Annotated in this window: 48 protein-coding genes, 1 tRNA gene and 1 rRNA gene (1 of these 50 running past the window's edge); 33 read left to right on the forward strand and 17 right to left on the reverse strand. The window is 72.1% G+C overall.

The annotated features are described in order from the left end of the window. The 3 genes from rrf to ACZ3IG_RS13465 form a co-directional block, all read left to right on the forward strand. Positions 1-91 (forward strand): 5S ribosomal RNA (gene rrf, locus ACZ3IG_RS13455); the annotation flags it as partial. Positions 92-205: 114 nt separating this feature from the next. Further along, the gene (locus tag ACZ3IG_RS13460) at positions 206-868 is read left to right on the forward strand and encodes a DegT/DnrJ/EryC1/StrS family aminotransferase (RefSeq protein ID WP_467432451.1); all 663 of its coding nucleotides are present in this window, start codon (positions 206-208) and stop codon (positions 866-868) included. A 73-nt stretch (positions 869-941) separates the two neighbouring features. Next, positions 942-1,014: transfer RNA gene (locus ACZ3IG_RS13465), tRNA-Thr, on the forward strand. Positions 1,015-1,082: 68 nt separating this feature from the next. Here ACZ3IG_RS13465 and ACZ3IG_RS13470 read toward each other — a convergent pair. Beyond that, positions 1,083-3,836, reverse strand: a complete 2,754-nt coding sequence (locus ACZ3IG_RS13470; protein WP_467431685.1) for a SpoIIE family protein phosphatase — start codon at positions 3,834-3,836, stop codon at positions 1,083-1,085. A gap of 393 nt (positions 3,837-4,229) precedes the next feature. On the opposite strand from ACZ3IG_RS13470, the gene ACZ3IG_RS13475 reads away from it, so the two are divergent. From ACZ3IG_RS13475 to ACZ3IG_RS13520, 10 genes are all read left to right on the forward strand, one after another. Continuing rightward, a complete protein-coding gene (locus tag ACZ3IG_RS13475) occupies positions 4,230-9,704 on the forward strand; it encodes a HAMP domain-containing protein (RefSeq protein ID WP_467431687.1) in 5,475 nt (1,824 codons plus the stop codon). Between the two features lie 404 nt (positions 9,705-10,108). Further along, complete coding sequence (locus ACZ3IG_RS13480; RefSeq protein ID WP_467431689.1) at positions 10,109-10,783, forward strand: response regulator; 675 nt, start codon at positions 10,109-10,111, stop codon at positions 10,781-10,783. Between the two features lie 196 nt (positions 10,784-10,979). Further along, the gene (locus tag ACZ3IG_RS13485; RefSeq protein ID WP_467431691.1) at positions 10,980-13,718 is read left to right on the forward strand and encodes a DNA translocase FtsK; all 2,739 of its coding nucleotides are present in this window, start codon (positions 10,980-10,982) and stop codon (positions 13,716-13,718) included. Between the two features lie 268 nt (positions 13,719-13,986). Then, complete coding sequence (locus tag ACZ3IG_RS13490; RefSeq protein WP_467431693.1) at positions 13,987-14,844, forward strand: helix-turn-helix domain-containing protein; 858 nt, start codon at positions 13,987-13,989, stop codon at positions 14,842-14,844. A 116-nt stretch (positions 14,845-14,960) separates the two neighbouring features. Further along, a complete protein-coding gene (rimO, locus tag ACZ3IG_RS13495) occupies positions 14,961-16,523 on the forward strand; it encodes a 30S ribosomal protein S12 methylthiotransferase RimO (RefSeq protein ID WP_467431695.1) in 1,563 nt (520 codons plus the stop codon). Continuing rightward, a complete protein-coding gene (gene pgsA, locus ACZ3IG_RS13500) occupies positions 16,520-17,380 on the forward strand; it encodes a CDP-diacylglycerol--glycerol-3-phosphate 3-phosphatidyltransferase (protein WP_467431697.1) in 861 nt (286 codons plus the stop codon). Before rimO ends, pgsA begins: the two co-directional genes overlap by 4 nt. Further along, positions 17,377-17,922, forward strand: coding sequence for a CinA family protein (locus ACZ3IG_RS13505; protein WP_467431700.1), 546 nt, complete (start codon positions 17,377-17,379; stop codon positions 17,920-17,922). Before pgsA ends, ACZ3IG_RS13505 begins: the two co-directional genes overlap by 4 nt. A 109-nt stretch (positions 17,923-18,031) precedes the next feature. After that, positions 18,032-18,412 (forward strand): helix-turn-helix domain-containing protein, encoded by a 381-nt coding sequence (locus ACZ3IG_RS13510; RefSeq protein WP_467431701.1) that lies wholly within the window; start codon positions 18,032-18,034, stop codon positions 18,410-18,412. Between the two features lie 295 nt (positions 18,413-18,707). Next, positions 18,708-19,178 (forward strand): Dps family protein, encoded by a 471-nt coding sequence (locus ACZ3IG_RS13515; RefSeq protein ID WP_403542048.1) that lies wholly within the window; start codon positions 18,708-18,710, stop codon positions 19,176-19,178. A gap of 45 nt (positions 19,179-19,223) precedes the next feature. Then, positions 19,224-19,502, forward strand: a complete 279-nt coding sequence (locus tag ACZ3IG_RS13520; RefSeq protein ID WP_467431702.1) for a hypothetical protein — start codon at positions 19,224-19,226, stop codon at positions 19,500-19,502. 58 nt (positions 19,503-19,560) lie between these two features. Here ACZ3IG_RS13520 and ACZ3IG_RS13525 read toward each other — a convergent pair whose 3' ends face one another. Beyond that, entirely contained in the window at positions 19,561-20,403 is an 843-nt protein-coding gene (locus ACZ3IG_RS13525; RefSeq protein ID WP_467431703.1) for a DNA-formamidopyrimidine glycosylase family protein, read from the reverse strand. Positions 20,404-20,489: 86 nt separating this feature from the next. After that, the gene (locus tag ACZ3IG_RS13530) at positions 20,490-25,496 is read right to left on the reverse strand and encodes an ATP-dependent helicase (protein ID WP_467431704.1); all 5,007 of its coding nucleotides are present in this window, start codon (positions 25,494-25,496) and stop codon (positions 20,490-20,492) included. A 158-nt stretch (positions 25,497-25,654) separates the two neighbouring features. On the opposite strand from ACZ3IG_RS13530, the gene ACZ3IG_RS13535 reads away from it, so the two are divergent. The 3 genes from ACZ3IG_RS13535 to ACZ3IG_RS13545 are packed head-to-tail and all read left to right on the forward strand — an operon-like array spanning position 25,655 to position 27,536. Next, the gene (locus ACZ3IG_RS13535; protein WP_467431706.1) at positions 25,655-26,494 is read left to right on the forward strand and encodes an AraC family transcriptional regulator; all 840 of its coding nucleotides are present in this window, start codon (positions 25,655-25,657) and stop codon (positions 26,492-26,494) included. Positions 26,495-26,514: 20 nt separating this feature from the next. Further along, on the forward strand, positions 26,515-27,231 hold the full coding sequence (locus ACZ3IG_RS13540) for an AzlC family ABC transporter permease (protein WP_467431707.1): 717 nt from the start codon (positions 26,515-26,517) through the stop codon (positions 27,229-27,231). Further along, complete coding sequence (locus tag ACZ3IG_RS13545; RefSeq protein WP_467431708.1) at positions 27,228-27,536, forward strand: AzlD domain-containing protein; 309 nt, start codon at positions 27,228-27,230, stop codon at positions 27,534-27,536. The genes ACZ3IG_RS13540 and ACZ3IG_RS13545 overlap by 4 nt, the downstream gene beginning before the upstream one ends. Before the next feature lie 12 nt (positions 27,537-27,548). On the opposite strand, the gene ACZ3IG_RS13550 is transcribed toward ACZ3IG_RS13545, so the two are convergent. Beyond that, entirely contained in the window at positions 27,549-28,403 is an 855-nt protein-coding gene (locus ACZ3IG_RS13550) for a hypothetical protein (RefSeq protein ID WP_467431710.1), read from the reverse strand. A 79-nt stretch (positions 28,404-28,482) separates the two neighbouring features. Here ACZ3IG_RS13550 and ACZ3IG_RS13555 point away from each other — a divergent pair, with 79 nt between their 5' ends. From ACZ3IG_RS13555 to recX, 4 genes are all read left to right on the forward strand, one after another. Beyond that, positions 28,483-28,677, forward strand: a complete 195-nt coding sequence (locus tag ACZ3IG_RS13555) for a DUF3046 domain-containing protein (protein ID WP_403542068.1) — start codon at positions 28,483-28,485, stop codon at positions 28,675-28,677. Positions 28,678-28,737: 60 nt separating this feature from the next. Continuing rightward, positions 28,738-29,979 (forward strand): AI-2E family transporter, encoded by a 1,242-nt coding sequence (locus ACZ3IG_RS13560; protein ID WP_467431712.1) that lies wholly within the window; start codon positions 28,738-28,740, stop codon positions 29,977-29,979. Positions 29,980-30,525: 546 nt separating this feature from the next. Beyond that, the gene (gene recA, locus ACZ3IG_RS13565; protein ID WP_467431713.1) at positions 30,526-31,650 is read left to right on the forward strand and encodes a recombinase RecA; all 1,125 of its coding nucleotides are present in this window, start codon (positions 30,526-30,528) and stop codon (positions 31,648-31,650) included. 3 nt (positions 31,651-31,653) lie between these two features. Continuing rightward, the gene (gene recX, locus ACZ3IG_RS13570) at positions 31,654-32,706 is read left to right on the forward strand and encodes a recombination regulator RecX (RefSeq protein ID WP_467431714.1); all 1,053 of its coding nucleotides are present in this window, start codon (positions 31,654-31,656) and stop codon (positions 32,704-32,706) included. 101 nt (positions 32,707-32,807) lie between these two features. Here recX and ACZ3IG_RS13575 read toward each other — a convergent pair whose 3' ends face one another. The 8 genes from ACZ3IG_RS13575 to ACZ3IG_RS13610 form a co-directional block, all read right to left on the reverse strand. Beyond that, positions 32,808-33,269: a rhodanese-like domain-containing protein gene (locus ACZ3IG_RS13575; RefSeq protein WP_467431716.1), complete on the reverse strand. Its 462-nt coding sequence runs from the start codon at positions 33,267-33,269 to the stop codon at positions 32,808-32,810. A 161-nt stretch (positions 33,270-33,430) separates the two neighbouring features. Continuing rightward, positions 33,431-33,997: a cupin domain-containing protein gene (locus ACZ3IG_RS13580; RefSeq protein ID WP_467431717.1), complete on the reverse strand. Its 567-nt coding sequence runs from the start codon at positions 33,995-33,997 to the stop codon at positions 33,431-33,433. A gap of 72 nt (positions 33,998-34,069) precedes the next feature. Beyond that, a complete protein-coding gene (locus ACZ3IG_RS13585; protein ID WP_358980702.1) occupies positions 34,070-34,156 on the reverse strand; it encodes a putative leader peptide in 87 nt (28 codons plus the stop codon). Between the two features lie 80 nt (positions 34,157-34,236). Further along, on the reverse strand, positions 34,237-35,865 hold the full coding sequence (locus ACZ3IG_RS13590) for an FAD-dependent monooxygenase (RefSeq protein WP_467431719.1): 1,629 nt from the start codon (positions 35,863-35,865) through the stop codon (positions 34,237-34,239). A gap of 381 nt (positions 35,866-36,246) precedes the next feature. Then, a complete protein-coding gene (locus ACZ3IG_RS13595; protein ID WP_467431720.1) occupies positions 36,247-37,128 on the reverse strand; it encodes an amino acid ABC transporter permease in 882 nt (293 codons plus the stop codon). After that, on the reverse strand, positions 37,125-37,793 hold the full coding sequence (locus ACZ3IG_RS13600; protein WP_467431721.1) for an amino acid ABC transporter permease: 669 nt from the start codon (positions 37,791-37,793) through the stop codon (positions 37,125-37,127). Before ACZ3IG_RS13600 ends, ACZ3IG_RS13595 begins: the two co-directional genes overlap by 4 nt. An 87-nt stretch (positions 37,794-37,880) precedes the next feature. Continuing rightward, positions 37,881-38,717, reverse strand: a complete 837-nt coding sequence (locus ACZ3IG_RS13605; RefSeq protein ID WP_467432452.1) for a glutamate ABC transporter substrate-binding protein — start codon at positions 38,715-38,717, stop codon at positions 37,881-37,883. 90 nt (positions 38,718-38,807) lie between these two features. Next, on the reverse strand, positions 38,808-39,584 hold the full coding sequence (locus ACZ3IG_RS13610; protein ID WP_467431723.1) for an amino acid ABC transporter ATP-binding protein: 777 nt from the start codon (positions 39,582-39,584) through the stop codon (positions 38,808-38,810). A 295-nt stretch (positions 39,585-39,879) separates the two neighbouring features. Here ACZ3IG_RS13610 and ACZ3IG_RS13615 point away from each other — a divergent pair, with 295 nt between their 5' ends. Continuing rightward, a complete protein-coding gene (locus ACZ3IG_RS13615) occupies positions 39,880-40,563 on the forward strand; it encodes a response regulator transcription factor (protein WP_215172499.1) in 684 nt (227 codons plus the stop codon). Positions 40,564-40,572: 9 nt separating this feature from the next. Further along, positions 40,573-41,970: a sensor histidine kinase gene (locus ACZ3IG_RS13620; protein ID WP_467431726.1), complete on the forward strand. Its 1,398-nt coding sequence runs from the start codon at positions 40,573-40,575 to the stop codon at positions 41,968-41,970. 22 nt (positions 41,971-41,992) lie between these two features. Here ACZ3IG_RS13620 and ACZ3IG_RS13625 read toward each other — a convergent pair whose 3' ends face one another. After that, positions 41,993-42,988, reverse strand: coding sequence for a TAXI family TRAP transporter solute-binding subunit (locus ACZ3IG_RS13625; RefSeq protein ID WP_467431727.1), 996 nt, complete (start codon positions 42,986-42,988; stop codon positions 41,993-41,995). A gap of 89 nt (positions 42,989-43,077) precedes the next feature. On the opposite strand from ACZ3IG_RS13625, the gene ACZ3IG_RS13630 reads away from it, so the two are divergent. After that, positions 43,078-43,557, forward strand: a complete 480-nt coding sequence (locus tag ACZ3IG_RS13630) for a pyrophosphohydrolase domain-containing protein (RefSeq protein WP_467431729.1) — start codon at positions 43,078-43,080, stop codon at positions 43,555-43,557. Between the two features lie 275 nt (positions 43,558-43,832). Here the strand turns inward: ACZ3IG_RS13630 and ACZ3IG_RS13635 are convergent, their stop codons facing one another. Next, positions 43,833-45,077, reverse strand: coding sequence for a cation:proton antiporter (locus ACZ3IG_RS13635; protein WP_467431730.1), 1,245 nt, complete (start codon positions 45,075-45,077; stop codon positions 43,833-43,835). 4 nt (positions 45,078-45,081) lie between these two features. Next, positions 45,082-45,567 (reverse strand): cation:proton antiporter regulatory subunit, encoded by a 486-nt coding sequence (locus ACZ3IG_RS13640; protein ID WP_467431731.1) that lies wholly within the window; start codon positions 45,565-45,567, stop codon positions 45,082-45,084. A 213-nt stretch (positions 45,568-45,780) separates the two neighbouring features. Here ACZ3IG_RS13640 and ACZ3IG_RS13645 point away from each other — a divergent pair, with 213 nt between their 5' ends. From ACZ3IG_RS13645 to ACZ3IG_RS13660, 4 genes are all read left to right on the forward strand, one after another. Continuing rightward, positions 45,781-46,848, forward strand: coding sequence for a HAMP domain-containing sensor histidine kinase (locus ACZ3IG_RS13645; RefSeq protein ID WP_467431732.1), 1,068 nt, complete (start codon positions 45,781-45,783; stop codon positions 46,846-46,848). Beyond that, entirely contained in the window at positions 46,845-47,513 is a 669-nt protein-coding gene (locus ACZ3IG_RS13650) for a response regulator (RefSeq protein ID WP_467431734.1), read from the forward strand. The genes ACZ3IG_RS13645 and ACZ3IG_RS13650 overlap by 4 nt, the downstream gene beginning before the upstream one ends. Positions 47,514-47,580: 67 nt before the next feature. Next, a complete protein-coding gene (gene miaB, locus ACZ3IG_RS13655; protein ID WP_467431735.1) occupies positions 47,581-49,098 on the forward strand; it encodes a tRNA (N6-isopentenyl adenosine(37)-C2)-methylthiotransferase MiaB in 1,518 nt (505 codons plus the stop codon). Between the two features lie 116 nt (positions 49,099-49,214). Beyond that, a complete protein-coding gene (locus ACZ3IG_RS13660) occupies positions 49,215-49,931 on the forward strand; it encodes a class III extradiol ring-cleavage dioxygenase family protein (protein ID WP_467431736.1) in 717 nt (238 codons plus the stop codon). Positions 49,932-50,013: 82 nt separating this feature from the next. On the opposite strand, the gene ACZ3IG_RS13665 is transcribed toward ACZ3IG_RS13660, so the two are convergent. Next, positions 50,014-50,286: an antitoxin gene (locus ACZ3IG_RS13665; protein ID WP_467431738.1), complete on the reverse strand. Its 273-nt coding sequence runs from the start codon at positions 50,284-50,286 to the stop codon at positions 50,014-50,016. A gap of 41 nt (positions 50,287-50,327) precedes the next feature. Further along, positions 50,328-50,597: a hypothetical protein gene (locus tag ACZ3IG_RS13670; RefSeq protein ID WP_467431739.1), complete on the reverse strand. Its 270-nt coding sequence runs from the start codon at positions 50,595-50,597 to the stop codon at positions 50,328-50,330. Between the two features lie 182 nt (positions 50,598-50,779). Between ACZ3IG_RS13670 and miaA the strand changes: the two genes are divergently transcribed. From miaA to hflX, 6 genes are all read left to right on the forward strand, one after another. After that, positions 50,780-51,718 (forward strand): tRNA (adenosine(37)-N6)-dimethylallyltransferase MiaA, encoded by a 939-nt coding sequence (miaA, locus tag ACZ3IG_RS13675; RefSeq protein ID WP_467431740.1) that lies wholly within the window; start codon positions 50,780-50,782, stop codon positions 51,716-51,718. 108 nt (positions 51,719-51,826) lie between these two features. Further along, positions 51,827-52,333 (forward strand): hypothetical protein, encoded by a 507-nt coding sequence (locus tag ACZ3IG_RS13680; RefSeq protein ID WP_467432454.1) that lies wholly within the window; start codon positions 51,827-51,829, stop codon positions 52,331-52,333. A gap of 49 nt (positions 52,334-52,382) precedes the next feature. Then, complete coding sequence (gene dapF, locus ACZ3IG_RS13685) at positions 52,383-53,252, forward strand: diaminopimelate epimerase (RefSeq protein ID WP_467431742.1); 870 nt, start codon at positions 52,383-52,385, stop codon at positions 53,250-53,252. A gap of 216 nt (positions 53,253-53,468) precedes the next feature. Further along, positions 53,469-55,637 carry a RelA/SpoT family protein gene (locus ACZ3IG_RS13690; RefSeq protein WP_467431744.1) on the forward strand — a complete coding sequence of 723 codons (2,169 nt, stop codon included), beginning with the start codon at positions 53,469-53,471 and terminating at the stop codon, positions 55,635-55,637. A 132-nt stretch (positions 55,638-55,769) separates the two neighbouring features. Further along, the gene (locus ACZ3IG_RS13695) at positions 55,770-57,251 is read left to right on the forward strand and encodes a M1 family metallopeptidase (protein ID WP_467431746.1); all 1,482 of its coding nucleotides are present in this window, start codon (positions 55,770-55,772) and stop codon (positions 57,249-57,251) included. 168 nt (positions 57,252-57,419) lie between these two features. Further along, positions 57,420-57,671: the 5' portion of a GTPase HflX gene (gene hflX, locus ACZ3IG_RS13700; protein ID WP_467431747.1), read on the forward strand. 1,239 nt of this gene lie beyond the right edge of the window; only the first 252 of its 1,491 coding nucleotides appear in the window; its start codon is at positions 57,420-57,422; the stop codon falls past the right edge of the window.

Consider the following 57,671-nt stretch of genomic DNA (forward strand, 5'->3'; position numbering starts at 1 on the left):
GCCCGGTTACATTCCGAACCCGGAAGCTAAGCCTTACAGCGCCGATGGTACTGCAGGGGGGACCCTGTGGGAGAGTAGGACGCCGCCGAACAATTATTGAAAGGGCTGGACCCGGAACTTCCGTTCCGGGTCCAGCCCTTTTTTGTTGCCTGTCACCTGTCGTTCACGTTCTGCAACGACCATCCCCAGCATGAGTACTGCAGCAATGCTCAGGGCCGCCGGTGTCGGAATCGGTGACGAGGTCGTCGTGCCGGCCTTCGGGAACGTGGAAGTCGCCGAGGCCGTCGCCCTCGCCGGTGCGATGTCGGTCTTCGCGGACATAGATCCGGTGACCTACTGCCTCGATCCCGTCGCCGTCGAGGCGGTCGTGGGTCCGCGGACCGCGGCCGTGGTGGCCGTCCATCGGTTCGGCCGGCCGGCCGACCTGAAACGGCTGCACGACCTGGGACAACGGCACGGACTGCTGGTGTTGCAGGCCGGCGAGCCGGGGGTGCCGTCCGACGAGATAGCGCAGCGCAGGCAGCGGGCCGCATACCTCGATGCGAGGCTCCGAGGCGTGCGCACGCCCGATGGCGGGGACGGGCACACCTACGGCCAGTACGTGGTGCGGGTGCTCGGGAACGGGCGACCGGACCGGGACGCCTTCGCGCGGGCCGTGCGCAGTCGGGGCGTGGAGTGCCGGGTGCCGGTGAAGACGCCCGTGCACCGGCTGCCCGAGTTCCGGCGCTGTGTGCGGTTGCCGGAGACCGAGCGGGCCGCCGACGAGACCCTCGCGTTGCCCGTCGACGCCTCGCTGACCAAGCGGGACATGCAGCGGATCGTCTCCGCGTGCAATGCCCTCGGAGGGCTCCTTCAGACCGCCATGTGAGGTGGTTGGGAGCACGGCTGTGTTCGGGGTATGATCTATTCCGTTGCCGCGAGGGAAACCTCGAAAGCGACAGGCCCCTATAGCTCAGTCGGCAGAGCGTCTCCATGGTAAGGAGAAGGTCAACGGTTCGATTCCGTTTGGGGGCTCAGAAAAGAAAAGGCCCCGCCCAAATGAATGGGCGGGGCCTTTCGCATGTCCCCGGGGAGTTCCAGCCCTAGTCGTTGTGCGGCTCCGGTACACGCATCGCCAGAATCGCCATGTCGTCGGACGGGGCGTCCGACGCGAAACGCTCCACCGCGCGCATGATGCGGGCCGCCACCGCGCCGGCCGTCAGGCCCGTGCAGGTGGTGAGGACATCGGCGAGGCCGTCGTCGCCCAGCATGCGGGCGCCCTCGCGGCGCTCGGTGACGCCGTCCGTGACACAGAGCAGGACGTCGCCCGGATCGAGGGTGACCGTCTGCTCGTACAGCTCCAGGTCCTCTATGACGCCGAGGAGGGGCTGCGGTTCGGCGGCCGGTTCGACCGTGCCGTCCTGGCGGAGGCGGAGAGGGAGCGGGTGGCCGGCGCAGACCACCTTGAGTTCGGCGCCGCCGGCCGCCAAGGGGCGCATCTCGCCGTAGAGGAGGGTGAGGAAGCGGCTGCGCGCCCCCTCGTCGAGGATGGCGGAGTTCAGGCGCTCCAGGACCGCGGGGCCGCTGAGGCCCTCCCGGGCCAGCAGGCGCAGGGCGTGCCGGGCGAGGCCGGTGACCGCCGCCGCGTTCGGACCCGTACCGCAGACGTCGCCGATGGCGAAGCCGTAGGCGCCGTCGCTGATGGGGAACAGGTCGTAGAAGTCGCCGCCGACCTCGTTGCCCTCGCCGGCCGCGCGGTAGATGACCTCGACCTCGACGCCGTCGATCTGCGGCAGCTCCGGCGGCAGGAGGCTGCGCTGGAGGGACTGGCTGATGGCCGTGCGCTCCGAGTAGAGGCGGGCGTTGTCCAGGGCCAGGGCGGCGCGGCGGGAAAGGTCCTCGGCCAGTTCCAGGATCTCCTGGCGGAAGTGCTCGTCGGTGGGCTTGCCCAGGGTCAGCATGCCGATGACGCGGTTGCGGGCGACCAGGGGAAGCACGACCGTCTCGCCGCCGACCGCGGAGGCCGTGGCGAGGGTCGGGCCGATGCCCGGGGTGACCTGGCGGGTGGGGGTGCTGCTGAGGCCGAGGCTGCGCATGGAGCTGCGGAGCGCCGCCTGGTGGGCGATCTCGGCGGGGATGGTCCAGACCCGGGCGCCGGGAGTGGGGACCGGGTCGGGCGGCGGGACCTTGGAGAGGAGGGACTTGATGCCGTCGATCAGCTCCTCGTCCTCGTGCAGGACGTAGGAGAGATACGGCTCCGAGGCCTGGTCGGCGATGGTGTAGACGGCGCACCAGGTGGCGAGGGTCGGGACGGTCATCTGCGCCATCAGGGCGAGCGTCTGGTCGCGGTCCAGGGTGCCGGCGAGGAGGTCGGATGCCTCGACGAGGAAGCTGAGCGAACCGCGGCGCAGGCGCTCCAGTTCACCGAGGCGGGCCGACTCGACGGCCAGGGCGATCCGGTCGGCCGCGAACTGCAGGCGCAGGGCCTCCTCGTTGGTGTAGCGGCCGGGCGCCTCCGCGGCGACGCCGAGGGAGCCGGTGAGGCGGCCCTCGACCTTGAGCGGGACGGTGACGACCGAGCGCATGCCCGTGCCGTTGAGCAGGGGGACGGCGCCCGGTACGGCGGCCAGGTCGTCGTGGACGGCCGGCATGCGGGCCGAGCCGTAGCGGCCGGGTCCCGCCTCCACGGGTACGCGGGCGAAGCGCTGGCGGGCGGAGGGCAGGCCGGTGGAGGCGCGGACCTCCAGTTCCGTCTCGTCGTCCGTGGCCAGCAGCAGGAAGGCGGCGTCGCCGTCGAGCATGTCGCGGGCCCGCTCGGCCGTGCGCTGGAGGAGGCCGTCGAGGTCGTCCGGGGCGGGGGAGCCGATGAAGACCTCGAAGGGGTCGGTGCTCTGGCCCTCGGAGGTGGTGTTCTTGTCGGAGGCGGGGACCCGCAAGGGGGTCTGGAGGACCGCGCGTTCGTGGTCCCGTACGAGGAGGCAGACCGTGGACGGTTCGCCGCCGGTGTCGCGGACCCGCAGGTGGGAGGCGTAGACCGGGGTGACGCGGCCGTTGGCGCCGCGGATGCCGTAGCTGCCCTCCCAGCGGGACAGGCGCAGGGCCTCGACGATGCCGGTGCTGGTGCCCGGGGTGTGCGGCCAGGCGGCGAAGTCGGTCAGCGGTTTGCCGGTGACCTGCTCGGCCTGGTAGCCGAACAGCTCCTCGGCGTCCTCGTTCCAGGCGGTGATGGCGCCGGCCTGGTCGATCTGGACGACGGCGACCCGCACGCGGCCGTCGGCGAGCGGCAGCAGGGCGGCGGGGAGGGCGGGGCCGGCGGCGCGGGTGCCGACGGGGCGCTCGGGCGGGGTGAGCCGGAACCAGACGGTCTTGTGCGTGGGCGTGTAATCGACGCCCCAGCGGTCGGCCAGGGCGGCGCAGAGCTGGAGGCCGCGTCCGCCCTCGCGGTCGGGGCTGCCCATGTCGGCGGGCGACGACTGGAGCGGAACCTCGCGTTCCGGGTAGTGGTCGGCCACCTCGATCCGTACGCCCTCGTCGCTGCGCAGGCAGGCGACGTCGGCGGCGGTGCCCGCGTGCACCACGGCGTTGGTGACGAGTTCGCTGGTCAGCACCACGGCGTCGTCGACGATGTCGGCGTATCCCCAGCCCTGGAGCGTGTCCCGGACGAAGGAGCGGGCGCTCGCGACCGATCGCCCGACGGGCTCGAAGCTGGCGGCCGCACGCGCGGTGATCACAGAACTCCTCGACCCTCTCTGTCCCTGCAGGGCTACGCCGCCGGCCGGGTCGTGCCGCTGCTGCGGCAGGCCTCCCGTCGGCCGGGGTTCCGGGGGCTGTCCCCCCGGCATCAGTCCGGTGGTCATGGTCCGGCCGCCCCTCCGATGCCCGCTCGTCTCGTGCCACCGCCCAGGCCGGACGGAACCGGCACGGCTGGACAGCCGGATGCAAGGTTACTTACCTTCGCCGTCCGGGCGGATGCCGGTCCGCAGTGTTTCCGCCCAGAGGGTGTGCGGACGGTGTGCGAAGCTGCCGAACTGTTATGGCCGGGTTCGGCCGGGGTGAAACACTGGGCAGGCTTGCAGTGACGGTCCCGGCGGAGCGAGTGCCGGGGGCGCGCGGCGGGCAGCAGCCCTGGAAGCGGCCCCGGCGGAACGGCGGGAGCGTGGACAGCACAGGAAGTACCAGGCAGTAACCGGTACGCCGAGACGTGTAACCGGGGCACAGCGGTAACGGTCGACCCCTGCGGGAGGGACACAGTGGAGTCTGGCGCAGCGACGCGGGGCACGAAAACGCGCGCGAAAGGCGGACAGTCCCTGGGCAATCAGGGCAAGAGGCGCAATGGGACCACTGTCGTGGACACGGCCTCCCTGAACCGGCTGCTGGCCGCTCTGGTGACCATGCGGGACGGCAACTTCCGACGGCGCCTGACGGTGTCCGGCGACGGCGTGATGGCGGAGATCGCGGCCGTCTTCAACGAGGTCGCCGACCGCAATCTGCACCTGACCGGTGAGCTGGCGCGGGTGCGGCGGATGGTCGGGCGTGAGGGAAAACTCACGGAGCGGCTGGAGACGGGGGCGTGCGAAGGGGCGTGGGCCACCGCGATCGACAACTCCAACGCGCTGGTCGACGACCTCGTGCGCCCCGTCTCCGAGGTCGGCCGGGTGCTGACGGCGGTCGCCGAGGGCGATCTGTCGCCGCGGATGGAGCTGCGTACGCAGGCGGCGGAGGGGGCCGGGCATCCGCTGCGCGGCGAGTTCCTGAAGGTCGGGCGGACGGTCAACAACCTGGTCGACCAGCTCTCGACGTTCACCGACGAGGTCACGCGGGTGGCCAGCGAGGTGGGCACCGAGGGGAAGCTGGGCGGGCAGGCCCGGGTGCGCGGCATGTCGGGCTCCTGGAAGGACCTCACGGACTCCGTCAACACGATGGCGTACCGGCTGACCGCGCAGGTGCGGGACATCGCGCTGGTGACCACGGCGGTGGCCAAGGGCGATCTGTCGCGCAAGGTCACGGTCGACGTGGCCGGCGAGATGCTGGAGCTGAAGAACACCGTCAACACGATGGTGGACCAGCTGTCCGCCTTCTCGTCCGAGGTGACGCGCGTCGCACGGGAGGTCGGTACCGAGGGTGAGCTGGGCGGACAGGCCCGGGTGCCCGGGGTGGCCGGCGTGTGGAAGGAGCTGACCGACTCCGTCAACACGATGGCCGGGAACCTGACCGCACAGGTGCGCGGGATCGCCGAGGTGACGACGGCGGTCGCCAACGGTGATCTGTCGCGGAAGGTGACCGTGCCGGCCAGGGGCGAGGTCGCGCAGCTCGCCGAGACGATCAACCAGATGACCGAGACGCTGCGGATCTTCGCGGACGAGGTCACGCGCGTGGCCAACGAGGTCGGTGCCGAGGGGCAGCTCGGCGGGCAGGCGAACGTGCCGGGCGCGGCGGGGACCTGGAAGGACCTGACGGACTCCGTGAACACGGTGTTCCGGAACCTGACGACCCAGGTGCGGGACATCGCCGCCGTGACGACAGCCGTGGCCAACGGTGATCTGTCCCAGAAGGTCACGGTGGACGTGGCCGGCGAGATGCTGGAGCTGAAGAACACCGTCAATACGATGGTCGACCAGCTCTCCGCGTTCGGTGCCGAGGTGACGCGCGTCGCGCGCGAGGTCGGGGTCGAGGGCGAGCTGGGCGGGCAGGCGCAGGTGCCGGGGGCGGCGGGGACCTGGAAGGACCTCACCGATTCGGTGAACACCGCGTTCCGCAACCTCACCGGGCAGGTGCGCAACATCGCCCAGGTGACGACGGCGGTGGCGAACGGTGATCTGTCGCAGAAGGTCACGGTCGACGTCTCCGGTGAGATGCTCCAGCTGAAGAACACCGTGAACACGATGGTGGACCAGCTCTCCAGCTTCGCCGACCAGGTGACGCGGATGGCCCGGGACGTGGGCACCGAGGGGCGGCTCGGCGGTCAGGCGCGGGTGGACGGCGTCTCCGGGACCTGGAAGGAGCTGACCGACTCGGTCAACTTCATGGCCGGGAACCTGACGTCCCAGGTGCGGCAGATCGCCCAGGTGACGACGGCCGTGGCGCGCGGTGACCTGTCGCAGAAGATCGACGTGGACGCGCGGGGCGAGATCCTGGAGCTGAAGAACACCATCAACACGATGGTCGATCAGCTGTCGTCGTTCGCCGAACAGGTCACGCGGGTGGCCCGTGAGGTGGGTACGGAAGGACGGCTGGGCGGGCAGGCGCAGGTGCCCGGCGTGGCCGGTGTCTGGCGGGACCTGACCGACTCGGTGAACGGCATGGCCGGGAACCTCACCGCCCAGGTGCGCAACATCGCGCAGGTCGCGACGGCGGTGGCGCGCGGTGACCTGTCGCAGAAGATCACCGTGGACGCGCGGGGCGAGATCCTGGAGCTGAAGAACACGCTGAACACGATGGTGGACCAGCTGTCGTCGTTCGCCCAGGAGGTCACCCGCGTGGCCCGTGAGGTCGGTACGGAGGGCATCCTCGGTGGCCAGGCCGAGGTGCAGGGCGTCTCCGGCACCTGGAAGGACCTCACCCAGTCCGTGAACGGCATGGCGAACAACCTGACGCTCCAGGTGCGCAACATCGCCGAGGTCACGACCGCGGTCGCCAAGGGCGACCTGTCGAAGAAGATCACCGTCGACGCCAAGGGCGAGATCCTGGAGCTGGTCACGACCGTCAACACGATGGTCGACCAGCTGTCGTCCTTCGCGGAGCAGGTCACGCGGGTGGCCCGTGAGGTGGGCACCGAGGGCATCCTCGGCGGGCAGGCGCACGTGCCGGGCATCACCGGCATCTGGAAGGACCTCAGCGGCAACGTCAACCTGATGGCCAAGAACCTGACCGTCCAGGTGCGGAACATCTCGCAGGTGGCCGCCGCCGTGGCCAACGGCGATCTGACGCGGACGGTGACGATCGAGGCGCGCGGCGAGGTCGCGCAGCTGGCCGACACCTTCAACACGATGGTGAAGACGCTGAGTTCCTTCGCCGACCAGGTCACCAAGGTGGCCCGGGAGGTCGGTACGGACGGCATCCTGGGCGGGCAGGCGCACGTACCGGGTGTGGCCGGCACCTGGAAGGACCTCACCGAGTCGGTGAACCAGATGGCGTCCAACCTGACCGGTCAGGTGCGCAACATCGCCATGGTGACCACGGCCATCGCCAAGGGCGACCTCACCAAGAAGATCGACATCGACGCGCGCGGGGAGATCCTGGAGCTCAAGACGACCATCAACACCATGGTCGACCAGCTCTCGTCGTTCGCCGAGGAGGTCACCCGGGTCGCCCGCGAGGTGGGCACCGAGGGCCAGCTGGGCGGGCAGGCACGCGTGCGTGACGTCGACGGCACCTGGCGGGACCTGACGGAATCGGTGAACGAGATGGCCGGGAACCTCACCCGGCAGGTGCGCGCCATCGCGCGCGTGGCGACCGCGGTGACGCGCGGCGACCTGAACCTCAAGATCGACGTGGACGCCTCGGGGGAGATCTCCGAGCTGCAGGACTACATCAACAAGATGATCGCCAACCTGCGCGACACCACGATCGCCAACAAGGAGCAGGACTGGCTCAAGGGCAACCTGGCGCGGATCTCGGCACTGATGCAGGGCCGGCGCGACCTCCAGGACGTCGCCTCGCTGATCATGAGCGAGCTGACGCCGGTGGTCTCCGCGCAGCACGGCGCGTTCTTCCTCGCCATGCCGCTCGTCGACGGGCAGGAGTCGGCCACCGCGGGGGAGGACCAGTACGAGCTGCGGATGCTCGGCTCGTACGGCTACTCGATGGGGTCGATGCCGACCTCGTTCCGGCCGGGGGAGGCGCTGGTAGGGACGGCTGCGCAGGAGAAGCGCACGATCCTGGTGGAGAACGCGCCCAGCGGCTACCTGAAGATCTCCTCCGGGCTCGGTGAGGCGCCGCCCGCGCAGGTGATCGTGTTGCCGGTGCTGTTCGAGGGCAAGGTGCTCGGGGTCATCGAACTGGCGTCGTTCACGCCGTTCACGCAGATCCAGAAGGACTTCCTCAACCAGATCGCCGAAATGATCGCCACCAGCGTCAACACCATCTCGGTCAACACCAAGACCGAGGTGCTGCTGAAGCAGTCGCAGGAGCTGACCGAGCAACTGCGGGACCGGTCGGAGGAGTTGGAGCAGCGGCAGAAGGCGCTCCAGGCGTCCAACGCCGAACTGGAGGAGAAGGCCGAGCTGCTGGCCCAGCAGAACCGTGACATCGAGGTGAAGAACACCGAGATCGAGGAGGCCCGGCAGGTCCTGGAGGAGCGCGCCGAGCAGCTCGCCGTGTCGATGCGCTACAAGAGCGAGTTCCTGGCCAACATGTCGCACGAGCTGCGTACGCCGCTCAACTCGCTGCTGATCCTGGCCAAGCTGCTCGCCGACAACGCCGAGGGGAACCTCTCCCCGAAGCAGGTCGAGTTCGCCGAGACCATCCACGGGGCCGGGTCCGACCTGCTCCAGCTCATCAACGACATCCTGGACCTGTCCAAGGTCGAGGCGGGCAAGATGGACGTCTCGCCGACGCGGATCGCGCTCGTCCAGCTCGTCGACTACGTGGAGGCCACCTTCCGGCCGCTCACCGCCGAGAAGGGCCTCGACCTGTCGGTACGGGTCTCGCCGGAGCTGCCCGCCACGCTGCACACCGACGAGCAGCGGCTGCTCCAGGTGCTGCGCAACCTGCTGTCCAACGCGGTGAAGTTCACCGACTCCGGCTCGGTCGAGCTGGTCATCCGGCCCGCTCGGGACGACGTCCCGCAGCGCATCCGGGAGCAGCTCCTGGAGGCCGGTTCGCTGACCGACCCGGGGGCGGCCCTGATCGCCTTCTCGGTGACCGACACCGGGATCGGCATCGCGGCCGGCAAGATGCGGGTGATCTTCGAGGCGTTCAAGCAGGCCGACGGCACCACCAGCCGCAAGTACGGCGGTACGGGCCTCGGGCTGTCGATCTCCCGGGAGATCGCCCAGCTGCTCGGCGGCGAGATCCACGCCCAGAGCGAGCCGGGCCGCGGTTCGACGTTCACGCTGTACCTGCCGCTGCACCTCAGTGAGCTGCCGCCGCAGGGCTACCAGCAGCCGGCGGCCGCGCTGGAGGCCGGTGACCTGGTGTCGGCGGCCGAGCGGGACGAGGAGGTGCCGGTCGAGACGCCGGCCGAGGTGAAGTCGTACCAGGAGACGCAGAACGGTCCCGCCGCGCTGTTCCGGCGCCGCCGCAGGGCGCTGCCTGAGCTGCCCGAGGCCGAGTTGCGGCCCGCACCGCAGGAGGCCCGGCCGGCCGGGGAGCAGGAGGCGGCGCCGCAGTCGGTCCGGGGCATCCGGTTCGGCGGCGAGAAGGTACTGATCGTCGACGACGACATCCGCAATGTGTTCGCGCTCACCAGCGTCCTGGAGCAGCACGGCCTGTCCGTGCTGTACGCGGAGAACGGGCGTGAGGGCATCGAGGTGCTGGAGCAGCACGAGGACGTCGCGGTGGTGCTGATGGACATCATGATGCCCGAGATGGACGGGTACGCCACGACCACGGCGATCCGCCGGATGCCCCAGTTCGCCGGGCTGCCGATCGTCGCGCTGACCGCCAAGGCGATGAAGGGCGACCGGGAGAAGGCGATCGAGTCCGGCGCCTCCGACTACGTGACCAAGCCGGTCGACCCCGACCATCTGCTGACGGTCATGCAGGAGTGGATGAGGGGAGCCTGAACGGTACGGGTGAGTGGTGCCTCGGGGCACGGACGAAGGGCGCCTCGGCGGTACGGACCAGGGGTGCCTCGGCGGCAGGTCCGGTGGACGTGCGAACGTAGTACCGACGGACCACCGAGGGGCAGGGCGGTAACCTGCGGGCGGCACGCGGAGTCGCTGACTCAGTGTGCCCGAAGCCGTGTAGAGGCACGGGATTCGGGGAACCTTCTGGTCCCCCGCTGCGTTTCTGCTACGTGCACAGTGACATCTCGGTGACAGGGTGTGGCGACAGGCGGGGTGCGGCTACGATGACCGGCACAAGGACGGGCGGCGCAAGGGAGTCGTTCCCAGGGGCGGCACCGGTCGGTGCTTCCCCAAGTCCTGCGGACAGGGGAGGCCCCACGCCGGGGCGAGGAGGGCGGGCCATGGTGCAGAAGGCCAAGATCCTCCTGGTCGATGACCGGCCGGAGAATCTGCTGGCGCTGGAGGCGATCCTCTCGGCGCTCGATCAGACGCTGGTACGGGCATCGTCCGGGGAGGAAGCGCTCAAAGCACTGCTCACGGATGACTTCGCGGTCATTCTGCTGGACGTCCAGATGCCGGGCATGGACGGTTTCGAGACCGCGGCGCACATCAAGCGGCGGGAGCGGACCCGGGACATCCCGATCATCTTCCTCACCGCGATCAACCACGGACCGCACCACACCTTCCGCGGTTACGCGGCCGGCGCGGTGGACTACATCTCCAAGCCGTTCGATCCGTGGGTGCTGCGCGCGAAGGTCTCCGTCTTCGTCGAGCTGTACATGAAGAACTGCCAGCTGCGGGAGCAGGCCTCCCTGCTGCGCCTCCAGTTGGAGGGCGCGGGCGGCAAGTCCGCACCCGGCGAGGCCAAGGAGTCCGCCGGACTGCTCGCCGAGCTGTCGGCGCGGCTGGCGGCCGTCGAGGAGCAGGCCGAGGCGCTCTCCAAACAGCTGGGCGACGAGTCGGCGGACGCCGCGGCGGTGGCCACGGCGGCCCATCTGGAGCGCAAGCTGACCGGGCTGCGGCGGGCGCTGGACGCGCTGGAGCCGGGCTCCGGCGGTCAGACCACGGCCAACTGAGGTCCGGACTCCGACGGTCCGACGATCGAGCTTTGACGACGACGCCCCCGATCGGCGCTCCGACAGCGATGTCCCATGAGGCCGCGTCAGGGTCCGTGGCGAAGGTGTCAGTTCCGGTACCCCGCGAGGGCGACACGAACGGGTGAAGCAGTAGGCACACGTGTCCGCCGCCGTCTCCCCCGGTAACCTCACACCCATGGCCTCACGTCCCTCCGCAGCCAAGAAGCAGCCCGCGAAGAAGGCGGCTCCCGCGAAGGCTCCGGCGAAGAAGGCCGCTGCGAAGAAGGCGCCTCCGAAGAACCCGGGGAAGGCGCCCGCCAAGAAGGCCGCGGTGAAGAAGCCCGCGCCCACACCGGCCCCCAGCCCGACCAGCGGTGTCCTGCGGCTCGTCCGCGCGCTCTGGCTGGGTCTGGCGCACGCCGTCGGCGCCGTCTTCCGCGGCATCGGGCAGGGCGCCAAGAACCTCGACCCGGCCCACCGCAAGGACGGCGTCGCGCTGCTGCTGCTCGCCATCGCGCTGATCGTCGCCGCGGGTACCTGGGCCGACCTGAAGGGCCCGGTCGGCGACCTCGTCGAGATCCTCGTCACCGGCGCCTTCGGCCGGCTCGACCTGCTCGTGCCGCTCCTGGTCGGGGCCATCGCCGTGCGCTTCATCCGGCACCCGGAGAAGCCCGAGGCCAACGGCCGTATCGTGATCGGCCTCTCGGCGCTCGTCATCGGTGTGCTCGGCCAGGTCCACATCGCCTGCGGCTCGCCCGCGCGCGGCGACGGCATGCAGGGGATAAGGGACGCCGGCGGGCTGATCGGCTGGGCGGCGGCGACCCCGCTGTCGTACACCATGACCGATGTGCTGGCCGTGCCGCTGCTGGTGCTGCTCACCGTCTTCGGGCTGCTGGTCGTCACCGCCACGCCCGTCAACGCCGTACCGCAGCGGCTGCGGCAGCTGGGCGTCCGGCTCGGTCTGGTCCGCGAACCGGAGGCGGAGGGGCTCACCGCCGACGAGCGGTACGAGGAGCCGTGGCGCGAGGCGCCGCCCGCCCGGTCCCGCAGGCGCCCGGGGCCCGCCCCGCAGACGTACGACCCCGACACGGCGGAGGAGGAGGCGCTCACCAGGCGCCGTGGCCGGCCCCGGCGGACCGCCGCCGCGCAGGCCGACGGGAACCGCCGGATGGACGCCGTGGACGTCGCCGCCGCGGCCGCCGCCGCACTGGACGGCGCCGTCCTGCACGGCATGCCGCCGTCGCCGCTGGTCGCCGACCTCACCCAGGGGGTGAGCACGGGGGAACGGGAGCAGACGACGTCCACTCCCGTGCCGGCCCCCGCCACCGCCAAGCCGGTCCCGGGGGCCCGCCCCGAGCAGGGCAGGACGCCCAGCGGCGCCGTCCCGGACCTCACCAAGACCCCGCCGGCCCAGGAGCGCGAGCTGCCGCCGCGTGCCGAACAGCTCCAGCTCTCCGGGGACATCACCTACGCCCTGCCGTCGCTGGACCTGCTCACGCGCGGAGGCCCCGGCAAGTCCCGCAGCGCCGCCAACGACGCCATAGTGGAGGCGCTGACCACCGTCTTCACCGAGTTCAAGGTCGACGCCGCGGTCACCGGCTTCACGCGCGGGCCGACGGTCACGCGGTACGTGGTGGAACTCGGCCCGGCCGTGAAGGTCGAGCGGGTCACCGCCCTCACCAAGAACATCGCGTACGCCGTCGCCAGCCCGGACGTGCGGATCATCAGCCCGATCCCCGGCAAGTCCGCCGTCGGCATCGAGATCCCGAACACCGACCGGGAGATGGTCAACCTCGGCGATGTGCTGCGGCTCGCGGAGTCCGCCGAGGACGACGACCCGATGCTGGTCGCCTTCGGCAAGGACGTCGAGGGCGGCTACGTCATGGACTCGCTGGCCAAGATGCCGCACATGCTGGTCGCCGGCGCCACCGGCTCCGGCAAGTCGTCCTGCATCAACTGCCTGATCACGTCGATCATGATGAGGGCGACCCCCGAGGACGTCCGGCTGATCCTGGTCGACCCCAAGCGCGTCGAGCTGACCGCCTACGAGGGCATCCCGCACCTGATCACGCCGATCATCACCAACCCCAAGCGGGCCGCCGAGGCCCTCCAGTGGGTCGTACGGGAGATGGACCTCAGGTACGACGACCTGGCGGCGTACGGGTACCGGCACATCGACGACTTCAACCGCGCGGTGCGCGAGGGCAAGGTCAAGCCGCCCGAGGGGAGCGAACGGGAACTCCAGCCGTACCCGTATCTGCTGGTGATCGTCGACGAGTTGGCCGACCTGATGATGGTCGCGCCGCGGGACGTCGAGGACGCGATCGTGCGGATCACGCAGCTGGCGCGCGCCGCCGGCATCCACCTGGTGCTCGCCACCCAGCGGCCCTCGGTGGACGTCGTCACGGGACTGATCAAGGCGAACGTGCCCTCTCGGCTGGCGTTCGCCACCTCGTCGCTGGCGGACTCGCGGGTCATCCTCGACCAGCCCGGTGCCGAGAAGCTGATCGGCAAGGGCGACGGGCTGTTCCTGCCGATGGGCGCGAACAAACCGACGCGTATGCAGGGCGCCTTCGTGACCGAGGAGGAGGTCGCGGCGGTCGTCCAGCACTGCAAGGACCAGATGGCGCCCGTCTTCCGGGACGACGTCACCGTGGGCACCAAGCAGAAGAAGGAGATCGACGAGGACATCGGCGACGACCTGGACCTGCTGTGCCAGGCGGCCGAGCTGGTGGTCTCCACCCAGTTCGGGTCGACGTCCATGCTCCAGCGCAAGTTGCGGGTCGGCTTCGCCAAGGCGGGGCGGCTGATGGACCTCATGGAGTCGCGGAACATCGTCGGACCGAGCGAAGGCTCAAAGGCCCGTGACGTTCTTGTGAAGCCTGACGAGCTGGACGGCGTGCTGGCCGTGATCCGGGGGGAGTCTGAGGGGTAGGGCCGGGCGGACGCGGGGCGGACGCCGTGACCCATCCGCAATCGATCAGTGGGCAACCGTTTCCCGACGGCATACGTCACATTGACGAAAGCGACGAACAACCGCTCCGTCATCGGTCTGCCGGGCCAGGCCGATGACCGGCCCTAGGGCCGTTCCAGTGGCCATTCCTATGGCGTACAAAGTACGACCGCCCGGTTGCCCCACCCGTTCGTACCCCCCCTAGACTGAACGTCCAGCACAGGCGGCCAACCGCTCGAAAGGTGCCCCCGTGTCCATCGGCAACTCTCCCGGTAACTCTCCTGAAGACGAGCGTCCGTTCGAGGACGTGTCCGACGACGTTCCTGAGGAAGCCCGCCCCTCCATCGGCCATGTCCTGCGGCAGGCGCGGATCACCGCCGGGCTGACCGTCGACGACATCAGCAGTGCCACCCGGGTGCGGATCGCCATTGTGCACGCCATCGAGGCCGACGACTTCGCGCCCTGCGGCGGTGACGTCTACGCCCGAGGGCACATCCGTACGCTGGCCAGGGCCGTCGGTCTCGACCCGGCGCCCCTGCTCGAACAGTTCGCCGCCGAGCGCGGCGGACGTTCCGCACCGACCCCCGCCGCCCCCCTGTTCGAGGCGGAGCGCATCCGTCCCGAGCGGCGCGGGCCCAACTGGACCGCGGCCATGGTCGCCGCGATCGTGGCCGTGATCGGCTTCGTCGGGTTCACCATGGTCAAGGGCGGCGACGACGGCGCCTCCGAGGCCAACGTGGCCGAGGGCTCCACGCCCACCGCGAGCGAGTCCGCCTCCGCGTCCGCCGAGCCCGTGAAGCCCGCCGCCCCCGAACCGACCGACAGCGCCATCGCCGCCGTACCGCAGGACAAGGTGACCGTCCAGGTCAGCGCCACCGAGGGTCGCAGCTGGATCTCGGCCAAGGACCACAACGGCCGGTCGCTCTTCGACGGGACGCTCGATCAGGGCGAGTCCAAGACGTTCCAGGACGACGAGAAGGTGGACCTCGTCCTCGGTGACGCCGGCGCGATCCAGCTCCATGTGAACGGCAAGGAGATCGAGGACGATTTCCAGCCAGGTGCGGTGGAGCGGCTGACCTACACCCAGGGTGATCCACAGGTCGGGTGAAGCGCGGATGAAGGGGCCGGAAAAGGGACCCGGCGAGGCGAGTCAGTGCGGGGTTGGCCAAGATCGGCCAACCCCGTCGACGTGGGCTGTCGGCGGGACGAAGTAGTCTTGAGCCCATGCCTGAAAGCCGCACCGTCGCACTCGTCACCCTTGGCTGCGCCCGTAACGAGGTGGACTCGGAAGAGCTCGCAGGCCGTCTGGAGGCGGACGGCTGGAAGCTCGTCGAGGACGCCGAGGACGCGGACGTCGCCGTGGTGAACACGTGCGGCTTCGTCGAGGCCGCCAAGAAGGACTCCGTCGACGCCCTCCTGGAGGCCAACGACCTCAAGGGCCACGGGAGAACCCAGGCCGTGGTGGCGGTGGGCTGCATGGCCGAGCGGTACGGCAAGGAACTCGCCGAGGCGCTCCCCGAGGCGGACGGGGTGCTCGGCTTCGACGACTACGCCGACATCTCCGACCGGCTGCGGACCATTCTCGGCGGCGGCATCCACGCCGCGCACACCCCGCGCGACCGGCGCAAGCTGCTGCCGATCAGTCCGGCGGAGCGGCAGGGCGCCGGGGCCGCGGTGGCGCTTCCGGGGCACGGAGCGGGGTCGGGGGCTTCGGGTCCGGGTTCGGAGGAGGCGGTCGCGTCCGCGCCCGCGGATCTTCCGGAAGGGCTCGCTCCGGCATCCGGCCCCCGCGCGCCGCTGCGCCGCCGATTGGACGGCGCCCCGGTGGCCTCGGTGAAGCTCGCCTCCGGCTGCGACCGGCGCTGCTCCTTCTGTGCCATCCCCTCCTTCCGAGGCTCCTTCATCTCGCGCCGCCCGAGCGACGTGCTGAACGAGACGCGGTGGCTGGCCGAGCAGGGCGTCAAGGAGGTCATGCTGGTCTCCGAGAACAACACCTCCTACGGCAAGGACCTCGGCGACATCCGGCTGCTGGAGTCCCTGCTGCCGGACCTCGCCGAGGTCGACGGCATCGAGCGGGTCCGCGTCAGCTACCTCCAGCCGGCCGAGATGCGCCCGGGCCTGATCGACGTACTCACCGGCACCCCGAAGGTCGCCCCCTACTTCGACCTCTCCTTCCAGCACTCCGCGCCCGGCGTGCTGCGCGCCATGCGCCGCTTCGGGGACACCGACCGCTTCCTGGAACTGCTCGACACCATCCGGAGCAAGGCGCCCGAGGCGGGCGTGCGCTCCAACTTCATCGTGGGATTCCCCGGTGAGTCCGAGGCCGACCTGGCCGAGCTGGAGCGGTTCCTGAACCACGCCCGGCTGGACGCCATCGGGGTCTTCGGCTACTCCGACGAAGAGGGCACCGAGGCGGCCGGTTACGACGGCAAGCTGGACGAGGACGTGGTCGCCGAGCGGCTGGCGCGGGTCTCCCGGCTGGCGGAGGAACTCGTCTCGCAGCGCGCCGAGGAGCGGGTGGGCTCGACCGTGCGGGTACTCGTGGAGTCCGTGGACTCCTCCGACGGTGAGGACGGCGTGTCCGGGCGGGCCGCGCACCAGGCGCCCGAGACGGACGGCCAGGTGCTGCTCACGAGGGGCGAGGGGCTGGCCGTCGGTCGTATGGTCGACGCGAAGGTGGTCGGCACGGAAGGTGTCGATCTGGTGGCGGAGCCGCTGGAGGGCTCGTTCGGCGACGCTTCGTTCGGTGACGGCCCTGTCGCGTGTACTGAGGAGGCGGGCAGATGACCGGAGTACCGGCGTCCGCGGCGGGAGGCCCCTCCGGCGCGCGGCGGGCCGGCCCGCGTACGGCACCGGGTGGGGCTTCGGGCGGGGCCGCGACTGGGGCTTTGGCCGGGGCTTTGGCAGGGGTGCAGCGCCCCGGTGTGCTGGAGCGCACGGGACAGGGGGCAGGAGTCGGCGGCAGCGGCCGCGGCGACGCCCAGCGGGGCGGTGCGCAGCTGAGCGGCGCGCAACGGGGCGGTGCTCAGCGGAAGATCGTGGCCGCGGCCGTCGATCAGGCGAGTGTCTGGAACGTGGCCAATCTGTTGACGATGCTGCGTCTGGTCCTGGTGCCGGTATTCGTCGCGCTGATGCTCGGCAACGGCGGATACGACCCGGCCTGGCGCTCGTTCGCCTGGGCCGCGTTCGCCATCGCCATGATCACCGACCTCTTCGACGGCCATCTGGCGCGTACGTACAACCTGGTCACCGACTTCGGGAAGATCGCCGACCCCATCGCCGACAAGGCGATCATGGGAGCGGCGCTGATCTGTCTCTCCGCCCTGGGCGACCTGCCGTGGTGGGTCACGGCCGTCATCCTGGGCCGGGAACTCGGGATCACGCTGCTGCGTTTTCTGGTCATCCGGTACGGAGTGATCCCCGCCAGCCGCGGCGGCAAGCTCAAGACCCTCACCCAGGGCGTGGCCGTCGGCATGTATGTGCTGGCGCTGACGGGGCCCCTGGCGACCCTGCGGTTCTGGGTGATGGCCGTGGCGGTCCTTCTGACCGTGGCGACCGGTCTTGACTATGTGAAACAGGCCATTGTGCTGCGCCGACAAGGAATCGCCGAGCGCGAAGCGGCGTCGAGGGAGACGGAGGTTTGAGTTCCGAGGCCGCCGACGTGGTACGACTACTGAAGGTGAGCGGTGCGACCGTCGCGGTCGCCGAGTCACTGACCGGTGGTCTGGTCGCGGCGCAGCTCACCTCGGTACCCGGCGCCTCCAAGGTGTTCCGGGGCTCGGTCACCGCCTACGCCACCGAGCTGAAGCATGACCTGCTCGGGGTCGACGCCGCTCTGCTGGCGGCGCGTGGCGCGGTGGACCCGCAGGTCGCGGTCGAGATGGCGGCAGGCGTACGAAAGGCTCTGGGCGCGGACTGGGGTGTCGCGACAACGGGCGTCGCCGGTCCTGACCCACAGGACGGTCAGGCAGTCGGGACCGTTTTCGTGGCCGTCCACGGCCCGGACGGAGCGGCCACCGGTTCCGCCGCTGGCGGAAAAGTGGAGGCGCTGCGGTTGAACGGTGACCGTGCGGAAATCCGTAGGGAGAGTGTACGGAGCGTACTCGCCCTGCTCTTGAGGGAGCTGGCGGGCGAACAGACCGGGAATGAGCGGGCACAGGATACGGAACAGAACGGGGGGTTTTGATGTTTGCAGCCCTGAGTGAACACGACATCGCTCCCCGCACGGCCGCAGCGCGAGGCGGTACGGTGGGGCGAGAAGGATGCGGCTACGCGGTCCGAGGAGGGAGCCACCGATGATTCTGCTCCGTCGCCTGCTGGGTGACGTGCTGCGTCGGCAGCGCCAGCGCCAGGGCCGTACTCTGCGCGAAGTCTCCTCGTCCGCCCGAGTCTCACTCGGCTATCTCTCCGAGGTGGAGCGGGGGCAGAAGGAGGCTTCCTCCGAACTGCTCTCCGCCATCTGCGACGCGCTGGACGTACGGATGTCCGAGCTCATGCGAGAAGTGAGCGACGAACTGGCCCTCGCCGAGCTGGCCCAGTCCGCCGCGGCCACCCCCAGCCAAACCGTTCCCACGCCGGTGCGTCCCATGCTGGGCTCCGTGTCGGTGACCGGTGTGCCACCGGAACGGGTCACGATCAAGGCGCCCGCCGAAGCGGTGGACGTCGTCGCCGCCTGAGCCGCGCCGCCACTGCCGGGCGGTCGGCGAGGCGAAGAGGAAGTGTGCAGGGCCCCGGCCGCACCTCTCCGGAGAACCAGAGAGGTGCGGCCGGGGTTTTCGCATGGTCGGGGGTGGTGCGTGTGGCTGGTCGCTGTTGAGGGGGGGCTGGGCCTCGGGGTGGCGGGTCGTCGGCGGTTGTCGGGGTGGTGGGCGGTCGGTCGTCGTGCGGGTGCGTTTGCCGGTGATGGGTGCTGCGGTCATCGTGGAGGGACATGGCGGGGGCAGTGGACGGGGGCGGCCCACGGAGGTGCGGATGTACGTCGTGAAGAGCCCGTTGTCGGACGCGGACCTGAAGACCGTGTCGGAGGCGCTGCAGGGCGCCCTGGTCGACCTGGTGGATCTGGCCCTGGTGGCGAAGCAGATCCACTGGAACGTGGTGGGGCCGCGCTTCCGGTCCGTGCACCTTCAGCTCGACGAGGTCGTCAGCACCGCCCGCACACACTCCGACACCGTGGCGGAGCGTGCGGCCGCGCTGGGTGTCCCGCCCGACGGGCGCGCCGCGACCGTGGCCGTCGGCAGCGGGATCGGGGTGACGCCGGAGGGCTGGGTCGACGACTCGGCGGCGGTGGGCGCGATCGTGGTGGCGCTGGGTGCCGTGATCGGACGGATGAGGGAGCGGATCGCGGCCACCGGTGATCCGGATCCCGTGTCGCAGGACCTCTTCATCCAAGTCACCGCCGACCTGGAGAAGCAGCACTGGATGTTCCAGGCCGAGAACGGGTGAGACCGGTCCTTCCGGGGCGTACACGGGGCCTGGAGGTGACGGAGCATGCCGGGACGAATAGCCCGCCGGGGGGCTGCGCTGGGACTGGGAGCGGTGTGGTGGTGGGCGGTGCTGCGGCTGACGCTGACGTCCGACGCCGGTGTGCTGGAAGGAGCGGTCGCTGCGTCGGGGTGGGGGCTGAGTGTGCTGCCGGTGCACTGTGTGGCGCGGCGGAGGGCGGAGGGGGCGGTTCCGGAGGGGCGGTGGCGATGGGCCTGGCGGGAGTGGCGGGAGGGTGGGGGCGGCGACCGGCGCGGCGGTGGGCGCGGTGGTCGGGGACGGTGACGTGGACGGGCGCGGTGGGAGTGGCGTTGCGGGGCGTTCACCTTGACCGGAGCGGCTGTCATCTGCGGGTGCGGGAGCCGTGGCGGCGGGCGGCCGGGGACGTGGGGGACGGGGCCGGGCCCCGCTGGCAGGTGGGGCACCAGTAGGTCGGGCGGTCGCGGGAGCCGTCGCCCTGGTCGGCCACCCGGACCGAGGTGCCGCAGCGCAGGCACGGGCGGAGCGCGCGGCCGTACACGAACAGGTCCGGGTTGCGGCGGCCCGTGGTGTTGCGGACCGGGCGGTCGCGGTTCGCCGCCAGGAGCCGTACGGCGAGGGCGGGCAGGGCGGTGGCGCGGTCGCTGGGCAGGTCGCCGACGGGGAGCCACGGGGTGACGCCGAGCAGGAAGCACAGCTCGCTCTTGTACACGTTGCCGATGCCGGCCAGGTTGCGCTGGTCGAGCAGGGCGTCGCCGAGCGGACGGGCGGGGGCCGCCAGCAGGTTGGCCAGGGCCCGGTCGGGGTTCCAGCCGGGGCCCAGCAGGTCGGGGCCCAGGTGGCCGACGGCCCGGTCCTCGTCGGCGGTACGGAGGAGTTCCAGGACCGGGAGGCGGTAGCCGACGGCGGTGCGGTCGGCGGTGCCGAGCACCACGCGGATCTGGTGGGCGGGACCGCCGCTCCAGCGCCGGCCGGGGGCGAACACCTTCCAGGTGCCGTCCATCCGCAGGTGCGAGTGCAGGGTCAGGCCGCCCTCGATGCGGGTCAGCAGGTGCTTACCGCGCGGGGTGACGTCCAGGACCGTACGGCCGGTGAGGTCGACGGTGGCGTACTGGGGGACGCGGAAGTCGGTGACGGTGAGCACCTTGCCCGCGAGGGCGTCGTGCAGCCGTTTGGCGGCCTGCCAGACCGTGTCTCCTTCGGGCATGGGTCAAGGGTGGCACGGGGAGTACGCGGCGGGGTGGGTGTGCCGGGTGTGCGCAGGGGGTGCGCGCCGAGGCGTGCGGCTCTGCCTCACGCGCGGATCCGCAGGCCCCGGGGGGTGGCGATGAACCCCGCTTCTTCCAGGAGCGAGCCGAACGGGGAGGTCAGCGCGGCGGTGCCGTTGATCCGCTCCACGGTGACCGTGCCGACGGAGCCATCGCGCGCGGCGGTCGCGAGCGCCTCGGTGGCCGCCCGTAGCCGGGCGTCGTCGGTGACGGGGGTGTCGTGATCGGTGGGCCAGGCCAGCAGGGTCTTGCCCCCGCGCTCCATGTAGAGGGCCAGATCCCCGTCGACGAGCACCACCAGGGACCCCGCCTTGCGGCCCGGCTTGTGCCCGGCGCCGGCCGGGGGCTCGGGCCACGGGAGCGCGGCGCCGTACGCGTTGGCCGGGTCGGCGGCGGCCAGGACGGCGGCGCGGGCGGCCGGGGTGGCGGGGCGGTCACGGCGACCGGGGTGGCCGGGGGCGCCGGGGTGCCCAGGGCGGCCGGAGCGGCGGGGGCGCGCGGGACCGTGGGGGAAGCCGTCGCCGTAGGGGCTGCCGGTGCCGCGGGGGCCGCCGGCGCCCGGAGGAACGGGGTCGCCGTAGGTGTCGTAGGCCTCGTAGCCCCCGTGGCCGGCTGCCGGGGCCGGGGCGGCGAAGTCGGTGTCGAGGGCGGGGAAGGGGTCACCGGGGCGCGGGGATCCGCCGTTGGACCAGTCGGGCTCTCCGTCGGCCTCCGGGGCCGTGCGGGGCCCCGTACCGTCCTGGGGCGGGAAGCCGTCGGAGGGGCGTCCCCCGCCGGGCCGGCCGTCGCCGCGCTCGCGGGCGTTCGCGACCGCGCGGAGCCGGTCCACGGCGCCGTCCATCGCGAACTGGGCCGCGCCGAGCCCCTCCACCACGTAGCCGCGCCTGGCCTGGCCGCTCTCCTCGAAGACCGACAGCACCCGGTACGTCGCCGAGAAACCGCCCTCGACGCCCTCCGCCGCGACGGCACCCCGGGTCACCACGCCGTGCCGGTCGAGCAGGGTGCGGGCCAGTGCGTGGGCCCGCACCGTGGGGTCGGCCTCCTGGGCGGGCAGCAGCGACCAGCGGCCCGCGACGGTCGGAGGGCCCGTACGGGAGGCGGGGCGGGCGGCGGCCGTGAGGGAGCCGTAGCGCCCGCGGGGGACTCCGCGTCTGGCGCGGTGTGCGGTGGAGCCCGCGGTGCGGCCCGAGCCGAGGTAGGAGCGCAGGGGAGCGAGCGTGTCGTTGGTCAGCAGTCCGGACCAGGCCAGGTCCCACAGGGCGTCGGCGAGCTGCGGGTCGGTCGCCTCCGGGTGGGTCGTCGCCCGGACCTGGTCGGCGATCTGGCGGAAGAAGAGTCCGTAGCCGCCGGAGAGGGCGTCCAGGACGGACTGGTGGAGGGCCGTCGTCTCCAGGGGGTGCGGTGGGGGCAGGAGGAGCGGGGCCGCGTCGGCGAGGTAGAGGGAGAGCCAGCCGTCCTTGCCGGGGAGCGAGCCGGCCCCCGCCCACACCACCTCGCCGGCGGCGGTCAGCTCGTCGAGCATCGCGGGGCTGTAGTCGGCCACCCGGGACGGAAGGACCAGCTTCTCCAGCGCGGAGGCCGGGACCGAGGCGCCTTGCAGTTGTTCGACCGCGCGCACCAGGCCGTCGATGCCGCGCAGGGTGTGGCCCTTGCCGATGTGCTGCCACTGGGGGAGGAACTGGGCCAGCGCGGGCGGCGGCACCGGCTCCAGCTCGTGCCGCAGCGCGGCCAGGGAGCGACGGCGCAGGCGGCGCAGTACGGCCGCGTCGCACCACTCCTGGCCGATGCCGGCCGGATGGAACTCGCCCTGGACGACCCGGCCCGCCGCCGTCAGCCGTTGCAGCGCGCCGTCGGTGACGGCCACACCGAGACCGAAGCGGGCGGCGGCCGTGGCCGATGTGAACGGGCCGTGGGTGCGGGCGTAGCGCGCCAGGAGGTCGCCGAGCGGGTCCTTCACCGGTTCGGTGAACGCCTCGGGGACACCGACGGGGAGCGCCGTGCCGAGCGCGTCGCGCAGCCGGCCCGCGTCCTCGACCGCCGCCCAGTGGTCGGCGCCCGCGATCCGGACCTTGAGGGCGCGGCGGGCGGCGGCCAGCTCCGGGGCCCACTGCGGCTCGGCGCCGCGTGCGGCCAGTTCGGTGTCCGTGAGCGGGCCGAGGACTCGTAGGAGGTCCGCGACGCCCTCCACGTCCTTGACGCGACGGTCTTCGGTCAGCCATTGCAGCTCTTGTTCCAGCTCGGTCAGCACCTCGGCGTCGAGCAGCTCGCGCAGTTCCGCCTGGCCGAGCAGCTCGGCCAGCAGCCGGGAGTCCAGGGAGAGCGCGGCGGCGCGGCGCTCGGCGAGCGGCGAGTCACCCTCGTAGAGGAACTGGGCCACGTAGCCGAAGAGGAGGGAGCGGGCGAAGGGGGAGGGCTCCGGTGTCGTGACCTCGACCAGACGGACCTTGCGGGATTCCACGTCCCCCATCAGCTCGATGAGTCCGGGGACGTCGAACACGTCCTGGAGGCACTCGCGGACCGCCTCCAGCACGATCGGGAACGAGCCGAACTCGCTCGCCACCTCCAGGAGCTGGGACGCCCGCTGGCGCTGCTGCCACAGGGGGGTGCGCTTGCCGGGGTTGCGGCGTGGCAGCAGGAGCGCGCGGGCCGCGCACTCACGGAACCGGGACGCGAACAGGGCCGACCCGCCGACCTGGTCGGTGACGATCTGGTCGACCTCGCCCTTGTCGAAGAGGATGTCCGCGGCGCCTACGGGGGCCTGGTCGGCGTCGTACTCGGTGCCTGCCTTGCGCGGTTCCTGGTCGAGCAGGTCCAGGCCCATCAGATCGGCGTCCGGCAGGCGCAGCACGATGCCGTCGTCGGCGTGCATGACCTGCGCGTCCATGCCGTACCGCTCGGACAGGCGGGCGCCGAGGGCCAGCGCCCAGGGGGCGTGGACCTGGGCACCGAAGGGGGAGTGGACCACGACCCGCCAGTCGCCCAGCTCGTCGCGGAAGCGTTCGACCACGATGGTGCGGTCGTCGGGGATGTGGCCGCATGCCTCGCGCTGCTCGCCGAGGTAGGTGAGGACGTTGGCCGCGGCGCGGTCGTCCAGGCCGGCGGCGAGCAGGCGCAGCCGGGCGTCCTCCTCGGTGAGCGAGCCGACCTCGCGGAGGAAGGCGCCCAGGGCCCGGCCCAGCTCCAGCGGGCGGCCCAGCTGGTCGCCCTTCCAGAAGGGCAGCCTGCCCGGTACACCGGGGGCCGGGGAGACCAGGACCCGGTCGCGCGTGATGTCCTCGATGCGCCAGGAACTGGTGCCGAGCGTGAAGACGTCGCCCACCCGGGACTCGTACACCATCTCCTCGTCCAGCTCGCCGACCCGGCCGCCGCCCTTCTTCGGGTCGGCTCCGGCGAGGAACACGCCGAAGAGTCCGCGGTCGGGGATCGTGCCGCCCGAGGTGACGGCGAGGCGCTGGGCGCCGGGGCGGCCGGTGACGGTGCCGGCGACCCGGTCCCAGACCACGCGCGGGCGCAGCTCGGCGAAGGCGTCGGACGGGTAGCGGCCCGCGAGCATGTCCAGCACCGCGGTGAACGCCGACTCCGGCAGCGAGGCGAACGGGGCGGCCCGGCGGACCGTGGCCAGCAGGTCGTCGACCTGCCAGGTGTCCAGGGCCGTCATCGCCACGAGCTGCTGGGCGAGAACGTCCAAGGGGTTCGCGGGGATCTTGAGGGACTCGATGGCGCCGGTGCGCATCCGCTCGGTGACCACGGCGGCCTGGACGAGGTCGCCGCGGTACTTCGGGAAGACCACGCCCGTGGAGACGGCGCCGACCTGGTGGCCGGCGCGGCCGACGCGCTGGAGGCCGGAGGCGACGGACGGGGGCGACTCGACCTGGATCACGAGGTCGACCGCGCCCATGTCGATGCCCAGCTCCAGGCTGGAGGTGGCGACCACGGCGGGCAGGCGGCCCGCCTTGAGGTCCTCCTCGACCTGGGAGCGCTGCTCCTTGGAGACCGAGCCGTGGTGGGCGCGGGCGATCACGGGCGGGGCGCCCTGGGCGGCGCCCGAGCCGCCCATCAGCTCGGCGGGGGAGTGGTGCTCGTCCAGGGGGACGCCGGTTTCTCGTTCGTACGCGATCTCGTTGAGTCTGTTGCACAGGCGTTCCGCCAGACGGCGGGAGTTCGCGAAGACGATGGTGGAGCGGTGGGACTGGACGAGGTCCGTGATCCGCTCCTCGACGTGCGGCCAGATCGAGGGGCGCTCCGCGCCGTCGTTGCCGTCGGAGACCGGGGAGCCGCCCAGCTCGCCCAGGTCGTCGACCGGGACGACGACGGAGAGGTCGAACTCCTTGCCGGACGGGGGCTGGACGACTTCGGCCTTGCGGCGCGGGGAGAGGAAACGGGCGACCTCGTCGACGGGGCGGACCGTGGCGGAGAGGCCGATGCGGCGGGCGGGGCGGGGGAGCAACTCGTCGAGCCGCTCCAGGGAGAGTGCCAGGTGGGCGCCGCGCTTGGTGCCGGCGACCGCGTGCACCTCATCGAGGATCACTGTCTCCACGCCGGTCAGGGCGTCGCGGGTGGCCGACGTCAGCATGAGGAAGAGGGACTCGGGGGTGGTGATCAGGATGTCCGGGGGGCGGGTGGACAGCGCGCGGCGTTCGGCGGCCGGGGTGTCGCCGGAGCGGATGCCGACCTTGACCTCGGGTTCGGGCAGGCCCAGGCGGACGGATTCCTGGCGGATGCCGGTCAGCGGGCTGCGCAGGTTGCGTTCCACGTCGACGGCGAGGGCCTTGAGGGGGGAGACGTACAGGACGCGGCAGCGCTTTTTCGGGTCGGCGGGCGGGGGCGTCGAGGCCAGCTGGTCCAGGGCGGCCAGGAAGGCGGCCAACGTCTTGCCGGAGCCGGTGGGGGCGACGACCAGCACGTCCGAGTCCTCCGCGATGGCCTTCCACGCGCCTGCCTGGGCGGCTGTGGGCGCGGAGAAGGCCCCCGTGAACCAACCGCGGGTCGCGGGGGAGAAGCCGTCCAGGGCTCGGTGTGCGGAGCTGACCATGCGTCCATCGTGCACCCGGGCACTGACAATCGGGTCGGACGCGCGTGCCCTCGGCGCCCGTGCGGGTTCGGTGGAGGTGCGCGGAGCGCCCAGGGCGCGGGAGGCGGGGGCGGGGCCGTGGGTGCCGCGCGTTCCCCGGGGGTGAGGAGAATGGGCGCATGGGACACGGTGAGCGGGCACGGCACTGGCGGTTCGCCGCGTTGCCCGGTGTCGATCTGCTGCGGGCCCGGTACATACGGCAGACGTTCGTGCGGCACACGCACGAGCACTTCGTGATCGCGGCCATCTACGGCGGGGTGGAGGTCTTCCACCACGGCGGGGGCGATGTGTACGCGGGGGCCGGCGATCTCGCGCTGGTCAATCCGGACACTCCGCACACCGGTCGGGCGGGGGTGCCGGAGGGGTGGCGGTACGGGGCGGTGTATCCGTCGCCGGAGGTGGTGACGGCGATCGCCGGGGAGACCACCACGTTGCGGGGGACGCCCGGGTTCGTCCGGCCGGTGGTGAACGATCCGTACACCGTGGAGCTGGTGCGGCGGGTGCTGCGGGCCGCCGACGAGGGCGAGGCCCTGGCCGCCGACACGCTGCTGCGGGTGGCCGTGACCCGGTTGCTGCGGCTGAACGGCGGGACGCTGCCCGGGCGGGAAGTACGGTCGGCGGGGGCGCGGGTCGCGGCACGCGCGCGTGGCGTGCTGGAGGAGCGGATGGCCGATCCGCCCGGTCTTGAGGCGCTGGCCGCGGGGCTGGGGACCGGGCCGTTCGCGTTGCTGCGGGCCTTCCGGGACGCCTACGGCATGCCGCCGCACGCCTGGCTGACGGACGCCCGGGTACGTCGTGCGCGGCGGCTGCTGGACGCCGGGACCGCCCCGGCCGAGGCCGCGGCCTTGGTGGGGTTCACGGACCAGCCGCATCTGAACCGGCACTTCACGCGGATCGTGGGCGTTCCGCCGGGGGCCTATCAGCGTGAGCGCAAGAACGTACAAGACGCTCGGCGGTGATCGGTCCTACCGTCCGGGGCGTGGCAGCAGAACAGTCGGTAGTACAAGAGAACGTGACCAAGCCCGACGCGGCCGTCGTGCGGGACGCGCTGGGTGTCGGTGTCGCGGTGGGTCTGTCCGGGTTCGCCTTCGGGGTGACCTCGGCCGGTGGCGGGCTCAGCCTGGCGCAGACCTGCGCGCTCAGTCTTCTGGTGTTCACCGGGGCGTCCCAGTTCGCGCTCGTGGGGGCGCTCGCGGCCGGCGGCAACCCCTTCACGGCCGCGGCCGGGGCTTTCTTCCTGGGGGTGCGCAACGCGTTCTACGGGCTGCGGCTGTCGCAGTTGCTGGCCCTGCCGCGGGCGGTGCGTCCGTTCGCCGCGCAGTGGGTCATCGACGAGACGGCCGCGGTGGCGCTTGCCCAGCCGACGCGGCGGGCGGTGCGGATCGGGTTCACGGTCACGGGCCTCAGCCTCTATGTGCTGTGGAACCTCACCACGCTGCTGGGCGCGCTCGGGGCGGAGGCCATCGGGGACACCGATGCCTGGGGCCTCGACGCGGCCGGGCCCGCGGTGTTCCTGGCGCTGCTCGCCCCGATGCTGAAGACCTCGGTCGAACGGACGGTCGCCGGGCTGGCGGTGGTGCTGGGGCTCGGTCTGCTGCCGGTGCTGCCGGCCGGGACGCCGGTGCTGGTCGCGGCGCTGGCCGCGCCGGCCGTCCTGTGGGCGCGGGGGCGTCGCGGACGGGAGGACGCGCGGTGAGCGTCTGGATCGCGATCGGCTTGACCACGCTGGGGTGCTACGCGGTCAAGCTCGTCGGGCTGCTGGTGCCCGCGGACGCCTTGGAGCGGCCCGTGGTGCGCCGGCTGGCCGCCCTGCTTCCCGTCGCCCTGCTCGCCGCCCTCACCGCGCAGCAGACCTTCGCCGACGGACACGTGCTCGTGCTGGACGCGCGGGCCGCGGGGGTCGCCGCGGCGGCCGTCGCGCTGGTCCTGCGGGCGCCGTTCCTGCTGGTCGTCGGTGTGGCGGTGGCGGTGACCGCGGGCGTACGGGCCCTGGGCGGGTGAGCGGGCTCCGGGTCAGGTGACGGGCCGGCCGTGGGCCTGGAGGGTGCGCAGGGCGCTGATGGCCGCCCAGGGGCGGGCCTCCAGGGCGGCGGCCGGTGCCGAGCCGGGCCGGTGGACCGGCCAGCCGCCGTCGGCCTCCTGCGCGGACGCGAGGAAGTCCAGGGAACGCGCCATCTCGTCGTCGGTGAACCACGCGCGCGCGAGGGAGCGTGGTGTGCGGGCGTAGTCGTGCGGGAGGAGGCGACGCTCGCCGGACGGGCGGCGGGAGTCCGGGTCCAGTACCGCCAGGTGGTGCTCGCGCAGCAGGCGGCCCAGGCGGTCGGCGGTCGCCTCCGCGCGCGGGCGGTCGGGTACGGAGTCCAGGAAGGCCACCGCGGCCTGGATCTCGTAGGGGTCCCGGCCGCACAGTGACTCGGCCCTGAGCCAGCAGAACTCCGTGGCCCGGAAGAGCCAGGCGTGCCACACCCCGCTGCGGTGCAGCAGGCCGACCGCCGGGCCGGTGGCGGTCAGCGCGCCGGGCAGGGCGCCGTCCGGAGTGGAGACGGACGTCAGGTAGCGGCACGTGTGCTCGATGCGCGGTCCGGTGCGGCGTCCGACGGCGTCCAGGACGCGCAACGCGTACACGGTGTGCGGCACTTGGCTGTCCGGACCGCGCAGCGCGGGTTCCAGCGCGTGGCCGTACCCGCCGTCCGGGTTGCGGTAGGCGTCGAGCGCGGTCTCCACCGGGGCCGCGCCGGCGGCCCGGAAGTGGAACGCGAACAGGTGTCGTTCCAGCACGCGCGCGGTGAGCCACATGAACTGCTCGGCGCGGGCCAGCGGGGAGTGTGCCGTGGGCGTCGGGGGGAGCGGGACTGCGGTTTCGGCCATGCGACAGACCGTAGGGCGCGAAGCGGTCCCGGCAGGTGCCGTGGGAAGGGTCCGCACCCGGGGGCGGGATACTGGGGGCATGCGGTTGACGGTCTTCTGGCAGCGGATGGCGGAACATTTCGGTTCGGGCTACGCCGACACCTTCGCGCGCGACCACGTGATGGCGGAGCTGGGCGGGCGCACGGTGAACGAGGCGCTGAACGCCGGCTGGGACGCCAAGGACGTGTGGCAGGTGGTCTGCGAGGTCATGGACGTGCCACAGGAGAAGCGCTGAATCGTCACGAAGATCGCCGGACGGCATCCGGCTGTCGGTGGCATGGGCGAAACTGGGGCCGTGGCATCCACTGACGAGACCGGGCGGGAAGCCCCGCACCCATCCCCGTCCGGCCCGACGCCGCCCGGCGGGCCCGCGGCCGGGCCTGCCGCGGGCATGCCGCGCTGGCTGCCCAGGGCCATGGTGCTGGCCCTCACGCTCTACGCCGCCTTCCAGCTGAGCAGTTGGGCCTTCCACCAGCTCACCGGGCTGCTGATCAACGTTCTCATCGCGTTCTTCCTGGCGCTGGCCATCGAGCCCGCGGTGAGCTGGATGGCCGCGCGCGGCCTGCGCCGGGGGCTGGCCACCTTCCTCGTCTTCCTCGCGGTACTGATCGCCGCGGCGGGGTTCGTCACGCTGCTCGGCTCCATGCTCGCCGGGCAGATCGTCAAGATGGTCGAGGACTTCCCCGAGTACCTCGACTCCGTCATCAACTGGGTCAACGGCCACTTCCACACCGAGCTGAGACGGGTCGACATCCAGGAGGGCCTGCTCCGCTCCGACTGGCTGCGCAACTATGTGCAGAACAGCGCCACCGGGGTCCTGGACGTGTCCGCCCAGGTCCTCGGCGGCCTCTTCCAACTGCTGACGGTCACCCTGTTCGCGTTCTACTTCGCCGCCGACGGCCCACGGCTGCGCCGCGCGCTCTGCTCCGTCCTGCCGCCCGCGCGGCAGGCCGAGGTGCTGCGCGCGTGGGAGATCGCCGTGGACAAGACCGGCGGTTACCTGTACTCGCGCGGTCTGATGGCGCTGATCTCCGGCATAGCGCACTACGTCCTGCTGGAGATCCTGGAGGTGCCCTACGCGCCCGCGCTCGCCGTGTGGGTGGGGCTGGTGTCGCAGTTCATCCCGACCATCGGCACCTACCTCGCGGGCGCCCTGCCGATGCTGATCGCCTTCACGGTGAACCCCTGGTACGCGCTGTGGGTGCTGGGCTTCGTGGTGATCTACCAGCAGTTCGAGAACTACGTGCTGCAGCCCAAGCTGACCTCGAAGACCGTCGACATCCATCCCGCGGTCGCCTTCGGCTCGGTCGTCGCGGGCACCGCGCTCCTCGGCGCCGTCGGCGCCCTGATCGCCATTCCGGCGGTTGCCACGCTCCAGGCGTTCGTGGGGGCGTACATCAAGCGCTACGACGTCACGGACGACCCCCGTGTCCACGGACGCCGGGGCCGGGGGCCGGGGCCGGGAGCGGTCACGCGCGCGCGGCGGCTGTGGGCCAGGTGGTCGGCGGCGGGGCGGCCCGGGAAGGGGTCTTCCTGAGCGGACGGAGGGCTGCGGCGCACCTGTCCCGTGCCATCGCCCTCTCGAAAGGACGGACGATTCCGGGTGCGAGACCGAAGCCATGTCCGTTCAGCTCTCCGCGGTCACGGGTGTGCTCGCCGTCCTGACCACGGTTCCCGGCCCGACATGACCGGTGGTGCCTCGGTTCCCTGGGAGTCCGAGCACTGCTGGAGAGCCGGCGTGGCCGTTCGGTAGCCCGGGACCGGCGCCCCGGTGCGGTGTCGTCCTGACCGGATCCGGGGTCGAGGGCGCCGCCTCCCGGTCCTGAGGACCCGAGTACCGACGGCGCGTGTCCCGCTGGGGCGGCAGCCTTCGGCAGGGACGGGTGGTGCGCTTGACACGAAAATCGAACATCCATTCTTATGGGGGCGTCGGCGGGCTCCCACGGTGGGTGGTTCGTCTGGTTATGGACAGATATGCACCCGAGTTATCCACAGGTCGGACCTGCGTCGGGGCGCATTGTCAGTGGCAGGCGTTAGCGTCTTTGACGTGAAGCGATCGACTCAAGCAAATCGGGTGGAACCCATGGCAGGAACCGACCGCGAGAAGGCGCTGGACGCCGCTCTCGCACAGATTGAACGGCAATTCGGCAAGGGCGCGGTCATGCGCATGGGCGACCGCACCCAGGAGCCCATCGAGGTCATCCCCACCGGGTCGACCGCGCTCGACGTGGCCCTCGGCGTCGGCGGGCTCCCGCGCGGCCGTGTCGTGGAGATCTACGGCCCCGAGTCCTCCGGCAAGACGACCCTGACCCTGCACGCGGTGGCGAACGCGCAGAAGGCCGGCGGCCAGGTCGCCTTCGTGGACGCGGAGCACGCCCTCGACCCCGAGTACGCCAAGAAGCTCGGCGTCGACATCGACAACCTGATCCTCTCCCAGCCGGACAACGGAGAGCAGGCCCTGGAGATCGTGGACATGCTGGTCCGCTCCGGCGCCCTCGACCTCATCGTCATCGACTCCGTCGCCGCGCTCGTCCCGCGTGCGGAGATCGAGGGCGAGATGGGCGACAGCCACGTCGGTCTGCAGGCCCGCCTGATGAGCCAGGCCCTGCGGAAGATCACCAGCGCGCTCAACCAGTCCAAGACCACGGCGATCTTCATCAACCAGCTCCGCGAGAAGATCGGCGTGATGTTCGGCTCCCCGGAGACCACGACGGGTGGCCGCGCGCTGAAGTTCTACGCCTCGGTGCGCATCGACATCCGGCGCATCGAGACGCTGAAGGACGGCACGGAGGCGGTCGGCAACCGCACCCGCTGCAAGGTCGTCAAGAACAAGGTCGCGCCCCCCTTCAAGCAGGCCGAGTTCGACATCCTGTACGGCCAGGGCATCAGCCGCGAGGGCGGCCTGATCGACATGGGCGTGGAGAACGGCTTTGTGCGCAAGGCCGGCGCCTGGTACACGTACGAGGGCGACCAGCTCGGGCAGGGCAAGGAGAACGCCCGTAACTTCCTGAAGGACAACCCCGACCTCGCCAACGAGATCGAGAAGAAGATCAAGGAGAAGCTGGGCGTGGGGGTGCGTCCCGAGGCGCCGGCCGCCGAGCCGGGCAAGGACGCCGCGGCCCCCGCCGATCCGGCTGCAGCGGCAACGACGGTGACGGCGCCCGCTGCCAAGGCCGCCAAGTCCAAGGCCGCGGCTGCCAAGAGCTGACCCATGACGCGACGAACCGACTGGGCCGAGTACGACGCCTACCCGGCCACCCCGGTGCGTCGGCGTGGCCGGGGCGGACCGGGGGGACCGAGCGACGAGGGCTTCGCCGGAACGGGCGAGGACGGACACGGATACGGCGGTGACCTCGTGGAGGCGGCGGCCGACGGTACGGGGCAGGGGCACGGCCGCCGGTTTCCGTACGGTGACCCGTCCTCGTTTGACGGCCGGCCCCCGTACGACGAACCGCCCCCGTACGGCGCCGAGGAGCCGTACGGGGAACACGAGCCCGACGGGGGGCTTGGGCTCGACGGGGACTACGCGCCGGGTGGGCCGTACCGGGACGGGGCGGAGGGCGGCGGGAGCCACGGCGGCGGTCCACGCGGAGTCGGCGGCGGGGCGCGTCGGGGCGAGGGCCGGGCTCGGACCCGGGGTACGGGCGGTTCCCGGGGGCGCCGTGCGCGCGACCGTGGCGACGGGCCCGCAGAGGACGGAGGCGCCACTTCCTCGTCGAGGGCCGAGAAGGGGGAGCCTCCGCGGGACCCGGTCGAGCAGGCACGGGCGATCTGCCTGCGCCTGCTCACCGGGACCCCGCGCACACGCAAGCAACTCGCCGACGCCCTGCGCAAGAAGGAGATCCCGGAGGATGCCGCGGAGGAGGTGCTGTCCCGGTTCGAGGAGGTCGGGCTGATCAACGACAGCGCCTTCGCGGACGCCTGGGTGGAGTCCCGGCACCACGGCCGGGGGCTGGCCCGGCGCGCGCTCGCCCGCGAGCTGCGGACCAAGGGCGTCGACTCGGTCCTCATCGACGAGGCGGTCTCCCAGCTCGACTCCGAGCGGGAGGAGGAGACCGCGCGGGAACTGGTCGCCCGGAAGTTGCGCTCCACCCGCGGGCTCGACCGGGACAAGCGGCTGCGCCGGCTCGCGGGCATGCTGGCCCGCAAGGGCTACTCCGAGGGCATGGCCCTGAGGGTGGTCCGCCAGGCGCTGGAAGAGGAGGGCGAGGACTCAGAGGTCCTCGGGGAATGGGACGGGGACGGGGACACGACGTCGTTCTGACCAGGGTGGGCCGGGGCCCTGGGGGCCGGTACTGCGGCCGTGGGCCGGACACGGCTGATCAAACGGCTGATCACCGGGGGCCCGGCCGCCACCGCACTGCTCTACGGCGAGTCCGGTGCAGCCTGGACCGGTGGGTGCAGCACGGGCAGCCCCGCCGCCCGCCATGCCTGGAAGCCACCGGTCAGATCGGTGGCCCGGCGCAGGCCCAGGCGGTGCAGGGACTCCGCCGCCAGGCTGGAGGCGTACCCCTCGTCGCAGAGCACGACGATCCGCACGTCATGGCCGGTGGCCTCGGGGACGCGGTGGCTGCCTCGGGGGTCCAGCCGCCACTCCAGTTCGTTGCGCTCGATCACCAGGGCGCCGGGGATCAGGCCGTCCCGCTCCCGCAGTGCGGCGTACCGGATGTCGACCAGGAGCGCCTCGCCCGCCTCGGCGGCCCGGTGCGCCTCGCGTGGTCCGATCCGCTCGTAGCCCTGACGCACCCGCTCCAGCAGGGCGTCGATCCCCACCGGCGCGTCGGCCCTGACCGGCCCGCCGCCTCCCACCGGGCACTCGTCCTCCACCGGCCTGCCGTTCCCGACCGGCCTGCCGCCCCCGACCGGCCTGCCGTTCCCGACCGGCCTGCCGCCCCCGACCGGCCTGCCGTTCCCGACCGGCCTGCCGTTCCCGACCGGCCCGTCGTCCTCCGCCGGCCTCTCGACCCCCTCGCGTCCGTCCGAGCCGCTCACTGCCAGTCCTCCGGGCGTTCGACCTGCTCCAGGCGGAGGACGGGGCCGGTGCGGCTGTAGCGGCGCATCAGCGGCAGTGGCGGGTAGTAGGCGTGGACCGAGACGGCGTGCTGGTCCGGGGAGTCGTTGAGCACCTCGTGCACATGGTGCCGGCCGAAGGCACGCCCCTGCCCGGCCGTCAGCCGGCGTTCCCGGTCCACGCCGTCGGCCAGCTCCAGGGTGCGCCAGGCGTGGGTGGGCAGCCGGGCGGCGAGCGCGTTCTCCCTGAGCTCGCCGGCCGCGGTCACGAACGCCCCCACCGAGTCGGCGTGGTCGTGCCAGCCGGTGCCGGTGCCGGGCGGCCAGCCGATCAGCCACGCCTCGCTGCCGGCCGGCCCCTCCAGCCGTACCCAGGTACGGCCCTGGGGATCCAGCGGGAGCGAGGCGATGAGCGCGGTGTCGGCGGCGGCGCGCCGTGCGAAGGCGAGGAGATCGGCCTGGGTGGGCGCCGCGACACGGGCGGGCGAAGGGCCGGCGGAAGAGGAGGAGGGGGAAGACGGGAGGGAAGGGAACGAGACAGACACGGTTACCGTCCGGGAGTTCGCGGGAGCGCGCGGCGGCGTGCGAAACGGCGCGCGCGGGAGAAGGAGGCGAATTCAGCAGGACGGACGACACACGCAGCCTGCATAGCGGACGAGGTCCATATGGACCCTCCGCCACAGGTGCACGTCGGTGTCGGTCATGGTCGGGAGTACACCATGACCGCGCGGACCGGTCAACTCACCGTCACCACGCGGACAGTGCGGTGGCGGTGAGTGGTGTCTCAGCCGGAGGCCGCCGATGCCCGGGCCGCGGATGCCGAGGCCGATGCCGACGCGGCGGGCCCCGCCGCCCCGCCCAGCGCCGCCTCGGCCGCCGTGTACAGGTCGGCCGGGCGGACCCCGTTCAACGCCGTGACCAGGTGGCCGTCGGGCCGCACCAGCAGCACGGTGTGGGCGCCGGCGCCCGGGTAGCTCTCGGCGACGAGCAGTTCGGCGCGGTACGGCAGCGCGGTCACCGCCGCGGCCAGCCGGGGCATGATGCCGGCGGTCACCCAGTGCCTGCGCTCCCACACACCGGTACCCGGCGCGACCAGCACCACCAGCAGCGCTCCGCGCCCCAGCCGGTCCCGCAGCCGGACGAAGGTGCCGTCCTCCGCGGTCACCCGTACGTCGCTGACCTGCTCGCCCGGTGCCGTACCGACCGCGATCTCCCCGTCGAGGTGCGGAGGTGCGAGCGGCGAATCGGTGTACGCCCCCGGCGCACCGAGCGTTCCGCGCCCCAAGTGACCGTCCGTGAGCAACGCGTCGTGCCCCCGGGACGAGCCGGGGACGTACCCGCGCAGTCCGCCACCGCCGCGCAGCAGAGGCAGGGCCTGGTCGGCGGCGCGCAGCCGTGCGGCGACCGCCGTGCGCCGCTCCGCCTGGTAGCTGTCGAGCAGCGCCTCGTTCGGCCCGTGGTGCCAGGCCAGCGCCAGTTTCCAGGCCAGGTTGTCGGCGTCCCGCAGCCCCTCGTCGAGCCCCTGGGTGCCCAGCGCGCCGAGCAGGTGTGCCGCGTCCCCGGCGAGCAGCACGCGGCCGGCACGCCAGCGGCGGGCCAGCCGGTGGTGGACGATGTGGACGCCGGTGTCGAGGAGTTCGTACGCCGGCGCGGTTCCCCCGTGCCAGCCGGCGAGGGTCTCGCGGACGCGGGTGACCAGCAGTTCCGGCGTGACCAGGTCCTTGCCCGGCGGCAGCAGCCAGTCCAGGCGCCACACCCCGTCGGGCAGGGGACGGCCGGTGATCTCGCCGGCCGACGGGCCCGACGTACGCCACGGCGGCGACCGGTGGAGCAACGCTTCTTCACCCCACGGCAGCTCGGTGCGCAGGGCGGCGACGGCGTGCCGTTCCACCGCGGTGCGGCCGGGGAAGCGGATGTCCTGGAGTTTGCGCACGGTGGAGCGCGGGCCGTCGCAGCCGACCAGATAACTGCCGCGCCACCAGGTGCCCTTGGGGCCGCGGGTGTGGGCGGTGACCCCGGAGGGCTCCTGCTCCACGGCGTCGACGCGGCCGTCCACGGCGATCTTCACGTGGGACTCGCGGGCCAGGGCCGTGCGCAGCGCGCCGGTCAGCACGTGCTGGGCGATGTGCAGCGGGGCCGGATCGGCGTCGTCGAAGGTGATCTCGCGCGTCACCTGCCTGCGCCGCATCGACCGCCATCCGGCCCAACGGAAACCGGCCCGGCCGAGCGGCGTGCCCGTGAGCCGTTCCAGGAGGGCGACGGTGTCCTCGGGCAGGACGACGGTGCGCGCGGGGCGGGGTTCCTCCTTGCCCGGTCCCTCGTCGAGGACGACGCAGGGCACCTCCTGCCGGGCCAGGGCCAGGGCGAGCGTGAGCCCGACGGGCCCCGCTCCGACGATGATCACCGGGTCCACGGCGCGGCGCCCCCTGCCCGCTGCGGTGTCCGCCGGGACACAGGTGAACAGGACATTGGAGCAGGGTGCACGATCACAGAACGTATGCAACCCATTGCCGGTGTCCCCGTCAAGCGACGGAGGCAGTGGCGATCATGCCACTGCCTCCGTATCGGCCACGCCGATGGTCGTACTGGTGGTCGAACCGATACTCGCGCTGCCGGCCGTGCTGACGCCCGTACGGCCGGCACTGGCGTCCGTACCGGCCGTACTGGCGTCCGTACCGGCCGTACTGGCGTCCGTACCGGCCGTACTGACGGTCGTATCGACCGGTACTGGCGCCCGTCCCGGCCGTACTGACGCTCGTACGCCGCACAGGTGCTCCGCCGAGGTGACCGGCCGTCAGACCGTCGTGGCCCCGGCGTTCGCCTGGTCGTCGGTCGCCTTGAGGACCGCGCCGGTCGACTTCTTGCCCTGCCGCAGCCGGCGCTCCAGCCAGCTCGCGAAGCTGGTGAGGGCGAAGTTGATCGCGATGTAGATCACCGCCACCACCGTGAAGCTGGCGATGGTGTTGGCGCCGTAGTAGCCGCTCATCGTGTTGGCCGAGGACAGCAGCTCGGGGAAGGTGAGGACGGCGCCGCCGAGGGCGGTGTCCTTCACGATCACGACGAGCTGGCTGACGATGGCCGGCAGCATCGCGGTGACCGCCTGCGGCAGCAGGATCAGCCGCATCAGCTGGCCCTTGCGCAGACCGATCGCCATGGCCGCCTCGGACTGCCCCTTGGGCAGGGTGAGGATGCCCGCCCGGACGATCTCGGCGAGGACCGAGGCGTTGTACAGCACCAGACCCGTGACGACCGCGTACAGCGGACGGTCGTCCGAGCTGACGTCGGTGTACTCGGCGAACAGCGCCAGGCCGAAGATCATCAGGACCAGGACGGGGATGGAGCGGAAGAACTCCACCACGATCCCGGCGGGGATCCGCACCCAGGCGTGGTCCGACAGCCGGGCGATGCCGAACACGGCGCCGAGCGGCAGCGCTATCACCACCGCGAGGGCGGCGGCCTTGAGGGTGTTCTCCAGGCCCGGCCAGATGTACGTCGACCAGGCCTCGGTGCCGGTGAAGAACATCTCCCACTTCGCCCACTCCAGCTGGCCCTTGTCCTGGAGGGTGGTGATGACCCACCAGAGCAGGGCGGCGAGGGCGACCACGAAGACCGCGGTGAGGACGATGTTGCGCCGCTTGGCCCGGGGGCCCTGGGCGTCGTAGAGAACGGAGCTCATCGCTTCACCGCCACCTTCTTGCCCACCCAGCCCAGGATCAGGCCGGTCGGCAGCGTCAGAATCACGAAACCGAGGGCGATGACCGCGGAGATCAGCAGCAGCTGGGCCTCGTTCTCGATCATCTCCTTCATCAGCAGCGCCGCCTCGGCGACACCGATCGCGGCGGCCACCGTGGTGTTCTTGGTGAGCGCGATCAGCACGTTCGCCAGCGGTGTCACCGAGGAACGGAACGCCTGGGGGAGCACCACCAGGCTCAGCACCTGACTGAAGCTCAGGCCGATGGCCCGCGCCGCCTCGGCCTGGCCGACCGGCACCGTGTTGATGCCGGAGCGCAGCGCCTCACAGACGAACGCCGAGGTGTAGAGGATCAGGCCGAGGACGGCGAGCCGGAAGTTGAGCGACTCGAAGTCGCCTTCGGCGCCGAGGTAGACGCCCAGGGTCTGGCTCAGGCCCAGGGACGAGAACAGGATGATGACGGTGAGCGGAATGTTCCGCACGATGTTGACGTACGCGGTGCCGAAACCGCGCATCAGCGGGACCGGGCTGACGCGCATGGCGGCCAGCAGAGTGCCCCAGATCAGGGAGCCGACGGCCGACAGCAGGGTGAGCTGCACCGTCGTCCAGAAGGCTCCCAGCAGGTCGTAGTCTTCCAAGAAGTCGAACACGATCTCCCGCGCTTCCGCGTGTAGGGGTGCCCGGACAGGGCGCGCCGGCCCCCACCCGGGACGGCGCACCCTGTGTCAGGCGCGGCCTCAGCTCTTGATGTCGCCGATCTTCGGCGCGGGCTCGTTCTTGTAGTTCGCGGGACCGAAGTTGTCCTTCACGGCCTTGTCCCAGGCGCCGTCGGAGACCATGGCCTCAAGGGCGGTGTTGATCTTGTCCTTGAGATCGCTGCCCTTCTTGACGCCGATGCCGTAGTTCTCGTTGGTCATCTTGAAGCCGCCGAGCTTGAACTTGCCCTTGAACTGCGACTGGGCGGCGTAACCGGCGAGGATCGAGTCGTCCGTGGTCAGCGCGTCGATGGCGCCGTTCTGCAGGCCGGTCAGACAGGCGGAGTAGGTGGGGTACGGCTGCAGCTGCGCCTTGGGGGCCAGCTTGTCCTTGATGTTCTGCGCGGAGGTCGAGCCGGTGACCGAGCAGAGCTTCTTGCTGTTCAGGTCCTCCTGCGACTTGATGGAGTCGTCGTCGGCACGGACCAGCACGTCCTGGTGCGCGAGCAGGTACGGACCGGCGAAGTCGACCTTCGCGGCGCGCTCGTCGGTGATCGAGTAGGTCGCGGCGATGAAGTCGACGTCACCGCGCTGCAGCATGGTCTCGCGGTCGGCGCTCTTCGACTCCTTCCACTCGATCTGGTCCTCGCTGTAGCCGAGCTTCTTGGCGACGTACGTCGCGACGTCCACGTCGAAGCCCTCGTAGCCGTCCGGCGTCTTCTGGCCGAGGCCCGGCTGGTCGAACTTGATGCCGATGGTGATCTTCTTGCCGCCCCCGGAGGAGCCGCTGTCGTCGCCGTCGTCGGAACCGCAGGCGGTGGCGGACAGGGCGAGGGCGAGCACGGTGGCCGAGGCGGCGGTGACCTTGAGGAGCTTCATGGTGAACATCCTTTGACTGTGTTCAGACGAGCAGATGAGGGCCGTCGAGCGCGGGTGACGTGGACCGGTGACGCGGGAATGCCGGTCGCGTCAGTGGTGCAGGATCTTCGACAGGAAGTCCTTGGCGCGGTCGCTGCGCGGGTTGCTGAAGAACTGGTCCGGCGTGGCTTCTTCGACGATCCGGCCGTCCGCCATGAAGACCACACGGTTGGCCGCCGACCGGGCGAAGCCCATCTCGTGCGTGACCACGATCATCGTCATGCCGTCCCGGGCGAGCTGCTGCATGACCTCGAGGACCTCGTTGATCATCTCCGGGTCGAGCGCCGAGGTCGGCTCGTCGAAGAGCATGACCTTCGGGTCCATGGCCAGCGCCCGGGCGATCGCGACACGCTGCTGCTGGCCGCCGGAGAGCTGGGCCGGGTACTTGTCCGCCTGAGCGCCCACGCCGACCCGGTCGAGCAGGGCGCGCGCCTTCTCCTCGGCCTTCGCCTTGTCGACCTTGCGGACCTTGACCTGGCCCAGGATCACGTTGTCGAGCACCGTCTTGTGCGCGAAGAGGTTGAAGGACTGGAAGACCATGCCGACATCGGCCCGCAGCCGCGCCAGCTCCCTGCCCTCCTGGGGCAGCGGCTTGCCGTCGATCGTGATGGCTCCGGAGTCGATCGTCTCCAGGCGGTTGATGGTGCGGCACAGAGTGGACTTACCGGACCCGGAGGGCCCGATCACCACGACGACCTCGCCGCGGGCGATCGTCAGATCGATGTCCTGGAGCACGTGCAACGCGCCGAAGTGCTTGTTGACATTCTTCAGTACGACCAGGTCGCCGGTCTCGGCCACTTCCTGCTTGGCCACCGATACTTCGGTCATCGCTCTGAGGCTCCGTCCTCCTCGGTTTTGGAGGACAGTAGTGACGCCGCACGACCTGCGTCATTACATCTGAGGGGAATCTGAGCATCACGATCCGATAGCAATCGGACACGTGTCGTAGCACTTGCCGGCAGGGCGCATATCGGCCGGATAACTTCGGGGTCTCCGCAACCGGAACCCCCTTGACGCCGTCCCTGTCCATCAGCGTGACTGCACGGGTACGCGCGCGTGCCGACGCGTTCGTGATCGTTGTACTCGTGCCGAGCGTACGGCGGGTGAACCGAAGGGGGACCGGATGAGACTGCTGCTCGTCGAGGACGACAACCACGTCGCCGCCGCCCTGTCCGCGATCCTGGCCCGCCACGGCTTCGACGTCACCCACGCGCGCAACGGCGAGGAGGCACTGCGCGCACTGGTCCCCGAGAGTGACGGCTTCGGCGTCGTCCTGCTCGACCTCGGCCTGCCCGACCAGGACGGATACGAGGTCTGCGGCAAGATCCGCAAGCGCACCGCCACCCCGGTGATCATGGTGACCGCCCGCTCCGACGTCCGCTCCCGCATCCACGGCCTCAACCTGGGCGCCGACGACTACGTGGTCAAGCCGTACGACACCGGGGAACTGCTGGCCCGTATCCACGCCGTCAGCCGGCGCACCGCCCACGAGGACGCGCCGGGCACGGAGCACGAGGTGCGCCTCGGGGCCGTGCACATCGAGCTGGCCACGCGCCAGGTGCGGGTGGACGGTACGGTCGTCCAGCTCACCCGCAAGGAGTTCGACCTGCTCGCCCTGCTCGCCCAGCGCCCCGGGGTGGTCTTCCGCCGGGAACAGATCATCAGCGAGGTGTGGCGCACCAGCTGGGAGGGGACCGGGCGCACCCTGGAGGTGCACGTCGCCTCCCTGCGCTCCAAGCTGCGCAGGCCGGCGCTGATCGAGACCGTACGCGGCGTCGGCTACCGCCTCGTCGCCCCCACCGCGTAGCGGGTCCGGGTGCGCGCTCGTCTGCTCCCGCTGCTGATCGTCCTGATGGCGGCCGTGCTGCTCGCGTTCGGCGTGCCGCTGGCCGTCAGCGTGGCCCGGGCCGAGCAGCAGGAGGCGGTCGTCGACCGCATCGACGACACGGCACGGTTCGCGGCGCTGGCCCAGTTCGTCGGCGACGCGCCCTCCGGGTCGCGCACCACGCCCACCGAGCGCCTGGAGACCCTGCAGAGCGAGCTGATCAGCTACTACGAGGTCTACGACATCCGGGCGGCCGTCTTCTACACCAATCACATCCCCATGGCCAACGCCCCGACGACCTGGTTCCTCCCCCAGGAGGGCGAGGCGCGGGACGCCTTCGAAGAGGCGCTGCTCAGCCGTCGTAGCCACGACCCCGAGCAGGTGTGGCCGTGGGAGGAGGGCCGGCTCGTGGTCGCCTCACCGGTCATCCGGGACGGCGACGTCGTCGCGGTGGTGGTCACCGACTCGCCCACCGGACCGATGCGGTCGCGGACCCTGAACGGCTGGCTGGTCATCGCCGCAGGCGAGATCGCCGCGATGTTACTGGCCGTCGGCGCCGCCCTCCGGCTCACCGGCTGGGTGCTGCGTCCCGTACGCGTCCTGGACGCCACCACCCACGACATCGCCACCGGACGTCTCAAGTCCCGGGTCGCCCCGTCCGGGGGACCCCCGGAACTGCGGCGCCTGGCCCGCTCGTTCAACGAGATGGCGGACAACGTCGAGGACGTGCTGGAGCAGCAGCGCGCCTTCGTCGCCGACGCCTCCCACCAGCTGCGCAACCCGCTGGCCGCGCTGCTGCTCCGCATCGAGCTGCTCGCCTTCGAGCTGCCCGAGGGCAACGAGGAGATCGCCTCCGTGCAGACCGAGGGCAAGCGCCTGGCCCAGGTGCTGGACGACCTGCTCGACCTGGCGCTGGCCGAGCACGCCGCGCCCGACCTGAGGGTGACCGACGTCGGCGCGCTGGCGTCCGAGCGGGTCGCGGCCTGGTCGCCGACCGCCGCCGCCAAGGGCGTGGTACTGGCCGGCGACTGCCCGCCGACCACCGCCTGGGCGGACCCGGTGGCGCTCTCCAGCGCCCTGGACGCGGTGATCGACAACGCGGTGAAGTTCACGCCCGAGGGCGAGACCGTCCAGGTCACGGTCGCCTCCGACGGCACCGCCGCGACCGTCGTCGTCGCCGACCGCGGCCCCGGTCTGACCGACGAGGAACTCTCCCGCGTCGGCGACCGTTTCTGGCGCAGCGGCCGGCACCAGAACATCAAGGGCTCCGGCCTCGGCCTGTCCATCTGCCGCGCCCTGCTCGCCGCGGGCGGCGGCACGATGAGCTACGGCCACCACCATCCGCACGGGCTGGAGGTGACGGTGTCGGTGCCCAGGCACCAGCCGTGACGAGCAGGGCCGACCGTGACGGTCAGGGCTTGACGGAGGCGTAGTAGCGCCGGGCGCCCTCGTGGAGCTGGAGGGGGTCGGTGTAGATCGCCGTACGCAGGTCGACCAGCTGGGCGGAGTGGACGTGCGCGCCGATGCCGTCCCGGCTCTCGATCACCGTCCGGGTCAGCCACTCGGTGATCCGGGGGTCTGCGTCGTCCCGGGTGATCAGTACGTTGGCCACCGCCATGGTCGCCACCGGGTAGCCGGTCTGCACCAGGGGGTAGGCCGACTCCGGCACGTTGGTGGCCCGGTAGTAGCGCGTGGGACCGGGCTGGTCGTGCAGCTCGGCGACGATCTCCTCCTCGATGGGAACGAACCGGAACGACGGCTTCTTGGCGATCCGCTGCAGTCCGTCGGTGGGCAGTCCGCCCGACCAGAAGAACGCGTCCAGACCGTTCCCCAGCCGCTCCGGCCCGGTGTCGATGCCGTCGGAGGCCGGCGTGATGTCTGACACCGGGTCGATCCCCGCCGCCTGGAGCACCCGGGTGGCGATCAGCCGCACGCCCGAGTCCGGCAGCCCGATGGCCACCCGCTTGCCCCGCAGGTCGGCGACGGACTGGACCGTCGAGTCGGCCGGGACGACGAGCTGTACGTAGTCGTCGTACAACCGCGCCACACCGCGCAGCCGGTCCGCGCCGGGGCGGTCGTCGAACGCGTACGTCTCCACCGCGTCGGCCGCGGCGACCGCGTAGTCGGCCTTGCCGGTCGCCACGCGCGCGACGTTCTCCTGCGACCCCGCGCTGGTGAGCAGCCGCACCTTCAGGCCCGGCATGTCCTCGCGCAGCTCGGTGCGGAGCAGTTCGCCGTACTCGTGGTACACACCCGCGCGCGTGCCGGTGCTGAACGTGATCGTGCCCTTCGGCGGCTTCTCGCCCAGCGGCAGCAGCCACCACAGCAGCAGACCGAGCGCGACGACGGCCGCCGCCGCGCCCTGGAGGACACGGCGTGCGCCGAAACGGGAGAACAGGGTGGGCATGGCCGCGATCCTGCCAGCCCGCATGCGCGCTGACCAGGGCGGTCGGGAGCGGAGGCCGATTGTCACAGGGGGTCGTTACAGTCGGGCGCATGAGTACGTCCTCTGTCCGCCGCCCGAGTTCCTCCGCCGACGGTCGCACGAGCGGGTCCCCCGACGCTTGCAGCAGCGGGTCCCCCGCCGACCTGGTCCGTGCCTTCCACCACGCCTTCGGGCTGGACGTCCGCGACACCCCGGCGCGGGTGGCGCCGGCCCTGGCCGCCCACCGCGGCGAACTGCTCGCCGAGGAGGCCGCCGAGGTCGCCGAGGTCTCCGTCGAGGGCCCGCTCGACCGGCTCGCACACGAGCTGGCCGACGTGGTCTACGTCGCCTACGGCACGGCCCTGGTCCACGGCATCGACCTGGACGCGGTGATCGCCGAGATCCACCGGTCCAACATGACCAAGCTGGGCCCCGACGGCCAGGTCAGCCGCAGAGCCGACGGCAAGGTCCTCAAGGGCGAGCACTACGAGGCCCCGGACGTGGCGGGGGTGCTGCGCCGGCAGGGGTGGACGCCCGACGGCGAGGAGTGACGCCGCACGGCGGGGAGTGACGCCGCACGGCGGGGAGTGACGCCGCACGGCGACGAGTGAGCAGCGCGGCGACCGGGCGGTTCCGGCCTCAGCCGGCCACCGACCGCGACCGTGCGGCCCGCCCCAGCCGACCACGGAGTGACCGAAGCCGGACGGCCCGCCCCGCCCGGCCACGGAGTGACCGAAGCCGGACGGCCCGCCCCGCCCGGCCACGGAGTGACCGAAGCCGGACGGCCCGCCCCGCCCGGCCACGGACCGAGGCCGGACGGCTCGCCTCAGTCGGCCACCGACGCCTCCGCGTCCGCCGTCCGCCGCACCTGCTCGGGCACGTCCGGAAGGCGGTCGGCCTTGCGCCGGTCGTCGCGGCGCCGGGCCAGCCGCGTCGCGACGGACTCGGTGTACCGGGCGGTGAGCGGGCCGAGGATGACCAGGATCAGCACGTACGCCGTCGCCAGCGGGCCGAGGGACGGTTCGATGCCGGCCGACACCGCCAGCCCGGCGATGACGATCGAGAACTCGCCGCGGGCGACCAGCGCGCCGCCCGCCCGCCAGCGCCCCTTGACCGAGATCCCGGCCCGCCGCGCAGCCCAGTACCCCGTCGCGATCTTGGTCAGCGCGGTGAGGACGGCCAGGGCCAGGGCGGGCAGCAGGACCGGCGGGATGCTCGCCGGATCGGTGTGCAGCCCGAAGAAGACGAAGAAGACGGCGGCGAACAGGTCCCGCAGCGGGCTCAGCAGCGTGTGCGCGCCCTCCGCGACCTCCCCGGACAGGGCGATACCCACCAGGAACGCCCCGACCGCCGCCGACACCTGGAGCTGCTGGGCCACGCCCGCGACCAGGATCGTCAGCCCCAGCACGACCAGCAGCAGCTTCTCCGGGTCGTCGCTGGAGACGAACCGGGAGATGACCCGGCCGTAGCGGACCGCCACGAACAGTACGATCCCGGCCGCGCCCAGCGCGATCGCCAGCGTGACGCTGCCCGTCATCAGCCCGGCACCGGCCACCAGCGCCGTGACGATCGGCAGGTACACCGCCATCGCCAGGTCCTCCAGGACCAGCACACTGAGGATCACCGGGGTCTCCCGGTTGCCGACCCGGCCCAGATCGCCGAGCACCTTGGCGATGACACCGGACGACGAGATCCAGGTGACACCGGCCAGCACCACGGCGGCCACCGGACCCCAGCCCATCAACAGCGCCGCGACGGCACCCGGCAGGGCGTTGAACGCGCAGTCCACCAGCCCCGCCGGATAGTGCGACTTCAGGTTGGTGACCAGATCACCGGCGGTGTACTCCAGGCCCAGCATCAGCAGCAGCAGGATGACGCCGATCTCGGCGCCGGTCGCGACGAACTCCTCGCTGGCGCCGAGCGGCAGCAGCCCGCCCTCGCCGAAGGCCAGCCCGGCGAGCAGGTAGAGCGGTATGGGCGAGAGGCCGAAACGCCCGGCGAACCGGCCGAGCAGGCCGAGGCCGAGGATGATGGAACCGAACTCGATCAGCAGTACCGCGGAAGAGTGCACCGGATCACTCCCGCCCGAGTATCGCGGCGGCGGCGTCGACGCCCTCGCGGGTGCCGATGACGATCACGATGTCGCCGCCGATCAGGCGGAAGTCCGGCGCCGGGGAGGGGATGGCCTCGGCATGCCGCAGCACGGCCACGACCGACGCGCCCGTCTCCGTCCGCATCCTGGTGTCGCCCAGCACACGCCCGTTCCAGTGGGAGGTCGCCGACACCTCGATCCGCTCGGCCACCAGCCCGAGCGAGGAGGTGTGCAGCAGGCTCGCGCTCTGGTGCGACGGCTTCAGCGCGTCGATCAGCGCGCCCGCCTCCGAGCCGGTCAGCTTCAGGGACTGGGCGCAGGAGTCGGGGTCGTCGGCCCGGTACACGTTGACCGTGCGGGCGCCGTCACGGTGGGCCACCACCGACAACTGACGGCGTTCACGGGTGACCAGGTCGTACTGGACCCCGATGCCCGGCAGCGGCGTCGCCCTCAGGCGTGGAGCGGACACGTGTCTTCCCCTCGTTCGTTCTCGTGCTGTGCTGCGCCCGGGGCACATGGGTGTCCGGTGGCGCGCCGCCATGCTGTCATCCGCGCGTACGGTGGCGATATGGGTGTCGTGACGGATATACGCAACCGGCCTGGGGTCAGGAGACTGCTCCCGGCGGTGCCGCGAGCAAGATCCGCCAGATCCGCGAGATCCGGAAGGAGCGGGAAGAAGACCGTGTCGCTGTTCTGGCGCATCTTCTCGCTCAACGCCACCGGCCTGGTCCTGGCCACCGCGCTGCTGCTGGGACCGGTGACCGTCTCCACCCCCGTGCTGCCGCACGAGGCGCTGATCCTGCTCGGCGGCCTCGCCGCGCTGCTGATCGGCAACGCGGTCGTCCTGCGGCTCGGACTCACCCCGCTGCGACGGCTGGGCCGTGCCATGTCCACCGCCGACCTGCTGCGCCCCGGGACCCGCCCGGAGGTCTCCGGCCCCGCTGAGGCCGCCGTGCTGATCGCGACGTACAACACCATGCTCGACCGCCTCCAGGCGGAACGCGCCGCCGGGGCCGCACACGCCCTGCACGCCCAGGAACGCGAGCGCCACCGCATCGCCAGGGAACTGCACGACGAGGTCGGCCAGACCCTCACCGCCGTCCTCCTCCAGCTCAAACGGGTCGCCGACCGGGTGCCCGACGGGCTGCGCGACGAGGTGACCCAGACCCAGGAGGCGACCCGGGCCGGACTGGACGAGATCCGCCGCATCGCCCGCCGGCTGCGCCCCGGCGTCCTGGAGGAACTGGGCCTGGCCAGCGCCCTGCGCTCGCTCGCCGCCGAGTTCACCCACCACGGGCTCACCGTCCGCCACCAGGTCCCCGGTGACCTGCCCCCGCTCACCCCGGAGGCGGAACTCGTGCTCTACCGGGTCGCCCAGGAGGGCCTGACCAACACCGCCCGGCACTCCGCCGCCGACCGTGCCGAACTCACCCTGCGCCGGTTCCCCGACGCCGTCGAGCTCCTGGTCCGCGACAACGGCACCGGCATCGGCGGCGCCCCCGAGGGCGCCGGCATCAGCGGCATGCGGGAACGCGCCCTGCTGGTGGGAGCCGACCTCGCCGTGGTACCCGGTCCGGACAGAGGCACGGACGTACGCCTGCGCGTGCCCACCGCTTGCGCCGGCGCCGGTCCCCACGCGCGCGTGCCCACCGCTCCCGGCGGCACCGGCCCGCACGCGCGCGTGACGGCCGGGCCCGCCGGAGCCGACCCCCACGCGCGCGTACCCGGCGCGCCCGGAGACCGACAATGACCGCACCTTCCCCACCGCCCCCGATACGCGTCCTGCTCGCCGACGACCACACCCTGGTACGCCGCGGAGTACGCCTCATACTCGACGGCGAACCCGACCTGACCGTAGTGGCCGAGGCCGGGGACGGCGCCGAGGCGGTCGCGGCGGCCCGGGCCGGCGGCATCGACCTCGCGGTGCTGGACGTCGCCATGCCCCGTATGACCGGCCTCCAGGCGGCCCGCGAACTCTCCCGGCGCCTGCCCGGCCTGCGCATCCTCATCCTGACGATGTACGACAACGAGCAGTACTTCTTCGAGGCGCTCAAGGCGGGTGCCTGCGGCTACGTCCTCAAGTCGGTCGCCGACCGCGACCTCGTGGAGGCATGCCGGGCCGCCGTGCGCGACGAGCCCTTCATCTACCCGGGCGCCGAGCGCGCCCTGGTCCGCGCCTACCTGGACCGCCTGCACCGGGGCGACGGCCTGCCCGCGCGGCCGATCACCGAGCGCGAGGAGGAGATCCTCAAGCTCGTCGCCGAGGGCCACACCTCCAAGGAGATCGGCGAACTCCTCTTCATCAGCGCCAAGACCGTCGAACGCCACCGCGCCAACCTGCTCCAGAAGCTCGGCGTCCGCGACCGCCTGGAGCTGACCCGCTACGCGATCCGCGCGGGTCTGATCGAGCCTTGACCAGCGGATACGGCGGTTGTCCACAGGGTGCCCGGGCCACTGTCGCGGACCGCCTACCCTTATTGCCATGACCAGCATCGACCGGAGCCAGACCGTGGGCGCCCCCCGCACATACGAGGTACGCACCTACGGGTGCCAGATGAACGTCCACGACTCCGAGCGATTGTCCGGTCTGCTGGAGGACGCCGGGTACGTCCGCGCCCCCGAGGGCTCCGACGGCGACGCGGACGTCGTCGTCTTCAACACCTGCGCCGTCCGGGAGAACGCCGACAACAAGCTGTACGGCAACCTCGGCCACCTCGCCCCGAGGAAGGCGAGCCGCCCCGGCATGCAGATCGCGGTCGGCGGCTGTCTGGCCCAGAAGGACCGCGACACCATCGTGAAACGCGCCCCCTGGGTCGACGTCGTCTTCGGCACGCACAACATCGGCAAGCTGCCGGTGCTGCTGGAGCGGGCCCGCGTGCAGGAGGAGGCGCAGGTCGAGATCGCCGAGTCCCTGGAGGCGTTCCCGTCCACCCTGCCCACCCGGCGCGAGAGCGCCTACGCCGCCTGGGTCTCCATCTCCGTCGGCTGCAACAACACGTGCACCTTCTGCATCGTCCCCGCCCTGCGCGGCAAGGAGAAGGACCGCCGCCCCGGCGACATCCTCGCCGAGGTCGAGGCCCTGGTCGCCGAGGGCGTCTCCGAGATCACCCTCCTCGGGCAGAACGTCAACGCGTACGGCTCCGACATCGGCGACCGCGAGGCGTTCAGCAAGCTGCTGCGGGCCTGCGGCACCATCGACGGCCTGGAGCGGGTCCGCTTCACCTCCCCGCACCCGCGCGACTTCACCGACGACGTGATCGCCGCCATGGCCGAGACGCCGAACGTGATGCCGCAGCTGCACATGCCGCTCCAGTCCGGCTCCGACCCGGTGCTCAAGGCGATGCGCCGCTCCTACCGCCAGGAGCGCTTCCTCGGCATCATCGACAAGGTCCGCGCCGCCATTCCGCACGCCGCGATCACCACCGACATCATCGTGGGCTTCCCCGGCGAGACCGAGGAGGACTTCGAGCAGACCCTGCACGTCGTCCGTGAGGCCCGCTTCGCCCAGGCCTTCACCTTCCAGTACTCCAAGCGCCCCGGCACCCCGGCCGCCGAGATGGAGGGCCAGATCCCCAAGAAGGTCGTCCAGGAGCGCTACGAGCGGCTGGTCGCCCTCCAGGAGGAGATCTCCTGGGAGGAGAACAAGAAGCAGGTCGGCCGCACCCTGGAGCTGATGGTCGCCGAGGGCGAGGGCCGCAAGGACGGCACCACCCACCGCCTCTCCGGCCGCGCCCCCGACAACCGCCTGGTCCACTTCACCAAGCCCGACGAGGAGGTCCGCCCCGGCGACGTGGTCACCGTCGAGATCACCTACGCCGCCCCGCACCATCTCCTCGCCGAGGGCGCCGTCCGCGACGTGCGGCGCACCCGCGCGGGCGACGCGTGGGAGAAGCGCAACACCGCGGAGCGGGCCAAGCCCACGGGCGTGCTGCTGGGCCTGCCGAAGATCGGCGTCCCCGAGCCGCTGCCGGTCGCGGCGAGCGGCTGCGGGTGCGACTGACACAGCGGCTGACAGAGCATCTGCCACAACTGCTGACACAGGCGCTGCCACGGGCGCTGTCGTAAGCGCGCGTGCTCGGGAGAGGCGGACGGACCGGACGGGGTACGCTGCCGGTCATGCTTGTCGCCGCCGCCGTCTGCCCCTGCCCGCCCCTCCTGGTCCCCGACGTCGCCGCGGGCGCCGCGCCGGAACTCGACGCGGCCCGCGCCGCGTGCGCGGACGCCCTGGGCGTGCTCGCCGCCGCCCGGCCCGACCGTCTGGTCGTGGTCGGCCCCGCCGAGGGCTCAGGCCCCGAGGCGTACCCGCAGGGCACCCCCGGATCGTTCCGCGGCTTCGGCGTGGACGTGGACGTACGGCTCGGGCCGGGCGGGGACGCCGTGACGCCCGTACGGGAGTTGCCGTACGGGCTCGCCGTCGGCGCCTGGCTGCTGGAGCGGACCGGGTGGCGCGACGCCCCGGTCGAGGGGCTCGGCGTGGGGGAGTCCCTCACCGCCGGGGAGTGCGCCGTCCTGGGTCGGGACATCGGCGCGCGGGCCGGGCGGGTGGCGATGCTCGTGCTGGGGGACGCCAGCGCGTGCCGCACGGTCAAGGCGCCGGGCTACCTCGACGAGCGGGCGGCGCCCTTCGACGCGGCGGCCGCCCGTGCGCTGGGCGCGGCGGACCTGGCGGCCCTGGGGGCCCTGGACCAGGGGCTGGCCCGAGAGCTGAAGGTGTCGGGGCGCGCGCCCTGGCAGGTCCTGGCGGGGGCCGCCGAGGACGCCGATCTCGGCGGCGCGCTGCTGTACGAGGACGCGCCCCACGGGGTCGGGTACGTGGTGGCCGCCTGGTCGTAGCCAGGGCGAACGGGCGCACACGACGGCGGACGGCCGGGAGCCGTTCCGTTCCCCGGCCGTCCGCCGTCGTGTACCCCGCCGGTCAGTGCGCCGGGGGTGTGGGGCCTGCCGTGGGCGTGCCGCCGTCCGGCCCGGCGCCGGGACCGTCCTTGTGCGCGAGGCGGTCCATGGCGTGCTTGGCCTTGCCCGTACCGGACTGGATCCGGTCGCTGTACTTGCCCTTGGTCTTCTCGTCGACGGTCTTCGCCGCCCTGTCGAGCCCGTGCTGGATCTTGTCCCCGTGCTGCTGCGCGAGGTCGGAGACCTTGCCCTTGGCCGGGCCCAGCTTGGCCTTCAAGTTGTCCAGGAGACCCATGGTCCACCTTCCTGCGCGGCTGCGGCTGGTGCGGTCGGCTGTTATGTGCGGGCGCCCTCGCCGGCCTCGCTGTCGACGGCCTCCCCGGCGGACTGCTGCTTGGGGATCTCGACGCCGTCGGTCCCGGCCGCCCCGACGGCAGCCTGTGCCGCGGGCTCCGGCGTCCCGTCGGCCCCGGCGCCGGCCGGCTCCGCGGCGGTGGCCGTTTTCTCGGCCTCGGTCCCGGCGTCCGGTGCCCCGGCCGGTGCCTCGGCGGCCGGGGCCTCCTCCGTCGGCTTCGGCTTCCGAAGAAGCCATGCAAAAACGCCCATATCAACTCCATACGGTACTCTTGCGGGCGAATTCCCGCGTTGCCCGGTGCCTCCGTTCGCGCGGCCCGGGCCGCCGCCTCCGCGTCTTGGGGGCGGGAACCTCGCAACGGGCAACGACCTCGATGACGTGATGTCACGTAACTCGTTCGAGGCCTCGCCGAGAGGTTTGCGAGACTGGGGCGGTGAGCAGTGCACCTCCCGCCCCCCGCGTCATCGCCGTCGTCGGACCGACCGCAGCCGGTAAGTCCGATCTGGGCGTCTTTCTGGCCCAACGGCTCGGCGGCGAAGTCGTCAACGCCGACTCCATGCAGCTCTACCGAGGGATGGACATCGGCACCGCCAAACTGACGCCCGAGGAGCGAGCGGGGGTCCCGCACCATCTCCTGGACATCTGGGACGTGACCGTCACCGCCTCCGTCGCCGAGTACCAGCGCCTCGCCAGGCAGCGGATCGACGCCCTGCTGGCCGAGGGCCGCTGGCCGATCCTGGTCGGCGGCTCCGGCCTCTACGTCCGTGGCGCCGTCGACAAGATGGAGTTCCCCGGCACCGACCCCGAGGTCAGGACCCGGCTGGAGGAGGAGCTGACCCTGCGCGGCTCCGGCGCGCTGCACGCGCGGCTGGCCGTCGCCGACCCGGAGGCCGCGCGCGCCATCCTGCCCAGCAACGGCCGCCGGGTCGTCCGCGCCCTGGAAGTGATCGAGATCACCGGCCGGCCCTTCACCGCCAACCTCCCCGGCCACGACTCCGTCTACGACACCGTGCAGATCGGCGTCGACGTGGCCCGCCCGGAGCTGGACGCCCGGATCGCACGCCGGGTCGACCGGATGTGGGAGGCCGGTCTGGTGGACGAAGTGCGCGCACTCCAGGCGCAGGGGTTGCGCGAAGGGCGTACGGCGTCGCGCGCGCTCGGCTACCAGCAGGTGCTCACGGCGCTCGCCGGTGAAACCACCCTGGAGGAGGCCCGGGACGAGACCGTACGGGCCACCAAACGCTTCGCGCGCCGTCAGGATTCATGGTTCAGGCGCGACCCCCGGGTGCATTGGTTGAGTGGGGCCGTGGCGGACCTCCGGGAACTTCCGCGGCTCGCGCTGTCGTTGGTCGAACGACCGGTTACAGCCTGATCACGTCATGGCATCGGGACGCCCCGGCCGTCATCCAGGCGTCCGGGGGCGTGCCATCATCGAGCTTCGATCGACCAAGTGGAGTCCTAGTGGGGAGGGCGCGTGGCGATGGAGGCCGGCCCTCGTGACACCGCGACGAGCACCGATCACGTCACCGTCGACGGCCCGGAACCGGAGCCGGACGCGGCCCGTCCGGGCCCGGACGGGCTCGACGAGACGCGGGGCGGCGTGACCGCCGACGGACCGGAGCCCGAGGAGATGTACGCGGGCGGCGAGGAGGTCGAGGTCGAGCTGCGTCCGCAGCGGCGACTGCGCCTGTGGCAGCTCGCGCCCATCGTCTGCCTGGCCGCGGTCGGCTCCCTGATGTTCGCCTTCCCGCTCGCCTTCGACTTCGGTGACAGCGGCGCGATGATCGCCATGCTGGGGCTGCTGATCTGCTCCTGCGCGGCCGGCTGGGGCATGATGGCCGCCCGTCGCGTCGGCCACACCTGGCCGGGCCTGCCGCAGCGGGGCTCGGGCCGCCGCCCCGACTGGCGGGTGGTCCTCGCCTACGTGGTCGTGGTCGCCGCCGTCATCGTGCTGGCGGTGTGGCGCGTGGCCCGTCTGCGCGGCTGACGGCGCCCTGTCCGGAGGGCACGCCGGCGCCACCCCGTACGATCGAGGAATGAGCACGCGGATCGCCTTCCTCAAGGGTCACGGCACCGAGAACGACTTCGTGATCGTGCCGGACCCCGAGAACGCCGTCGAGCTGCCGCGGGCCGCCGTCGCCGCCCTGTGCGACCGCCGCGCCGGCATCGGCGGTGACGGGCTGCTGCACGTGGTGCGGTCCGCCGCGCACCCCGAGGCCCGGCACCTGGCGGCCGAGGCCGAGTGGTTCATGGACTACCGCAACGGCGACGGCTCGGTCGCCGAGATGTGCGGCAACGGCGTGCGGGTCTTCGCGCGCTACCTCCAGCACGCCGGGCACGTGACCGAGGGAGACCTCGCCGTCGCCACGCGCGGGGGCGTGAAGAGCGTCCATCTCGCGAAGGACGGTGCCGTCACCGTCGGCATGGGCCGCGCCCTGCTCCCCGACGGCGACGTCACGGTGAGCGTCGGCGAGCGCCACTGGCCCGCGCGGAACGTGAACATGGGCAACCCGCACGCGGTCGCCTTCGTGACCGATCTCGCGCACGCGGGCGACCTGCTCTCCCCGCCGCCGTTCAGCCCGGCCGCCGCCTACCCGGACGGGGTGAACGTCGAGTTCGTGGTCGACCGGGGCCCCGGGCACGTGGCGATGCGCGTCCACGAACGAGGCTCCGGCGAGACCCGCTCCTGCGGCACGGGGGCGTGCGCCGTCGCCGTCGCCGCCGCCCGCCGGGACGGTGTCGACCCGGTCGTGACCGGGACCCCGGCGACGTACACGGTGGACGTTCCCGGCGGCACCCTGGTCATCACCGAGCGGCCCGACGGCGAGATCGAGATGACCGGCCCGGCGGTGATCGTCGCCGAGGGCGAGATCGACGCCGAGTGGTGGACGGGGGCCGCCGTGTGAGCACCAGAGCGATCCTCGACGCCCCGCTCGGAAACGTAAACCTGCCACCCATCGCTCGAATGGGTGATCCGTTTCATGCTCGGCGAGAGGCGGTCGGCCGTACGTGATGGGCTCGATAGCATCAAGCACCGGCCCGGACGGCGGACCGACGTCGTTCCCCGTGCCCCGCCCGACCCGGGGTGGCCCGTCCGCCGGTCGACGCAGCCGGAGGTGCCCATGAACGCGGAGGCCGCGAAACCCGCGAGCCCAGGCCCGGTGACGCCCGCGTCCACCGTCGCCGCCACCCCCACGACGCCCCGCCGCAAGGCCCGCCCCCGGCTCGACCTGCGGCGCCTGGGCCGCGCCGCACTGCTCGGCCCCGGCACCCGCGACCGGCTCCCCGACGCCATCGGCCACGTGGTCGAGGCCCACCGCGCCCACCACCCCGACGCGGCCATCGACCCCCTGCGCCGCGCCTATCTGCTCGCCGAGTCCTCGCACCGCGGCCAGATGCGCAAGAGCGGCGAGCCGTACATCACGCACCCCCTCGCCGTCACCCTCATCCTCGCCGAACTGGGTGCCGAGACCACCACGCTGACCGCCTCCCTCCTGCACGACACCGTCGAGGACACGGAGGTGACCCTCGACCAGGTGGGCGCGGAGTTCGGCGAAGAGGTCCGCTACCTCGTCGACGGCGTCACCAAACTGGAGAAGGTCGACTACGGCGCCGCCGCCGAGCCCGAGACCTTCCGCAAGATGCTCGTCGCCACCGGCAACGACGTCCGCGTGATGTCGATCAAACTCGCCGACCGGCTGCACAACATGCGCACCCTCGGCGTGATGCGCCAGGAGAAGCAGGAACGCATCGCCAAGGTCACCCGGGACGTCCTCATCCCGCTCGCCGAACGGCTCGGCGTCCAGGCGCTCAAGACCGAACTGGAGGACCTCGTCTTCGCGGTCCTGCACCCCGAGGACCACCGGCGCACCAAGGACCTCATCGCCGAGAACGCCGCCCGCCCGGACGACCCGCTCGCCGCGACCGCCGACGAGGTACGGGCCGTGCTGCGCGACGCCGACATCCCGGCGGAGGTCCTGATCCGGCCCCGCCACTTCGTCTCCGTGCACCGCGTGGGCCGCAAACGCGGCCGGCTCGCCCCGACCGACTTCGGCCGCCTGCTGGTCCTGGTGAACGAGGACGCCGACTGCTACGCCGTCCTCGGCGAACTGCACACCTGTATGACGCCGGTGGTCTCGGAGTTCAAGGACTTCATCGCCGTACCGAAGTTCAACCTGTACCAGTCGCTGCACACCGCCGTGGCCCGCGAGGGCGACGGCCAGGTCGTCGAAGTCCTCATCCGCACCCACCAGATGCACAAGGTCGCCGAGGCCGGAGTCGTCGCCCTCGGCAACCCCTACACCGCGCCCGGCGAGGAGCAGTCCGCGGGCGACGGCGAACGCGTCGACCCCACCCGCCCCGGCTGGCTCTCCCGCCTCCTCGACTGGCAGCGGGCGGCCCCCGACCCCGACACCTTCTGGTCCACCCTGCGCGAGGACCTCGCCCAGGACCGTGAGATCACCGTCTTCCGGCCCGACGGCGGCACCCTGGGCCTGCCCGAGGGCGCGACCTGCGTGGACGCCGCCTACGCGCAGTACGGCGAGGACGCGCACGCGTGCATCGGCGCCCGCGTCAACGGGCGGCTGGCGACGCTCAGCACGGTCCTGCGCGACGGCGACACCGTGCAGCTCCTCATGGGGCAGGACCCGGCCTCCGAGCCCTCCCGGGAGTGGCTGGAGCACGCCCACACCCCCGCCGCCCGCATCGCCATCCAACGCTGGCTCACCGCCCACCCGGGGCGCGGTGGCGCCGAGGACGAGGAGCCCGCGCGGCCGGGCACCGACGAGGGGCTGGTCGTCCGGCGCGCCCCGGAGGCACCGGACGGCGGTGCCGACGCCCCCGCCGTCCTGGTCGACCTGCCGGACGTGACCGTACGGCTGGCCGGCTGCTGCACCCCCGTACCGCCCGACGAGGTCACCGGCTTCGCCGTGCGCGGGTCCGTGGTGACCGTGCACCGCGCGGAGTGCGCCGTGGTGGCGCGGATGAAGAGCGCGGGGCGCGCGGAGGTCGGCGTGCGCTGGGGCGACACCGCCGGCGGCCGGGTCACGCTGCTCGCCGAGTCCTTCGTCCGTCCGCATCTCCTGGCCGACCTCACCGAGGCGATGGCCCTGGAGGGCGCCGAGATCGTCTCCGCGACCGTCGAGCCCCCGGACCGGCAGCGCGTGCGCCACACGTACACCGTTCGTCTCCCGGACGTCGCCCACCTGCCCGCCCTGATGCGCGCGATGCGGAACGTGGCGGGTGTGTACGACGTGAGCCGGGCGCAGCAGCCGCAGCCCACGGGCGGCTGACCGGCCGTCGAGGGCTCGACGGTCTGGGGCGCGGTGGTCGGGCCGCGGTGGTCTGGTGGCGCGCGAGGCCGTTCGGGTGCGCCGGGCGCGCGCCGTCGCCGTGGCGTGCGCGGGCGCTGATAGCCGTGGGGGATGCCGCACACTTCCCCCACCTCACGCTCCGGGATCCGGGCGGCGCTGCTCGCGTCGGCCGCCTCGCTGTGTCTGACCGCCGCGAGCGCCCCGCCGGCCCCGCTCGGCATCGGCGACCGCCTCTTCCCGTACCTGGGCAACCCCGGCTACGACGTGCTGGCCTACGACCTCTCCTTCACCTACTCGGGCAGCAACACCGAGCCGCTGCGCGCCGTCACCACCATCGACGCCCGGACCACGGCCGGCCTGGACCGGATCAACCTGGACTTCGCCCACGGCACCGTCGGCTCGGTGGAGGTCGACGGCGAGCCCGCCGCCTTCGCCGCCGCCGGTGAGGACCTGGTGATCACGCCCGGGGAGGCGCCGGCCGAGGGCGACCGGATCCGGATCACCGTGCGGCACAGCAGCGACCCCGCCGACCCCGCAGGACGCGAGGGCGGCTGGGTCCGCACCGCCGACGGCCTCGCCCTGGCCAACCAGGCCGACGCCGCCCACCTGGTCTTCCCCTGCAACGACCACCCTTCCGACAAGGCGTACTTCACCATCAGGGTCACCGCCCCCGACGGCCACACCGCCGTCGCGAACGGGCTGCCGCACGGCCGCTCCCCGGCCGGCGACGCGGCGACCACCTGGACGTACCGCACCCGGCACCCCATGGCGACGGAACTGGCCCAGGTGTCCGTCGGCCGCAGCACGGTGCTGCGCCGCACCGGCCCGCACGGGCTGCCCGTACGGGACGTCGTCCCCACCCGGCACCGCACGGCGCTGGAGCCGTGGCTGCGGAAGACCCCCGGCCAGATCGCCTGGATGGAGGGCAGGGTCGGGCCGTACCCCTTCGAGACGTACGGCCTGCTCGTGGCCGACGCCTCCACCGGGTTCGAACTGGAGACGCAGACGCTCTCCCTCTTCGAGAGGAACCTGTTCACCGAGCGGGTCCACCCGGAGTGGTTCATCGAGTCGATCATGGTGCACGAGCTGGCCCACCAGTGGTTCGGCGACAGCGTCAGCCCGCGCGACTGGTCCGACCTGTGGCTCAGTGAGGGGCACGCCACCTGGTACGAGGCCCTGTACGCCGAAGAGCGCGGCGGTCAGTCGCTGACCGCCCGGATGAAGGCCGCCTACAGCACCTCCGACGACTGGCGCGCCGAAGGCGGACCGCCGGCCGCGCCCAAGGCGCCCGAACCCGGCCGCAAGACGAGCATCTTCCGGCCCAGCGTCTACGACGGCTCCGCGCTGGTTCTCTACGCCCTGCGCCAGGAGATCGGCCGCCCGGCCTTCGAACGCCTCCAACGGAGCTGGGTGAGCCGCCACCGGGACTCCGACGCGACCACCGCCGACTTCGTCCGGCTCGCCGGCGAGGTGGCCGGCCGCGATCTGGGCGGCTTCCTCCACGCCTGGCTCCACGGTGAGCGGACCCCGCCGATGCCCGGTCACCCGGACTGGAAACAGGCCCGGACGACTGCCGCGCCGACGCCCGGGTAATAAGCCAATGACGAGACGCCCCGTGCCGTGCGACCATTTTCCGGTCGGCGCGCGGTACGGGAGGCGGGAATCTCCCCGCCCGCTCACGCGTTGTGACGTATGACCGGCCCGTGGCGCGTTGAGCGCCGCGGTATCCGTTACCGGGTTTCCCAGAGATGTAAGGATCCAATGACCTCCTCTTCTTCCACTTCCCAGGACACCAAGCGCCTCGCGCACACCTATCCCGAGGGTCTTCGGGCCGATGCCCTGATGGAAGAGGACGTCGCCTGGAGCCACGGGAACGACGCGGAGTGGGACGGCGACCAGTTCGACCGCTCCGAGCGCGCGGCACTGCGCCGCGTGGCGGGCCTCTCCACCGAGCTGGAGGACGTCACCGAGGTCGAGTACCGGCAGCTCCGCCTGGAGCGCGTCGTCCTCGTC

It is taken from the genome of Streptomyces sp. NPDC016677 (assembly GCF_055562815.1).

What these genes read in the sequence shown, in the direction of transcription:
- recA (WP_467431713.1), top strand. Translation starts at nt 30,526, where the DNA reads ATGGCAGGAACCGACCGCGAGAAGGCGCTGGACGCCGCTCTCGCACAG.
- ACZ3IG_RS13625 (WP_467431727.1), bottom strand. Translation starts at nt 42,988, where the DNA reads ATGCCCACCCTGTTCTCCCGTTTCGGCGCACGCCGTGTCCTCCAGGGC.
- ACZ3IG_RS13615 (WP_215172499.1), top strand. Translation starts at nt 39,880, where the DNA reads ATGAGACTGCTGCTCGTCGAGGACGACAACCACGTCGCCGCCGCCCTG.
- ACZ3IG_RS13460 (WP_467432451.1), top strand. Translation starts at nt 206, where the DNA reads ATGCTCAGGGCCGCCGGTGTCGGAATCGGTGACGAGGTCGTCGTGCCG.
- ACZ3IG_RS13485 (WP_467431691.1), top strand. Translation starts at nt 10,980, where the DNA reads ATGGCCTCACGTCCCTCCGCAGCCAAGAAGCAGCCCGCGAAGAAGGCG.
- ACZ3IG_RS13650 (WP_467431734.1), top strand. Translation starts at nt 46,845, where the DNA reads ATGACCGCACCTTCCCCACCGCCCCCGATACGCGTCCTGCTCGCCGAC.
- ACZ3IG_RS13510 (WP_467431701.1), top strand. Translation starts at nt 18,032, where the DNA reads ATGATTCTGCTCCGTCGCCTGCTGGGTGACGTGCTGCGTCGGCAGCGC.
- ACZ3IG_RS13535 (WP_467431706.1), top strand. Translation starts at nt 25,655, where the DNA reads ATGGGACACGGTGAGCGGGCACGGCACTGGCGGTTCGCCGCGTTGCCC.
- rimO (WP_467431695.1), top strand. Translation starts at nt 14,961, where the DNA reads ATGCCTGAAAGCCGCACCGTCGCACTCGTCACCCTTGGCTGCGCCCGT.
- ACZ3IG_RS13530 (WP_467431704.1), bottom strand. Translation starts at nt 25,496, where the DNA reads ATGGTCAGCTCCGCACACCGAGCCCTGGACGGCTTCTCCCCCGCGACC.
- ACZ3IG_RS13515 (WP_403542048.1), top strand. Translation starts at nt 18,708, where the DNA reads ATGTACGTCGTGAAGAGCCCGTTGTCGGACGCGGACCTGAAGACCGTG.
- ACZ3IG_RS13665 (WP_467431738.1), bottom strand. Translation starts at nt 50,286, where the DNA reads ATGGGTCTCCTGGACAACTTGAAGGCCAAGCTGGGCCCGGCCAAGGGC.
- ACZ3IG_RS13660 (WP_467431736.1), top strand. Translation starts at nt 49,215, where the DNA reads ATGCTTGTCGCCGCCGCCGTCTGCCCCTGCCCGCCCCTCCTGGTCCCC.
- ACZ3IG_RS13525 (WP_467431703.1), bottom strand. Translation starts at nt 20,403, where the DNA reads ATGCCCGAAGGAGACACGGTCTGGCAGGCCGCCAAACGGCTGCACGAC.
- ACZ3IG_RS13550 (WP_467431710.1), bottom strand. Translation starts at nt 28,403, where the DNA reads ATGGCCGAAACCGCAGTCCCGCTCCCCCCGACGCCCACGGCACACTCC.
- ACZ3IG_RS13680 (WP_467432454.1), top strand. Translation starts at nt 51,827, where the DNA reads ATGGAGGCCGGCCCTCGTGACACCGCGACGAGCACCGATCACGTCACC.
- ACZ3IG_RS13555 (WP_403542068.1), top strand. Translation starts at nt 28,483, where the DNA reads ATGCGGTTGACGGTCTTCTGGCAGCGGATGGCGGAACATTTCGGTTCG.
- recX (WP_467431714.1), top strand. Translation starts at nt 31,654, where the DNA reads ATGACGCGACGAACCGACTGGGCCGAGTACGACGCCTACCCGGCCACC.
- ACZ3IG_RS13610 (WP_467431723.1), bottom strand. Translation starts at nt 39,584, where the DNA reads ATGACCGAAGTATCGGTGGCCAAGCAGGAAGTGGCCGAGACCGGCGAC.
- pgsA (WP_467431697.1), top strand. Translation starts at nt 16,520, where the DNA reads ATGACCGGAGTACCGGCGTCCGCGGCGGGAGGCCCCTCCGGCGCGCGG.
- ACZ3IG_RS13585 (WP_358980702.1), bottom strand. Translation starts at nt 34,156, where the DNA reads ATGACCGACACCGACGTGCACCTGTGGCGGAGGGTCCATATGGACCTC.
- ACZ3IG_RS13520 (WP_467431702.1), top strand. Translation starts at nt 19,224, where the DNA reads ATGCCGGGACGAATAGCCCGCCGGGGGGCTGCGCTGGGACTGGGAGCG.
- ACZ3IG_RS13595 (WP_467431720.1), bottom strand. Translation starts at nt 37,128, where the DNA reads ATGAGCTCCGTTCTCTACGACGCCCAGGGCCCCCGGGCCAAGCGGCGC.
- dapF (WP_467431742.1), top strand. Translation starts at nt 52,383, where the DNA reads ATGAGCACGCGGATCGCCTTCCTCAAGGGTCACGGCACCGAGAACGAC.
- ACZ3IG_RS13670 (WP_467431739.1), bottom strand. Translation starts at nt 50,597, where the DNA reads ATGGGCGTTTTTGCATGGCTTCTTCGGAAGCCGAAGCCGACGGAGGAG.
- ACZ3IG_RS13630 (WP_467431729.1), top strand. Translation starts at nt 43,078, where the DNA reads ATGAGTACGTCCTCTGTCCGCCGCCCGAGTTCCTCCGCCGACGGTCGC.
- ACZ3IG_RS13695 (WP_467431746.1), top strand. Translation starts at nt 55,770, where the DNA reads ATGCCGCACACTTCCCCCACCTCACGCTCCGGGATCCGGGCGGCGCTG.
- miaB (WP_467431735.1), top strand. Translation starts at nt 47,581, where the DNA reads ATGACCAGCATCGACCGGAGCCAGACCGTGGGCGCCCCCCGCACATAC.
- ACZ3IG_RS13480 (WP_467431689.1), top strand. Translation starts at nt 10,109, where the DNA reads ATGGTGCAGAAGGCCAAGATCCTCCTGGTCGATGACCGGCCGGAGAAT.
- ACZ3IG_RS13470 (WP_467431685.1), bottom strand. Translation starts at nt 3,836, where the DNA reads ATGACCACCGGACTGATGCCGGGGGGACAGCCCCCGGAACCCCGGCCG.
- ACZ3IG_RS13605 (WP_467432452.1), bottom strand. Translation starts at nt 38,717, where the DNA reads ATGAAGCTCCTCAAGGTCACCGCCGCCTCGGCCACCGTGCTCGCCCTC.
- ACZ3IG_RS13690 (WP_467431744.1), top strand. Translation starts at nt 53,469, where the DNA reads ATGAACGCGGAGGCCGCGAAACCCGCGAGCCCAGGCCCGGTGACGCCC.